This is a genomic window from Xanthomonas sp. NCPPB 901, assembly GCF_056725085.1.
In genome coordinates this window covers 1,318,355-1,376,025 of record NZ_CM161511.1, presented here as the reverse complement: position 1 = coordinate 1,376,025, position 57,671 = coordinate 1,318,355, and the positions used below count along the sequence as shown (strand labels likewise).

Here is a 57,671-nt window from a genome sequence, read left to right as displayed (position 1 = left end):
CGTCTGGAGCGTGCTGGACGGCGCCGACAACACCCGCAGCCTGGCCGAACTGGCGATGTTCGCCACCAGCTATCTGGCAGTGGCCTACATCTGCAATGGCCTCGGCCAGCGCGCGCGTGCCAGCCAGCGCCTGGCCGAACGCCGCGGCGCCGAGGTCGCCAATCTCTACGAAATCAACGAACTGATCATCCGCCGCATGCGCACCGGGGTGCTGGTGGTGGACGCGCAGAACCGGGTGACCCTGGCCAACGAGGCCGCCTCGGCCCTGCTCGGCGACACCGACGGCAACAGCGGCAGCGGCCGGCTCGACCTGCTCAGCGCCGCGCCGGAGCTGGCCCGGCGCCTGCAGCGCTGGCGCAACGGCTGGAACCAGGACGAAAGCCCGCTGCAGCTGTCGCCGGACCAGCCGGAGGTGCAACCGCGCTTCGCCCGGCTGCTGGCCGAGGGCGACCTCACGCTGGTGTTCCTCGACGACGCCACGGTGGTGTCGCGGCGCGCCGAATCGCTGACCCTGTCGGCGCTGGGCCGCTTCTCGGCCAGCCTGGCCCACGAGATCCGCAACCCGCTGGCCGCGATCAACTACGCCTCGCAACTGCTGGAGGAATCGCCGGCGATCGGCGATGCCGACCGCCGCCTGCTGCAGATCATCCACCAGCAGTGCCAGCGCACCAACGGCATCGTCGAGAGCGTGCTCGGCCTGGCCCGGCGCGAGCGCTCCAATCCGGAGAACCTGGACCTGGGCGCGTTCGTGCGCCGTTTCGTCCAGGAGTACCGGCAGACCCTGTCGATCGAGACCGACAGCCTCGAGGCGATCCTCGCCCCGCAGCCGGTGCACGCGTTGGTCGATCCCAAGCACCTGCACCAGATCCTCAGCGCGCTGGTGCACAACGCGCTCAAGTACGGGCGGGTGATGGAGGAACCGGCGCGGGTACGCCTGCGCGTGGCGCTGCAGGAGCGCAACGCCATCGTCGACGTGATGGACCGCGGCCCCGGCATCCCCGAGGCGGTGGCGGCGCAGCTGTTCCGGCCGTTCTTCACCACCTCCGAGCACGGCACCGGACTGGGCCTGTACATCGCCCGCGAGCTGTGCCGGGCCAACCAGGCGCGGCTGGAGTACGTGCCGGTGCCGGCCGGCGGCGCCTGCTTCCGCGTCGCCCTGCCCGGGCCGCACACCATGCTCAGCGGCTGACAGGTGAGAATCGCTCCGCCAACGCGCGGCCGCCGCCGGTAAATTGGCGCATGTCCCGGTTCCTAGGCTATCTTTCCTGCGCATGAACGAAACCCGAAGCGCCCTGGTCGTCGACGACGAGCGCGACATCCGCGAGTTGCTGGTCCTGACCCTGGGCCGGATGGGCCTGCGCATCAGCACCGCCGCCAACCTCGCCGAAGCGCGCGAACTGCTGGCGAGCAACCCCTACGACCTGTGCATCACCGACATGCGCCTGCCCGACGGCAACGGCATCGAGCTGGTCAGCGAGATCGCCCGACACTACCCGCGCACGCCGGTGGCGATGATCACCGCCTTCGGCAGCATGGACCTGGCGGTGGAGGCGCTGAAGGCCGGCGCCTTCGACTTCGTCAGCAAGCCGGTGGACATCCAGGTGCTGCGTGGCCTGGTCAAGCATGCGCTGGAACTCAACAACGAAAGCCGCGCCGCGCCGCCGCAGCCGGCCCCGGAACAGGCCAGCCGCCTGCTCGGCGCCTCGGCGGCGATGGACGCGCTGCGCAGCACCATCGCCAAGGTCGCCCGCAACCAGGCACCGGTCTACATCCTCGGCGAATCCGGCGTGGGCAAGGAACTGGTCGCGCGTACCATCCACGAACAGGGCGCCCGCGCCGCCGGGCCCTTCGTGCCGGTGAACTGCGGCGCCATCCCCGCCGAACTGATGGAAAGCGAGTTCTTCGGCCACAAGAAGGGCAGCTTCACCGGCGCCCATGCCGACCAGGCCGGCCTGTTCCAGGCCGCGCACGGCGGCACCCTGTTCCTCGACGAGGTCGCCGAACTGCCGCTGCCGATGCAGGTCAAGCTGCTGCGCGCCATCCAGGAGAAATCGGTGCGCCCGGTCGGCGCCGCCACCGAAGTGCCGGTGGACGTGCGCATCCTCTCGGCCACGCACAAGGACCTGGCCGATCTGGTCGCCGAGGGCCGCTTCCGCCACGACCTGTACTACCGGATCAACGTCATCGAACTGCGCGTGCCGCCGCTGCGCGAGCGCGGCGGCGACCTGCCGCAACTGGCCGCGGCGATCCTGGCGCGGCTGGCCAAGAGCCACGGCCGCCCCACCCCGCTGCTGTCGCCCTCGGCGCTGGACGCCCTGAGCAGCTACGCCTTCCCCGGCAACGTGCGCGAACTGGAGAACATCCTCGAGCGCGCCCTGGCGATGGCCGAGGACGACCAGATCAGCGCCGCCGACCTGCGTCTGCCGCAACCCGGCAACCACGCCCGCAGCGCCGCCGAAGCCGCCCCGGCGCTGCCGCGCGGCGTGGTCGACATCGACCCCAGCTCCTCCGCACTGCCGTCCTACATCGAACAACTCGAACGCGCCGCGATCCAGAAGGCACTGGAAGAGAACCGCTGGAACAAGACCCGCACCGCCGCGCAGTTGGGCATCACCTTTCGGGCGCTGCGCTACAAGCTGAAGAAGTTGGGGATGGAGTAGGAGGGCCGGGAATGGGGAATCGGGATTGGGGAATCGGGAAAACCGCTTTCCCGGCTGCTCCCGGTCCCTCGTCAGACAGCGTGATGTGGCCGGGTGGTGTGCCGTTGGGCCGCAACCAGCGTGTCCCGCCCTGCGCTACACGTCGAGAAGCGTGGGAACAGGGCTTGGACTACTAAGAGCAGAGCGACAGGGATGGGAAACGCCGCTTTTCCCATTCCCCAATCCCGATTCCCCGCTCCCAGCTCTTCAATCCTTCGTCACCCGATTGATCTCGGCCAAACTGGTGATGCCGTTGCGGGCCTTGAGCAGGGCCGACTGGCGCAGGTCGCGCACGCCGATCTTCTGCGCGGCGCTGGCGATGTCCATCGCGTTGCCACCCTGCAGCACGATCGCCGCGATCTCGTCGTTCATCGGCATGACCTGGTAGATGCCGGTCCGGCCCTTGTAGCCCTCGGTGCACTCGTCGCAGCCGACCGCCTCGTACAGCTGGATGCCGGCGGCGATCTCCGCCTCGGTGAAGCCCTCGGCCAGCAAGGCCTTCTCCGGCAACTGGACCGGGCGCTTGCAGTTGTTGCACAGGCGCCGCGCCAGGCGCTGGGCGATGACCAGGGTCACCGAACTGGTGATGTTGTAGGGCGCGATGCCCATGTTCATCAGGCGCGCGATGGTCTGCGGCGCGTCGTTGGTGTGCAGGGTGGACAGCACCATGTGGCCGGTCTGCGCCGCCTTGATCGCGATCTCGGCGGTCTCCAGGTCGCGAATTTCGCCGACCATGATGATGTCCGGATCCTGGCGCAGGAACGAGCGCAGCGCCGCGGCGAAGGTCATGCCGCGCTTGTTGTTCTGCTGGACCTGGTTGACCCCGGGCAGGCGGATTTCGACCGGATCCTCGGCGGTGGAGATGTTGCGGGTGTCGTCGTTGAGGATGCCCAGCGCGGTGTACAGCGACACCGTCTTGCCCGAGCCGGTGGGGCCGGTGACCAGGACCATGCCGTACGGCTTGTGAATCGCATCCAGGAACAGTTTCTGCTGCTCGGGCTCGTAGCCGAGCTTGTCGATGCCCAGCTTGGCCGCACTGCCGTCGAGGATACGCAGCACGATCTTCTCGCCGAACAGCGTCGGCAGCGTGCTGACGCGGAAATCGATCTGCTTGTTCTTGGACAGGTTGAGCTTGATGCGGCCGTCCTGCGGCACCCGCTTCTCGGCGATATCCAGCTGCGCCATGACCTTCAGGCGCGCGGCGATGCGCTGATTGAGCTTGACCGGCGCCTTGGCCACGCTCTTGAGCAGGCCGTCGATACGCAGGCGCACCCGGTAGTCGTCTTCGTAGGGCTCGAAATGGATGTCGGAGGCGCCACGGCGGATCGCATCGACCAGCACCTTGTTCACGAACTTGACGACCGGGGTGTCTTCGCCCTTGGCATCGATGCCGGTGTCGCCGCTGCTCCCCCCGCCCATGTCCTCGTCGCCGCCGCCGACATCGAGGTTGTCCATGCCCTCGTCGTCGCCCAAGGCACTGCCGAGCGAATCGTTGCTGGCCTGCCACTGTTCCAAGGTGCGGCGGATCTGGTCCTCGTCGACCAGGATGGCCTCGACCGTCAGGTTGGTGTGGAACTTGATGTCGTCCAGCGCCCGGGTCTGGGTCGGGTTGCTGATGCCGACGAACAGGCGCGTGCCGCGCTTGAACAAGGGCAGCACCTGGTACTTCTGCAGCAGCTCCTCGCTGACCAGCTTCATCGCGTTCTGGCTGGCGTCGAAAACCGAGACATCCATCAACGGCATGCCGAACTCGACCGCATTGGCGGCGGCCAGTTGCGCGGCGGTGACCAGCTTCTTCTCGGAGAACCACTGCGGCAGCGGCACCTTGGCCTCGGCCGCCTGGGCCATCGCGGTCCGCGCTGCGGCTTCGTCCAGGGCGCCGTCCTGCACGAGGCGGCGGGCGATGCCGGTGATGCCTACAAGATTTGCCGCAACTCCTGTATTCATCAAATTCTCTCCAAGAAGCAATAGCTACCACTATTACCCATTAAAGCATAAAGAAAAGGCCCCTTTTGGGGCCCTTTCTCACTAAGCAGACCTTTATCAGGTGCAGTTGCTGGGCTTGTGCTTGGCAGCAACATTGCCACCAGCGATCACGCACGCCCAAGCACCGGTTGCAGCAGTGCGATTAAGCGTCACCGTGGCTCCAGCCACGATGTCGTTACCCTTCACACCAGTACACTGAATGCTGGAAGCGGTCACGGTGAAAGAGGTGCAACGCGGGGTGGAGGTCTGCAGGCCAAGCGCAGCGCCGTCGGCCGGCACATACGTGCTGTCTTCCTGAAGCTTGGATTCCAGCATGGTCCTGGCAGGAGTCACTTCGGCAAGCGCGGCAGCGAGCTGCGACTTGGCGACATAGTCACGATACATCGGCAGCGCAATGGCGGCCAGGATGGCGATGATCGCGATCACGATCATCAGTTCGATCAGGGTAAAGCCCTGCTGCTTCTTCATAACAAACCCCTAGAGATGGAATACAAGTGGTAGGCACTCGCCCGCGGACCTACTCCCCGAGCGCCGCGGCTGAGCGCCACGTGCGGGTAACGGAAGCAGACTGCGTGCCAACTTCTCGCGCATGTCCAATCCCCTACCGAAGTGCATCATGCCTCACTCAAAGAACCAAGTTGCAGGCAAATCAGGAATTTGCGACAGGATGAGCCATCCGCCCATGCGGGGCAAAAAGTGACGCCCTGCGTCACACCACGGGGCGCGATCTGGCTGGATGATGGTCGCTACGGATGCCAGACGTCCTGGAAACCGATACCATGCTGGGTATGTCCGCCCGGGGATGGCCGGACGGGGAGACAACCTGATGTCCGCAACCCGCAGCGCAGTCAAGAAAGAGCCGGTCGCACGCAGCACTAGTCAGCAGGTGCCCTTCGTCTGGGAGGGCACCGACAAGCGCGGCGTGAAGATGAAGGGCGAACAGATCGCCAAGAACGCCAACTTGCTGCGCGCCGAATTGCGCCGGCAGGGCATCACTCCCTCGGTGGTCAAACCCAAGCCCAAGCCGCTGTTCGGTACGGCAGGCAGCAAGATCAGCACAAAGGACATCGCCTTCTTCAGCCGCCAGATGGCGACCATGATGAAATCCGGCGTCCCGATCGTGGGTTCGCTCGAAATCATCGCCAGCGGGCACAAGAACCCGCGCATGAAGAAGATGGTCGACCAGATTCGTACCGATATCGAGGGCGGCTCGTCGCTGTATGAAGCGATCAGCAAGCATCCCGTGCAGTTCGACGAGTTGTATCGCAACTTGGTCAAGGCCGGCGAAGGCGCCGGCGTTCTTGAGACAGTGCTGGAAACGGTTGCAACGTACAAGGAGAACATCGAAGCCCTGAAAGGCAAGATCAAGAAAGCCTTGTTCTATCCGGCAATGGTGATGGCCGTTGCGTTGATCGTCAGTTCCATCCTGCTGGTTTGGGTCGTGCCCCAGTTCGAAGATGTGTTCAAGGGGTTTGGCGCGGAACTGCCCGCCTTCACCCAGATGATCGTTGCGGCCTCCCGCTTCATGGTGGCTTACTGGTGGCTGCTGCTGCTTGTACTAATCGGCACCATCGGCGGCTTCATCTTCGCCTACAAACGATCTCCATCCATGCAACATGGCATGGACCGGCTGATCCTGAAGGTGCCGATCATCGGCCAGATCATGCATAACAGCTCCGTGGCCCGCTTCTCCCGGACGCTGGCGGTGACCTTTCGCGCCGGCGTGCCGCTGGTGGAGGCGCTGGACATCGTCGCCGGCGCCACCGGCAACAGCGTCTACGAAAAAGCCGTGCTGCGCATGCGTGACGATGTAGCAGTCGGCTACCCAGTCAATATGGCGATGAAGCAGACCAACTTGTTCCCGCACATGGTCATCCAGATGACCGCGATCGGCGAGGAGGCCGGCGCGCTGGATGCCATGCTGTTCAAGGTGGCCGAATACTTCGAGCAGGAAGTCAACAACGCGGTCGATGCATTGAGCAGCTTGCTGGAACCGTTGATCATGGTGTTCATCGGCACCATCGTCGGCGGCATGGTCATCGGCATGTACCTGCCGATCTTCAAGCTGGCCTCCGTCGTTGGATAAGCATTAATGGCATTTCTCGATCAACATCCCGGCCTCGGCTACCCGGCCGCGGCCGGGCTGGGCCTGCTGGTAGGCAGCTTCCTCAATGTGGTGATCCTGCGCCTGCCCAAGCGCATGGAATGGCAGTGGAAGCGCGATTCGCGCGAGATCCTGGAGCTGCCGGACATCTACGATCCGCCGCCGCCCGGCATCGTGGTGGAGCCGTCGCACTGCCCGCACTGCAAGCACAAGCTGGCCTGGTTCGAAAACATCCCCCTGTTCAGCTGGCTGGCGCTGCGCGGCAAGTGCCGCTACTGCCATGCGCCGATCTCGCCGCAGTACCCGCTGGTGGAACTGCTCACCAGCCTGCTGGTGGTCGCCAGCGTGTGGCGCTTCGGCTTCGGCTGGCAGGGCTTCGGCGCGATCGTGTTCAGCTGTTTCCTGGTGGCGCTGTCCGGCATCGACCTGCGCACCCGCCTGCTGCCGGACCAGTTGACCCTGCCGCTGATGTGGCTGGGCCTGATCGGCAGCATGGACAACCTGTACATGCCGGCCAAGCCCGCCCTGCTCGGCGCTGCGGTCGGCTATTTCTCGCTATGGTCGGTGTGGTGGCTGTTCAAGCAGATCACCGGCAAGGAAGGCATGGGCCATGGCGATTTCAAGCTGCTGGCCGCGATCGGCGCCTGGTGCGGCCTGAAGGGGATCCTGCCGACCATCCTCATCTCCTCGCTGGTCGGTGCGATCCTGGGATCGCTGTGGCTGGCGGCCAAGGGCCGCGACCGCGCCACGCCGATTCCGTTCGGTCCCTATCTGGCCATCGCTGGCTGGATCACCTTCTTCTGGGGCACGGAGATCGTCGAAACCTACATGCGTTGGTCGGGACTGCGCTGAAGGAGCCAAGGGCTTGACCGATTTCGTCGTCGGCCTGACCGGAGGCGTGGCCTCCGGCAAGAGCGAACTGAGCCGCCGCTTCGAGGCCATCGGCATCGTCGTCGCCGATGCCGACTTCGCGGCACGCGCGGTGGTCGCGCCCGGCCACCCGGCGTTGGCGCAGATCGTGGCGCGGTTCGGGCCGCACATCCTGCAAGCCGATGGACAACTCGACCGCGCCGGCCTGCGCCAGCGGATCTTCGAGGACGCGGCGGCACGCCGCGACCTGGAAGCGATCACCCATCCGGCCATTCGCCAGTTGCTGCAGGCACAGTGCCGCGCGGCCGCAGGACCGTATGCGATCGCGGCCATTCCGCTGTTGACCGAGGTCGGCGCACGCGCCGCGTATCCCTGGCTCGACCGGATCCTGGTGATCGACGCCCCCGAGGCGCTGCAACACGCCCGCCTGATGCAACGCGACGGCATCACCACCGACCTGGCGCAGCGCATGCTGGCAGCGCAGGCCACCCGTGCGGCGCGCCTGGCCATCGCCGACGACGTGGTGCTCAACGATGGTGCTGCGGCGGCGCTGCAGGACGCGGTGGAGACGCTGGACCGACGGTATCGCGCCTTGGCCGCAGCGAAGTCTTCTAGGTAGGAGAGGCTTCAGCCGCGACCCGTCACTGGCCTGTGGTCGCGGCTGAAGCCGCTCCTACGGTCATCCTGAGGAGGCGCCGGCTCACGCCGGTTTGAACCACAGCGTCGCCACCACGCCCTTGGCGGCGCCCGGGCGCACGTTGACCTGCCAGCCGTACAGGTCGCACAGGCGGCTGACGATCGACAGGCCGATGCCGCCACCCTGCGAATGCCCGGCATGGGTGCCGCGATAGCCGCGCTGGAACAGCTTGGCCGCGTCCTCCTCGCTCAGGCCGGGGCCGGAGTCGATCACCTGCACCGCATCGCTCAGGACGCGCACCACGACCTGGCCTTCCTGGGTGTACTTGACCGCATTGCCGATCAGATTGCCCAGCGCCACCGACAACGCCGACTCCGGCGCGTCGATGGTCAGGTTGCGCTCGCCCTCCAGCAGCAGTTGCAACGGCTTGCCGCCCAGCTGCGCGCGATGCGAGTCGATCAGTTGCTCGGCGACCTTGGCGACGTTGCTGTGCCCCTGCCCGCGCTCGTTGCGCGACAGCAACAGCAACGACCCGATCAGGTCGCTGCATTGCTGTTCGGCGCGCTGGATGCGTTGCAGGCGCTGCAGCACCTTCTCGTCGAGGTTGGGACGGGTCAGCAGCAGTTCGGTGGCGCCACGGATCACCGCCAGCGGCGTGCGCAACTCGTGGCTGACATCGGCGTTGAACTCGCGGTCGCGTTGCACCACCTCGGTCAGGCGCGCCGAATAGTCGTCCAGCGCCTCGGCCAGCTGGCCGACCTCGTCGTCGGGAAAGTGCGGCGCCAGCGGCTTGGGATCGCTGCTGCCGCGATAGGCGCGCAAGCGCGCGGCCAGGTCCGACACCGGCCGCATCACCCGCGACGCCGACCACCAGCCGATCACCAGCGACAATGCGCTGAACACCAGCACCGACAGGATCAGGGTGCGCTTGAGCTGCACCTCGCCCTGCATGGTCTGGGTCAGATCGTAGGCCATGAAGAACCAGGCGTCCGGGGTCTTGCGCACGCCGACCTTGTAGGCGAACGCTTTGCCGTCCGCGTCGGTGCCCGACATCATGTGGATGCCGTCGCTCAGACGCTCCCACTCCGGGAAATCGCGACGCAGGCCATCCAGCTTGTCGGGGCGATAGACAAAGCCCTTCATCTGCTGGACCGGAATGGCCAGGTTGCGCCCACCGCTGGCCACGTAGCTGCGCCAGGACGCTTCCAGATTGCGGTTCATCACATCCTCGACCAGCTGGTTCTCCACGCGCGCGCGCGCCCAGTTGGTGGCGAACGCGAAAAGCGCGGTCAGGCCGAAGCCCAACAGCACGAAGGAGAGGATGATGCGGCTGCGGAGGCGGCGGCGGTAGCGCCCGCGCCGCCGTACCACCCGCGGCAACGCCGGCGCTTCAGGCATCGGGCGCGGCGATGCGGTAGCCGATGCCGTGGCGGGTCTGGATCATCGGCACGTCGAACGGCTTGTCCACCACCGCGCGCAGGCCGTGGATGTGCACGCGCAGGGAATCGGAATCGGGCAGTTCCTCGCCCCACACGCGGGTTTCCAGCTCCTGCCGGGTCACCACCGCGGGGGCGGCTTCCATCAGCGCCTGCAGGATCTTCAGCGCGGTGGGATTGAGCTGCAGCAGCTTGCCCTGGCGGCGCACTTCCAGCGTATCCAGGTTGTATTCCAGGTCGCCGGTCTCCAGCACCCGGGTATGCACGCCCTTGCCGCGGCGCGAGAGCGCGTTGAGCCGCACTTCCACTTCCTGCAGCGCGAACGGCTTGATCAGATAGTCGTCGGCGCCGGAATCGAAGCCGGCGAGCTTGTTGTCCAGCGAATCGCGCGCGGTGAGCATCAGCACCGGGGTCTGCTTGCGCGCTTCGTTGCGCAGCTTGCGACAGACCTCGATCCCGTCCATGCCCGGCAGGTTGAGGTCGAGCACGATCGCATCGAACTCGTGCACCACCGCCAGATGCAGGCCAGTGACGCCATCGGCGGCGAAATCGACGGTATGACCGCGATCCTCGAGGTAGTCGCCGAGATTGGCAGCGATGTCGCTGTTGTCTTCGATCACTAGAATTCGCACCAACATTTACCCCGTCAGTCGTACTTGCCAGTTGGATTGCGCCGCATCAGTTCCTGCGCATCCTCGTTGTCGCGGCGGCGCTCCGCCACGGTCCTGCATTGCGTGGTGGTGCGCAGGGAGCCGGTGACCGCCTCGCGCCTGCACACCATCCGGCTGTCCGCTGCCGCCTTGGTCAACAACGTATTCACCGTTTCCTGATCGTTGAACAACGCGACCTTCTGCTCCTCTTTCAAGGTCTCCACGTCCGGGTGGGCATCGAGTATCGCAGCCATCCGCGCCAATGCCGCTTCGACCTTGCTGCGATCGTCAGCATTGATTTCGGAATAGGTCTTGCCGTCGTTCAACTGCTGCCGAATTGTACTGAGTTGCTGCGCGAACGCTTTCTTCACGTTCATGGGCGCCTCACCTTTGGGCGCCGCCACCGCCGCGCACGCCAGGAACATGCCCAGCACCAACGCCATCGACCGTTTCATCCCCTTCCCCTCGCAGATTGGACGCACCTCGGCAATGTAGCCCCCGCTCAAACACCGCCGCAAGCAGCGGCCGCGAGGGGAGGAACGGGGGGATCACCCAACAAAAAGACCCAGGCAGCAGGGCTGCCTGGGCCGAAAGTTCTATCCCGATGACCGTTCCTGCTGAGGAGGGCAGAGCTGCGGTCCGATGCAGCATACGCAGCGCCGAATTAAACCGGCGTTAAGCCAGAACAGGCGGCCAAAGTCGCGACTAAGCCACTGATTTCTTTCGCTTCAGGCAGGCTTCCAGGTGCTCGATGACTTTGCCGGCGATATCCAGCCCGCACACCGTCTCGATGCCCTCCAGGCCCGGCGTGGAGTTGACCTCCAGCACCAGCGGGCCGCGCCGCGAGCGGATCAGGTCCACGCCGGCCACGCCCAGGCCCAGCGCCTTGGCCGAGCGCACCGCCACCTCCTGCTCGCCGCGGCTGGCCGCGGTGCGCTCGGCGGTGCCGCCCAGATGCAGGTTGGAGCGGAAGTCGCCCTCCGGCGCGGTGCGGCGCATCGCCGCCACCACCTGGTTGCCGACCACGAAGCAGCGCAGGTCGGCGCCCTCGGCCTCGCCGATGAACTCCTGCACCAGGAAATTCGCATACAGCCCGCGCAACGCCTCGACCACGCCGCGCGAGGCGCTGGCCTTCTCGGTCAGGATCACCCCGGTGCCCTGGGTGCCCTCGTTCAACTTCACCACATGCGGCGGCGGGCCAAGCATGGACAGCAGGTCGCCGGTGTCGTCCGGGTTGTCGCCGAACACGGTCATCGGCATGTCGATGCCCTTGGCCGCCAGCAGTTGGTGCGCGCGCAGCTTGTCGCGCGCGCGCAGGATCGCGTCGGACGGATTGGGCGTGCACACCCCCATCATCTCCAGCTGCCGCAGCACCGCGGTGCCGTAGCGGGTCACCGAATTGCCGATGCGCGGGATCACCGCGTCGTAGCCGGTGATCGGCTTGCCCTTGTAATGCATGGTGAAGGCGCCGGCGGCGATGCGCATGTAGCAGCGCAGCGGGTCCAGCACCCGCACCGTGTGCCCGCGTTCGCGGCCGGCCTCGACCAGGCGCCGGGTCGAGTACAGCTTGGTGTTGCGGGACAGGATGGCGAGCTTCATCGAAGGCGGCGGCGGTGGCAGGCCCGGCATCATACGTCGCGCCACCGGCGCCGCGATGCCGTACGTCGTCGCAAGCACCCACCGCACGGCAAGGCCGGGACACGCGGTGATCGCCATCACCCGCGGTCCGCGCGCTGTCCTACAGCCGACACCGAACCGCCCCGAAACCTTCACAAAACCGTTGCATCGTGGCGGGCGGGCCGCGTACCGGCCCGGTGCCGGCTGCCCGCGCCCCGCGCGGCAGGTCCGGAACGTCTCTCCCTCATGATTGGTGACTTTCGATGACCCCCACTTCCAGATCCTTGCGCCCGCACGCGCTGGTGCTCGCCGTCGCGTCCGCCCTGCCGGCCTTCGCCGCGCTGGCCGAGACCGCCCCGGCCTCCGCCACCGCCACCGCCGATGCGGCGGCCAGTGCGAGCGGCAACGATGCGACCATGCTCGACGCGATCACCGTCGTGTCCAGCGGCACCACCCGCCAGGTGCAGCGCATCACCCGTGAGGACATCGGAATCGCCACCCCGGGCACCAGCGCGCTGAAGGTGCTGGACAAGCTGCCCGGCGTGCAGTTCCAGTCGGCCGACCCGTTCGGCGCCTACGAATGGTCCACCGCGATCAGCCTGCACGGTTTCGACCAGAGCCGGCTCGGCTTCACCCTGGACGGCGTGCCGCTGGGCAACATGAGCTACAGCGTCAGCGACGGCCTGCAGGTGACCCGCGCGATCATTTCCGAGAACGTGGCCTCGGTGGAACTGGCGCAGGGCGCCGGCGGGCTGGGCACGCCCTCGAGCAGCAACCTCGGCGGCACCGTGCGCTACTACTCCGCCGATCCGGATGCCGACGCCGGCTTCCGCTTCAGCCAGACCCTCGGCTCCGACAGCACCCGCCGCACCTACCTGCGTGGCGACACCGGCGACATCCACGGCTTCTCGCTGTACACCTCGCTGGTGCACGGCGAAATGGACAAGTGGAAGGGCTACGGCAACAACGAGTACAACCAGGCCAACGCCAAGGCGCTGTACCAGTGGGGCGACGGCAACCGGGTCAGCCTGTACCTGGACAGCTCGCACCGCAAGGAATACGACATCATGGACCTGTCGCTGACCTCGCAGCGGGTCCTCGGCTGGGACTGGGACTACCTGATGCCGGACTGGAACAGCGCGGTGCAGATCGCCAACGCGCTCAACGGCAACGGCAGCTACCCGGCCAGCCTCAATGGCCTGCCCGCCGATTACAGCAAGGCCGATGCGTCCTACTACTCCGGTGCCGGCCTGCGCCGCGACAACCTGGCCGCGCTCAGCGGCACGTTCAACCTCGGCGGCAGCGCCACGCTGAACCTGACCGGCTATTACCACGACAACAACGGCGAAGGTCAGTGGACCACGCCGTACGTCGCGTCCTCGGCCAGCGTGCCGCTGTCGATGCGCACCACCGACTACCGCCTCAACCGCCATGGCGTCACCGGCTCGCTGAACTTCACCGTGGCCGGCAACGAGATCGAGATCGGCGGCTGGTACCAGAACGCCAAGACCGTGCAGGAGCGCAACTACTTCCTGCTCGACGGTCCGTTCACCGATCTGTACTACTTCAACAAGAACGGCACCCTGTTCGCGCGCGGCTTCGCCCAGCACTACGACACCGACACCACCATGGTGTACGCGCAGGACACGCTGCACCTGCTGGACGAGCGCCTGACCCTGAACTTCGGCGCCAAGAAGCTGATCGTCGACACCACCGCGCAGTCACAGGTGCCGTCCGCGTCCAACGCCGCCGGCGAGATCAAGGCCGATTCGGACCTGCTGCCGCAGGTCGGCGCCAACTTCAAGATCGACGATCACCAGGAGGTCTACGCCTCCTACAACAAGAACATGGCCGGTTTCGGCTTCACCCCGTTCCAGGAGTCGCAGGCCGCGTTCAACGCGATCAAGAGTTCGCTGGAACCGGAGACCGCGCAGACCTACGAACTGGGCTATCGCGTGCGCGGCGCCGGCGTGGAAGCGTCGCTGGCCCTGTACCACACCACCTTCGACGACCGCCTGCTGGTGACCTCGCCGTGCAGCGCGATCCAGACCTGCTCGGCCACGCTCAACAACGTCGGTTCGGTGCGCAGCCAGGGCGCCGACCTGGCGGTGATCTGGCGTCCGATCGAACAGCTGCGCTGGCTGAACTCGCTGTCCTACGACGATTCCACCTACCAGGACGACTACCTCAACGGCGGCGTGGTCGCCACCTCCGGCAAGCGCGTGGTCGGCATCCCCGAATGGATGTTCTCCAGCAGCCTGGCCTACGAGAACGCCGGCTGGCACGCCTCGCTGGACGGCAAGTACACCGGCCGCCGCTACATCAGCTACCTCAACGACTCGTCGGTGCCCAGCTACTGGCGCTTCGACCTGAGCGCCGGCTACGACTTCGGCCAGGTCGGCATGTTCCAGAACCTGGGGCTGAGCGCGAACGTCACCAACCTGTTCGACAAGCGCTACTTCGCCACCGTCGGCACCAACGGCTACGTGGTCTCCGATCCCAACGGCTACAACCAGACGCTGATGGCCGGCGCGCCGCGCCAGTTCTTCGTCACCTTCAGCGGCAAGTTCTGAGCCGACGCGACACCGCCAGGGAAGGCTCCATGCGCCGCCGCTGCTCGTGCAGCGGCGGCGTTTGCGTTTTGGAGCAGCAGAGACGCGGAGTGCTGTGGATGGCAGCCGCAGTAGCGACGACGGTTCCCGATCGCATGCACCCGAACGGTCGCGGCTGAAGCCGCTCCTACAGACGCTGCGGAGGTCGTAGGAGCGGCTTCAGCCGCGACCGTGTACAGCCAGAAACCGCGCCCCGCGTTGGAGCGCGGCGATTCTACGCGTCGACCGCGCGGCCGATCGCCGGATCGCTCATGCTGGGGCGGCCGGTCTCGATGTGGCCGGCCAGGCGCCGCCGCCATTGCGGCAGGGTCGCGCTGTCGATGGTCAGGTCGTACCAGTGGTGCTGCGCCTGCAGCGGCAGACGCAGGACGCTGCGCTCGCCGGCGGCCAGCGTGCGCGCCTGTTCGCCGTCATCGCCACGGTAGCCATCGCGGATGCGCAGCGCGCAGGGCTGCGTGCCGGCATTGGCCAGCGTCAGCAGCAGGCATTGCGCGGCGGCATCGTAGTCGGCCTCGGCCTGCAGTCCGGCATCGCCGACCCCATCGCCATGGAACTCGCGCAGGAACCCATTGGGCCCATGCACGCGCAGCGCATAGCCGGCATCGGCGGCATCGCCGCGCCAGGCGCGGGCGTCCTGCAGCTCGCTGCCGGCCGCCAGCGTGTAGAACCAGGGCCCGGCCACGCCATCGTCGGCATAGGCATTGAGCGCCACGCCGGCATCGCCACGGTTGCGTATCCGCAACACGCGCGCATCCGCCTGCACCTGCAGCCGTACGTCGAAATCGTAGGGCAACGCGCGTGCCGGGCGCTGGCCGGGTTCCTGCACCGGCAGCGCCTGCTGCGCCGGGCGCTGCGGCGGCGGCAGTGTTGCGGTGGCGTCGATGCGGGCGATGTAGTCGCGGGTGTCCGGCAACGCCACCGGCGCCGGATCGTGGCCGACGAAATCCAGCGTGGAGGTCAGATCGCCGGCGACGGCGCGGCGCCACGGGTTGATGTTCGGCTCCATCACGCCGAAGCGGCGCTCCAGGAAGCGCAGCACCGAGGTGTGGTCGAACACCTGCGAGTTCACCCAGCCGCCGCGGCTCCACGGCGACACCACCAGCATCGGCACCCGTGGCCCCAGGCCGACCGGCACGCCGTGGTAGTCCTCGCCATGCAGGTCCACGTTGCTGGCGCCCAGTTCCGGTCGGATCGCCGGCAGCGCCGGCGGCACGTGGTCGAAGAAGCCGTCGTTCTCGTCGTAGTTGATCAGGAACACCGTCTTCGACCAGACCTCCGGCGAGGCCGCCAGCACCTCGAGCAGGCGCGCGCTCAACGATTCGCCATAGGCCGGGGTGGCCTCCGGATGCTCGCTGAGCAGGTACGGCGCGACGATCCACGACACCTGCGGCAGCGTGCCGGCGCGCACGTCGTGCGCGAATGCCGCCACCAGGTGCTCGCCGCGCGAGGCCTTGGCGTTGTCGGCGGTGGAGCCGGGCACGATGGCGCGGCCGCGGCGGTACAGCGGCGAGGCGCGGTCCAGCTTGCGAAAGTTGGCGAAGTACGGATGGCTGTTGTCGCCGTAGTTGTCGAACTCCTGATAGACCTGCCAGCTGACGCCGGCCTGCTGCAGGCGCTCGGAGTAGGTGCTCCAGGTATAGCCGGGGAAGCGCGGATTGTCGCGCGCCATGTCCGCGGTCCAGTTGCCGTCGTCGCGGTTGTTCACCGCCTGCTCGCCGTCGTTGCCCACGCTCAGGCCGCTGGTGCCGGTGAACATGTACATGCGGTTGGGATTGGTCGGGCCGAACAGCGAGGCGTGGTAGCCGTCGCAGAGGGTGAAGGCGTCGGCCAGCGCGTAGTAGAACGGCAGGTCCTCGCGCTGGAAGTGGCCCATGCTCATCGCACTCTTCTGCGCGATCCAGGCGTCGTGGTGCTTCCAGGTCTCGTGCGAGCCCTTCCAGTCGTGGTTGAGATCCTTCATCCACTGCGCGCTGCTGGTCTGGCTGTTAAGCCGGAACGGCAGCACGTAACGGTCGCTGCCCTTGCGCTCGGGCTGGTACCAGACCGGCTTGCCGCTGGGCAGCCGCAACGGCCGCGGATCGCCATAGCCGCGCACCCCGCGCAGGCAGCCGAAGTAATGATCGAAGGAGCGGTTCTCCTGCATCAGGATCACCACGTGCTGCACGTCCTGCAGCGTGCCGGTGACCCGCGCCGGCGGCACCGCCAGCGCACTGCGGATGACGCCCGGCACCAGCGGCATGGCCGCGCCGGCCCCCAGGGCCAGGGACGCGCGGGCAAGGAAACGACGACGGCTATGTTCGACCACGGGACAAAGGACCGGCAACGAGCGAACGCTCAGGCATCGGCCAGCCTAGCCTTGATCGGTGAAGCGGGTTTGACAGCGCGCCGGGGGCTGTCGCGACTGGCTCGCGACCAGCCGCAACACATCGGAGGACACTGCGTCGTCTCACCGCTCAGCGTTGGTTCGACAAGACAATGCGAGAAAGGCCGCATGACCACCCTGATCCTCGCCCGCCATGGGCATGTCGACTGGATTGCCCCCGAGCGGTTTCGCGGGCGTGCGGAACTGCCGCTATCGCAGCTTGGCGAATTGCAGGCTGCAGCGCTGGCGGCACGAGTGGCCCAAAGCTGGGCGCCGGACGCGATCTACACCAGCCCACTGTCGCGGTGCGTACGGACCGGCGACGCGATCGCACAGGCGACCGGCGTGCCGGCCAAGGTCCTGGACGACCTGTCCGACATCGATTACGGCCAGTGGCAGGGGCTGACGCACGACGAGGTGGCTGCGCGCTGGCCCGATCTCGCGCGGACCTGGTTTGCGATGCCGGACCTCGCACTTATACCGGAAGGCGAAACGCTGGCGGACGTGCTGGTTCGCGCAATGAAGGTGCTGCACAGGATCCTGCAAGATCACAGCGGCCAGACCGTCGTCCTGGTTGGCCACGACAGCATCAACCGGGTGATCCTCCTGCAATGCCTTGGGCTGCCGCTGGCGCACTACTGGCGCATCAAGCAGGAGCCGTGCTGCGTGAATGAAATCGTGATCGAAGAAAGCACCTTCACGCTGCATCGCCTCAACGAAACCCATCACACGCTCGGGCTTCGCATCTAGTGCAATCCGGCGCCCGTGTCTGCAGCGTCGGAAGGCGTTGCCGCGCGGAGGACTGCTACCCGGTCAGCACCATCGGCCAGACCCACGAGCGCCCCGTCCGCATGCATGGAGACGTTCGATAGCGCCGCCCGCATACAGACCCGCACCACACGCGCAGCGTCGCCGCCGGGGCCAGAGAGGGTGAACGAGGAAAATGTGAGCCGAGCCGCCGTTGCAGGTAGCGCGACAAAAACGCGTGCAGAGGGGCCAGAGCGGCGCGACAGCGAAGGATTCGGGATATTCGACACCTTGACCGATATTCCGAAGAGGGATCGTTCGAAGCTGTCATCTCGCGCTGGCCGCCGTGCGGCTTCAATCACTTATGCGCTTGAAGGCAAGCTGGAGCGGGCGATGGGAATCGAACCCACGTCAGTAGCTTGGGAAGCTACAGCTCTACCATTGAGCTACGCCCGCGTTGCCGGTGCAGTCTATGCGCTGGGCCGGGGGTTGCGCAAGAAAGCGGCGTGCTGCGGGCCGGAGCGCACGGACGAGCCCGGCACTACCCAGCAGCGTACCCCGGAAATGCAGAAGGGCTTCAGTCCCGTCGGCTCGGGATCCGAGGCGTCGGGGCTGAAGCCCCTCCCACAACAGGCATCCACTGCCTTTGGCTTACCTCACCATCGTCTGCCCTACCCTGCCCGGCACGCAGCCGGGCAAGGTGGGTGAAGGCGGACGGTGCTTAGAAGCTGCCGCCGAAGTTCACGAACAGCGAGGTGTCGTGCGCGCGCGACTGGCCGGTGGTGGTGGCGATGCCGACGTTGCTCTCGAAGCCCCACAGCTTGGTCCGCGCGCCCAGCACCACCGACGCGTAGTTGCGGTCGAAGTTGATGCCCGGCACCGCGTACTCGCCCAGGTCGGACATGGTCTGCAGCCACGCGGTGGCTTCCTGGTTCTTCTTGAACTCGTGGTCGTAGGTGGCCTGCAGGTAGGGCTTCACCATGCCGGCATCGAGGCTGGCCTTCCAGCCGATGCGGCCGACCATCGACTCGACGTCGCGGTCGCTGTAGCCCAGCGCGCTGGAGTTGGGGTTGCTCTCGGTGTAACCGTCGAGCTTGACCTTCTGCCAGATCGCCGCGGCCACCGGGCCGTGCTTGAAGCTGCCTTCGCCGAACTCGTAGCCGCCCTGCAGCGCCGCGGTCAGGTTGCTGCCGTCCGGCGAGCCCTTGTGTTCGATGGTCGCCGGGCCGAGGTTGACCTTGCGGGTGACGTCGTAGCTCAGCCAGGTGTAGCTGACCTGGGCGTTGACCCAGGCATGCTCGCCGTACCAGCCGGCGAAGCCGCCCAGGGTGCTGTCGTCCTGGGTGTAGTCGCCGCCGCGGTTGCCGAAGTCGGCATCGGTACGACCGAAACCGCCGAAGCCGCCGAACACCCACTCGCCACGCGACCAGTCCACGCCGAACAGGCCGGCCGGGGCCATGCCGTCGTACAGGTCGCCGTGCTGGTAGCGCTGCATGTCGCCGCGCAGGTTGCCCCACCAGCGCACACCGTCCGCCTCCGGGCGGCCGTCGACGTGCCAGGCAACCTGGTCGGCGCGCGAGCGGCCGACCATCTGCGCCGAGTGGGTCAGGATCTGCTGGGTGCGCGGGCCTTCCAGGATCGACAGCGCGTACTGCGCCAGCAGTTCGTGGGTGCGACCGGTCGGGTGCACGCCGTCGGCGAACACATAGGTGTCGGCGGCGTCGGCACTGACGTAGCTGGTCGGGTTGCAGGTCAGCGACTGCGCGGTGATCTGCGGCTGGCAGGCGGTGCCGGTGACGTTGCTGAAGCCGTAGGTACCGGGATTGGCCACCACTTCCTGCAGCAGGTGGAAGGTGTCGACCGGGATCACCCGCAGCCCGGCGCTCTTCAGGCCGGAGAACAGCGCGGTGTTGTACGCGGTGGCCAGCGCGGTGCCCTGCGCCATCGCCGCGGCGCCGCCGGCGCGGAAGCGCGGGGTGATGCCGACGTCGGGCAGGTTGTTGACCATGACATAGCGCGCGCCGGCGTTCTGCAAGCTCGCGACGATGCCCACCTCGGCGGTCACCGCATTGCCGATGGTGGCCTGCACCGGCGCACCGCCGGCGATGGCGAACAGGTCGTTGGCGCCGCCCCACACCGAGTACAGCGCATTCGGGTCGGCCTTGCCGCCGTTGGCGGCCAGGTAGTTGCTGGCCTGGGTCGCCAGCGACGGCGCCACGCCCAGGGCGCTGGCGTTGGCCACGCCGACGCGGGCGTTGCCGGCGGCATAGTCGTCGCCGATCTGGCCGTTGCCGTTGGCGGCGGCGTTGGTGCCGTAGTACTCGGCCACGTACTGCGCCCAGACGAAGTCCGGGTTGGTGGTGAACTGGCCGGTCACCGCACGCACCGAGGCCGGCAGCAGCGGACGGTAGTAGCCGGCGTCGGTCAGGCTGTCGCCGAAGAACACGGTGCGGCTATAGGTGGTGGACTGCGCGAACGCGGGCGCGGCGGCGAGCACGATCGCCGCGGCAAGCAGCGAGCGGAGCGGACGGATGGACGAAGTCATGGAAGCCCTCCCGGGCAGAAATGGAACACAAGAAATCGAACGAAACTGGGGAGCGGCAGCTCCATACGTCGCCGCATGGCCGACATCATTTCACCTCTGCCGGGCACGCTCACGTTGCACTGCCGCAAGAATCACGACTCGCACGCCAGTGGCGCGCATTGCACAATGATGGCATGAACATCGAATTGAACGGCAGACAATGCTCGCTGGCGCCGGCCACCACGGTGGCCGCGCTGCTGCAGGCCGAGGGGCTGGGGCAGCGGCGGGTGGCGGTCGAGGTCAACGGCGAGATCGTGCCGCGCGGCGCGCACGCCGAACACGAACTGCACGCCGGCGACCGGGTCGAGATCGTGCACGCGCTGGGCGGAGGCTGAATCGGGCCGCCGCGCGCCGCGGCCGGACTCGGCAGGGCCGGTGCGATGGGCGATAATCCGCCGATGAACGCTCCCGCCCCCCACGATGCGCTGGTGATCGCCGGCAAACCCTACCGTTCGCGCCTGCTCACAGGCACCGGCAAGTTCGCCGACCTCGAACAGACCCGCCTGGCCACCGAGGCCGCCGCCGCGCAGATCGTCACCGTGGCGATCCGCCGCAGCAACATCGGCCAGAACCCGGGCGAGCCCAACCTGCTCGACGTGCTGCCGCCCGAGCAGTACACCATCCTGCCCAACACCGCCGGCTGCTATACCGCCGAGGACGCGGTGCGCACCTGCCGCCTGGCGCGCGAACTGCTCGACGGCCACAACCTGACCAAGCTGGAAGTGCTGGGCGACCAGCGCACCCTGTTCCCGGACGTGGTGCAGACCCTCAAGGCCGCCGAAATCCTGGTGGCCGACGGCTTCGAGGTGATGGTCTATACCAGCGACGACCCGATCCTGGCCAAGCGCCTGGAAGAGATCGGCTGCGTGGCGGTGATGCCGCTGGCCGCGCCGATCGGCTCCGGCCTGGGCATCCAGAACCGCTACAACCTGCTGGAGATCATCGACAACGCCAAGGTGCCGATCATCGTCGACGCCGGCGTCGGCACCGCCTCGGACGCGGCGATCGCGATGGAGCTGGGCTGCGACGGCGTATTGATGAACACCGCCATCGCCGGCGCGCGCAATCCGGTGCTGATGGCCAGCGCCATGCGCAAGGCGGTGGAGGCCGGCCGCGAGGCGTTCCTGGCCGGGCGCATCCCGCGCAAGCGCTACGCCAGCGCCTCCTCGCCGGTCGACGGGCTGATCGGGTGAGGCCGCAGGCATGACCGACCCGTTCTCCAGCGCCGGCGCCAAGACCCCGCCGAAACCCTTCACCGTCGAGGAAGGGCACCGCCAGGTGCGCAGCTTCGTGCTGCGCCAGGGCCGCTTCACCCCGGCCCAGCAGCGCGCGTTCGACGCGCTGTGGCCGCGCTTCGGCCTGGATTACAGCGGCCAGCCGCGCGACCTGGACGCCACCTTCGGCCGCAACGCGCCCAAGGTGCTGGAGATCGGCTTCGGCAACGGCGCCGCGTTGCGCCATGCCGCGCAACACGACCCGAGCCGCGACTACATCGGCATCGAGGTGCACGCGCCCGGCGTCGGCCGCCTGCTCAACGCGCTAGCCGAGGACGGCGCCGACCACGTGCGCCTGTACCACCACGATGCGGTGGAGGTGCTGCAGCACGAGATCGCCGACGGCAGCCTGGACGAGGTGCGCATCTACTTCCCCGATCCCTGGCACAAGAAGCGCCACAACAAGCGGCGCCTGCTGCAGCCGGCGTTCGCCGCGCTGCTGGTACGCAAGCTGCGCGACGGCGGGCGCCTGCACTGCGCCACCGACTGGGCAGACTACGCCGAGCAGATGTGGGACGTGCTCGACGCCACCCCCGGCCTGGTCAACCGCGCCGGCCCGCGCGGCCACGTGCCGCGCCCGGACTGGCGCCCACAGACCCACTTCGAGACCCGCGGCCAGAAGTTGGGGCATGGGGTGTGGGATTTGCTGTACGACCGGGAATCGGGAACGGGGAATCGGGAATCGGAAGCGCCCTCGCCCGCCCCTCCCCGATAGCGACGACCTGCGACGACCGGCCGCTTCTGCCATTCTCCATTCCCGATTCCCCATTCCCGGCCTCGCATGGACACCGCGCTGACGCTGACCACCGATATGAAGCTCGTGCTCGGGCTGGTCGGCTTCACCATGGCGATGTTCGTGTTCGAGCGGATCCGCGCCGACGTGGTGGCGCTGGTGGTGCTGGTGGTGCTCGGCGTCACCGGGCTGATCGCGCCGGAAGAGCTGTTCAGCGGCTTCTCCGGCAACGCGGTGATGAGCATCATCGCCACCACCATCCTCGGCGCCGGGCTGGAGCGCACCGGCGCGCTGAACCGGCTGGCGTCGTGGCTGCTGCGGCGCGCGCGCGGGGTGGAGGAACGGTTGATGCTGCTGACCACCGCCATCGCCGGGCTCAACTCCTCGTTCATGCAGAACCCCTCGGTGATGGCGCTGTACCTGCCGGTGGCCTCGCGCCTGGCCGGGCGCACCGGGCTCACCCTGCAGCGGCTGCTGCTGCCGATCGCCGCAGCCATCGTGATGGGCGGCGCATTGACCATGGTCGGCAACTCGCCGCTGATCCTGCTCAACGACCTGCTGCAGTCGGCCAACAACAACCTGCCCTCGGGCATGGCCACCATCGAGCCGCTGCGCATGTTCGCGCCGCTGCCGATCGGCGTGGCGCTGCTGCTGGCCTCGCTGATCTACTTCCGCGTGCGCGGCGACAAGGCGCTGGCCGAAGAGGAGCGGCTGATCAACGATGGCGTCACCCCGGCGCGCACCGAAAGCTACTTCGCGCGCACCTACGGCATCGAAGGCGACGTGTTCGAGCTGATCGTCAGCGCCGACAGCCCGCTGGTCGGCATGACCCTGGGCGAGGCCGAGACCGTGCACGACGCGCCGCTGCTGCTGGCGCTGAAGACCGGCAACGACACCCGGCTGGCGCCGCCGGCGGACATGCGCATCTGGGTCGGCAGCGTGCTCGGGGTGATGGGCGCGCGCCAGCAGGTCGCCGATTTCGCGCAGAACCAGTTCCTGCGCCTGTCCTCGCGCCTGCGCAATCTGGGCGACCTGTTCAATCCCAGCCGCGCCGGCATCTCCGAGGCGGTGATCCCGCCGACCTCGCGCTTCATCGGCAAGAGCGCGGCCGAACTGCGCCTGCGCAAGCAGGCCGGGATCAGCCTGCTGGCGATCAACCGCGACAAGCAGGTGATCCGCGAGGACGTGCGCAAGGTGCCGCTGCGCGCCGGCGACATGCTGGTGTTCCACAGCATCTGGCAGGACCTGGCGCAGGCCTCGGAAAGCCGCGACTTCGTGGTGGTCACCGACTACCCCAAGGGCGAGCACCGCCCGCACAAGTTCAAGATCGCGATGACGATCTTCGCCCTGACCATCCTGATCGCGCTCACCTCCAAGCTGCCGGTGGCGCTGACCCTGATGACCGGCGTGGCCGGCATGCTGCTGACCGGCGTGCTGCGCATGGACGAGGCCTACGCGGCGATCAACTGGAAGACCGTGTTCCTGATGGCCGGGCTGATCCCGCTGGGCTGGGCGATGGACAGCAGCGGCGCGGCGGCCTGGGTCGCCGGCCACACCATCGCGCGCTTGCCCGAGGGCATCCCGGTATGGGCGCTGGAGATCGCCCTGGGCCTGCTCACCACCGCGTTCTCGCTGGTGATCAGCCATGTCGGCGCGACCATCGTGATGGTGCCGATCGCGGTCAACCTGGCGCTGGCGGCCGGCGGCAATCCCACCGCGTTCGCGCTGATCGTGGCGCTGTCGGCGTCCAACAACCTGATGACCGCGTCCAATCCGGTGATCTCGATGATCACCGGCCCGGCCAATTACCAGCCGCGCGAACTGTGGCGGGTCGGCGGCCCGCTGTCGCTGATCTACACGCTGGTGGTGGTGCTGATGGTCAACCTGATGTCGATGGACTGGTGGCACGCGCTGTAGCGCACGCCCTGCGCGCTAGACCAGCACCACCTGCCCTGCCCGCACATCCACCGGCACCGCATGCAGGCTCTGGCCGCGGCATGGGCCGGACACGCACAGGCCGCCCTGCAGTTCGAAGGCGGCGCCGTGCGCGGCGCACACCACATGGCCCTCGCGGCTCTTCAGGAACTGCCCCGGCGCCCAGTCCAGGCGGCGCCCGGCGTGCGGGCACACGTTCAACCAGGCGCGCACGGCGTCGCCCTCGCGGTACAGCAGCAACGACTCGGACTCGCCACCGAGCACCGCCTCGGCCTCGGCCAGTTCGCCGGGGACGAGATCGTGCAGCGATGCCAGCACGGCGGGAGATTCGGTCATGGCGCGCAGCACGGGCAACGAGGAGATCGCCATTTTCGCATGGGCGCTGGCCCCCGCGCCGCGGCGCCCTCTTCACTCCTCAAGGACATGCAAGCCCCTGAACGCAAAGTGTTAATTTTTTGCTTAACGAAGTTTTCACTCCGTCACATAAAACAGCGCCGATACTGCGCCCCTTCGGTTCAAACTGAAACAGAGTTCTGCCATGCGCGCTCGCCTCTTCAATTTCGACCAATTCCGGCACGTCTTCGCGCCGCGCAAGCCGCGCCATCCGCTGGTCAAGCTGGCGGTGGGCCTGCTCGGCCTGGCGATCCTGGCCGGGTTGGTATTCGTCAGCGTGTTCGTGGGCGCGGCGATGATCCTGGGCGGCATCGCCATGAAGCTGCTGAGCCAGCGCGGCAAGCGTCCGGCCACCGCGCGCCGCCATGTCGTCGATGGCGAGTACCGGGTGGTGCGCAAGCCGGCCTTGCCGCTTTAGAGCGGGGAATGGGGAATCGGGATTGGGGAATCGCAAAAGCGGATTCCGTATGCCTGTTGGATTTGGGTTGAACCCATCGCGGTAGACTGCTGCATCCCCTTCTCGTTGGATGCACGCCCATGAAAGACTTGTTCGCCGCTGCCGAGGCTCCGCGCGTTCCCGTGCGCGGCCTGGGTCTGTTCCCGGTGCATCGCATCTACTGCGTGGGCCGCAACTTCGCCGACCATGCGCGCGAGATGGGCGCCAGCGCACCGGCCTCGAAGGCCGAGCGCGGCCAGCCGACCTTCTTCATGAAACCGGCCGATGCGCTGGTGATCGGCGACGAGGCCATCCCCTACCCGTCCGCCACCCAGGAGCTGCACCACGAGGTGGAGCTGGTGGTGGCGCTGGGCCAGGACGCGCCGGCCGGCGTGCTGCCGGTCGACGCCGCCGAGGCGCTGGTCCTGGCCTATGGCGTGGGCCTGGACCTGACCCGTCGCGACCTGCAGGCCGCCGCCAAGGCCAAGGGCCTGCCGTGGGACATCGCCAAGGGCTTCGACGCGTCCGCGCCGATCAGCGAGCTGATCCCGGCCGGTGAGGTCGGTGCGCTGGAAGCGCTGAACCTGTCGCTGGAGGTCAACGGCGAGGTGCGCCAGCAGTCGCTGCTGGAGCAGATGATCTGGAACGTGCCGGAGATCCTGCACGAATTGTCCAAGCTGTTCGCGCTGCGCGCCGGCGACCTGGTGTTCATGGGCACGCCGGCCGGCGTGGCCGCGCTGCGCCCGGGCGACCGTTTCAGCGCGCGCCTGGAGAACGTCGCCGAGCGCCACGGCCGCATCGTCGGCTGAGAGGCCGCGCGTGCCGGTCGCGCGGCGGATGCATGCCCGTGATCTGAACACCACGGCCACTGCGCTAGGCTAACGCCGCGGCGACAGGCCCGCACTGACAAGAAAGGAGTTCCGATGAGCATGATCCGCGAATTCAAGGAATTCGCCATGCGCGGCAACGTGCTCGACCTGGCGGTCGGCGTGGTGCTCGGCGCCGCGTTCGGCAAGATCGTCACCGCGCTGGTGGAGAAGATCATCATGCCGCCGATCGGACTGCTCGTGGGCGGCGTGGATTTCTCGCGCTGGGCGTGGACGCTGAGGGCGGCCACGGTGGACGCCGCGGGCAAGCCGGTGCCGGCGGTGGCGATCGGCATCGGCGATTTCCTCAACACCATCATCCAGTTCGTGATCGTGGCCTTCGCCATCTTCATGCTGGTCAAGGCGATCAACCGCATCGCCCGCAAGGAACCGCCGGCGCCGAAGGCCCCGAGCGAGGAAGTGCTGCTGCTGCGCGAGATCCGCGATTCGCTCAAGCCCGAGCCGCGCCCGGAGTAAACACGACGGCGCGCGCGGCCTCCGCCATGGAGGCCGCGCCGTGCACGGCGAGGCGCTGCTAAGCTCGCCGTTCCTGTCCGCGGAGTCTTCCATGCGCCGTCTCGCCGTCGTCATCGCTGCCGTCCTGAGCCTGTCCTCCCCTGCCGTCGCCGCCGAGGCCACGCGCATTCCGGAGGCAGCGTTGCGCGATGCGGCGGCGCTGCGGGAACGGGCGCTGGCCGACGACACCGGCTGGAAGGTGGTCGAGTCGCTGACCACCGAGATCGGTCCGCGCCTGGCCGGCAGCGACGCCGATGCGCGCGCGGTGGCCTGGGCCACGGCGAAGTTCAAGGCGCTGGGCTTCGACAAGGTGTGGACCGAGCCGGTGACGTTCCCGAAGTGGGAGCGGCGCAGCGAACACGCGCAGGTGCTCGGCGCGCACGCACAACCGCTGACCGTCACCGCGCTGGGCGGCAGCCCCGGCGGCACGGTCGAGGCCGAGGTGGTGCGCTTTGCCGACCTGGCCGCGTTGCGGGCGGCGCCGACCGACGCGCTGCGCGGCAAGATCGCCTTCGTCGATTACCAGATGCTGCGCACCCGCGACGGCAAGGACTACGGCAATGGCGGCGCGGTGCGCAGCAAGGGGCCGTCCGAAGCGATCCGCAAGGGCGCCGTCGGCTTCGTGATGCGCTCGGCCGGCACCGATTCGCACCGCGTCCCGCATACCGGCATCACCCGCTTCGACGAGGGACTGACGCCGGTGCCTTCCGCGGCGCTGTCGGTACCCGACGCCAACCAGTTGGCGCGCCTGCTGGCGCGCGGCCCGGTGCGCCTGCGCCTGGCGCTGGACTGCGGCTGGGACGGCACCGCCACCTCCTACAACGTGATCGGGCAGATCACCGGGCGCACGCTGCCCGACGAGGTCGTGCTGATCGGCGGCCACCTGGATTCGTGGGACCTGGGCACCGGCGCGATCGACGACGGCGCCGGCGTCGCCATCAGCATGGCCGCCGGGCATCTGATCGGCCAGCTCAAGCAGGCGCCCAAGCGCAGCATCCGCGTGGTCGCCTTCGCCAACGAGGAGCAGGGCCTGTACGGCGGCAAGGCCTACGCGCAGGCGCATGCGCAGGACGTGGCACGGCATCAGATCGCCGCCGAAAGCGACTTCGGCGCCGGCCGCATCTATGCCTTCAACACCGGCTCCGGCGACGCCGCCGGCTCGCGCGAAGCGACCCGGCAGATCGCCGAGGCGCTGGCGCCGCTCGGCATCGCCTATGCGCCGGACGCCGGCGGCCCCGGCCCGGACGTCGGTCCACTGGCCGCCAAGGGCGCTGCCTGGGCCTGGCTGGCGCAGGACGGCAGCGACTACTTCGATCTGCACCACACCGCCGACGACACCCTGGACAAGATCGACCCGAAGGCGCTGGCGCAGAACGTCGCCGGGTATGCGGTGTTCGCATACCTGGCGGCACAGGCCGATGGCGGTTTCGGCAGCCAGGCCAAGACAGTGGAACCGCCCAGGGAGTAAAGTGCACCGCCCCTGCGCAGGACGCGCGCAGGGGTTCCCTTCCGCAGCAGTGCCAGGACCTTTGATGGGCATACGGCAACGCCGCGCGGGCTCAGCGGTGACGTTGCTGGATGTGGCCCGCCATGCCGGCGTGTCGCCGATGACCGCCTCGCGCGTGATCAACCGCCACCCGCGCGTGAGCGCGACCATGCGCGAACGCGTCGAAGCGTCGATCCAGGCGCTCGGCTACCGCCCCAACCTCGCCGGCCGCTCGCTGCGCACCGCCGGACTGGCGCGCATCGGCGTGCTGTACAGCAATCCCAGCGCGGCCTACCTCAACCAGTTCATGCTCGGCGTGCTGGAGCAGAGCAGCCTGGAAGGCTGCCAGGTGCTGGTGGAGAAGAGCGAGGACAGCGACAGCCAGCGCGCCGCCACCGAACGCCTGCTCGATGCCGGCGCCGACGGCCTGATCCTGCCGCCGCCGCTGTGCGATGCGCGGCAGACCATCGCCGAACTGGAGGCGCGCGGCATTCCGCTGGTGGCGGTGGCCACCGGCGCGCCGATGCCCAGGGTCAGCTCGGTGCGCATCGACGACTACCAGGCCGCGTGCGCGCTCACCCGGTACCTGCTCGACCTGGGCCACCGCGACATCGGCTTCATCAGCGGCGATCCAGGCCACACGCCCAGCGCGCTGCGCAGCCGCGCGTTCTTCGACACCATGGCCCAGGCCGGGCTGACGGTGGCGCCGCAGCGCGTGGCCGAAGGACTGTTCACCTACCGCTCCGGGCTGCTCGCGGCCACCACGCTGCTGCAGGCCACGCCGCGCCCCAGCGCGATCCTGTGCAGCAACGACGACATGGCCGCGGCGGCGCTGGCGATCGCGCACGGGCTGCGCCTGCGCGTGCCCGAGGACCTGTCGATCGCCGGTTTCGACGACACCCCGGTGGCGACCACGATCTGGCCGGAGTTGACCACCATCCACCAGCCGGTCACGGCGATGGGCGGGGCGGCGGTGACGCTGCTGCTCGCCGAGATCCGCCAGCGCCGCGACGGCCTGCCCAGCCGCGGCACCCACCAGGTGCTGGACTACACCCTGGTCACGCGCGGGTCCACCGCGCCGCCGCGGCGCTGAGCGCGGCGATGGCGCGCACGCCACCGCTCAGGCGTGCGCTTGCCGGACCACGTCGACCTGGGCCACGCCGAGCAGCCCGGTCAGCGGCACCGCGGCGCGGCGCTGCCGCGGACTCGCCACCAGCTTCTGCGCACGCAGCAGGTCCAGCAACCGCTCCGCCAGCGGCATGACCATGTGCCGCCCCCAGCAGCGTTCGGAGGCATGCCCGAACGGCAGGTAGCCGGGCAGCGCATCGGGATCCAGGCCATCCCAGCGCTCCGGGCGGAACGCCTCCGGCGCTTCCCACAACGCCGGATCGCGATGGCTGAGCAAGGGCAGCACCAGCACGTCGTCGGCGGCGCCGATGCGCGGATCCAGCGCGCCGTACTCCGGCGAGGCGTTGCGCAGGATGTTCCAGGACGGCGGCAGCAGGCGCAGGGTTTCGTAGAGGAGGTTGCGGTTGGAGACGTGCGCGTCGAACGGCGATCCCAGCCACAGCGCGTTGGCGACCAGCGTGGAAATGGTGAAGCACACCGGCGCGGCGGTGCGCCGGTACAGACCCATCGCATCGCGGCGCGCGCGGTAGCCGTCGGCCGTGGACAGCAGCCTGGCCAACGCCGAGGCCTCCGCGTCCGGCGCCAGCGGCGCGAGCGCGCCGGCGGCGATCACCGCCCAGGTCAGGCGCGGCGTCAGTTCCAGCGCGCGGTCCATCAGCAGGCGCAGGCGCCACGGGTCGCCGCCGAGCAGCAGGTCGCGCAGATAGACGTGGCCGACGTGCGGCCATGGACCGGACAGGTCGCGGGTCGGCGGCGGCCGCTGCAGCGCCTCGCGCACATCGCGGCCGATCGCCTGCATCAGCCTGGCCGCCTCGCTGCGCGCGATCGAGCGGCCGTGCAGCGGCTTGAAGGTCGGCCGTTCGTGTTCGGTGGCGGGCCGCGCCGCGAGCAGGCGATCGCTCAGCGCGGCGCCGGCGACGCCGACCGTGTCGGCATCCAGGCGGAACGCCTCCTGCCCCAGATGCGTGCGCAGCAACGCCTGCAGACGCGGCGCGAAGACCGTGGCGCGCGCGTGGCGCTCGACCATGGTGGCGGACATCGCGAGTCTCCTGGAGGAACGGCGCCCGGCGCAGCGCATCCGCCGGGCCCCGGCCGCACGGCACGCCGCGCGGCAACGCACACGGCGCTCAGTACCAGATGTACCAGGCGTACGACTTCAGCGGCTTCTTCGACGACAGCAGGTGCTTGAGGGAGAACAGCAGCTTCATGAGCGACATCTCCGCAGGAGTGACGATGGCCCTTTCGGGAGGGAGGACTGCGCGGTCTCGCTGGCGCGCATCGCGCGAGGCGCGAGCGCATCGACGAGGCGCGCCTGCACGCTACGCCGCCGACAGGCGCCGCGCAAACCCGAAACAGGCACGCGCGCACACTCTTTCGTAGCCAAATGCGGCCGGCCCGCGACGCCGGCGGCCGCGCTCAGCGCGCAACGTGCGCGTGCGGATGCCGGCTGCGCCAGGTTCCCAGCAACACCGCCGTGGCGGCGGCGACGTTGAGGCTTTCCACCGCCCCGCTGCCCGGGATCGACAGGCGCAGGTCGCAGGCCTGCGCGAAGCCGCGGTCCATGCCGTCGCTCTCGGCGCCCATCACGTAGACCAGGCGTTGCGGCAGCGCGGCGGCGAACAGATCGTCGCCGCCGGCCACCAGCGTCGCCGCCAGGGCGAAGCCGGCCGCGCGCAGTTGCGCCTGCGCCTGCGCCGCGGGCGGCAGCCGCACCAGCGGCACCGCCTCGGCGCCGCCCTCGGCCACGCGCGCGGCGGCGCCGGACAGCGCCAGCGCGGCCTGCTCCGGCAGCAGGATCGCGCCCACGCCGAAATGCGCCGCCGAGCGCAGGATCGCGCCGAGGTTGTGCGGGTTGCCCACGCCATCCAGCCACAGCGCCACCGCCGGCCCCGGCGCCAGCGTCTGCAGCCAGTCGGCCAAGGCCAGCGGCGCGACGCGCAGCACGTCGGCGACCACGCCTTCGTGGTGGCTGCTGGCGGCGAGCTTGTGCAGGTCGGCCTCGTCCACGACGCGGTAGCCGACCCGATTGGCCACGCACCACTTCAGCAGCGGCTGCAGCGCCGGGATCCGCGCCTCGCTCAGGTACAGCTTGCGGATCGCCTCCGGCCGCCGCGCGTACACCGCGCGCACCGCGTTGAGGCCGTACAGGCGCAGTTCGTTGCGGGTGCCGGCCGCCGCCGTCGCCTCACCTCCGGCTCCTCTCGCGGGCGGAGCGGGGGGACTGCCCCCGCGCGGACGGTTGCCCCACGGCGAGGTCATGGACGCACGCCCGCGGCGCAGGCGCGCCACGCCGCAGCGGCGCAGCAAGAACGAAGGGCATGACGCATGGGAATCTCCTGGAAACACGCGGGGGCGCGCGCCAGGGACGGCGCGCTACGGGGATTTTCGCTCATCCGCGCGCCGACGGCTGCCCCGGCGTGACGCACCCCGGTGACGCGACTTGTCTACACCGCGCAACGCAAGGCGCGAACTGCATTCCGACTGAAACCGTGAAGATTTTCGCACTTGCCGCGCACCATGCGGAATTCGCGGTGTCGGATGCGCAAATCCGACAAGCGCGGCCTGCGCATCCAGTCCATCGTCGCGGCTTCTTCCGCCACCAAACAGGTGCCCATCGACCCGCCATCACCGTGCCACGCGCTTCGCAGACGGGACACCTGCGATGGCCTGCGCCGGCGCAACGCGCAGCGCTCCGCGGCGTCCCGAGAACGCACTTCGCATTCTCACGACAAGGCGATTCCCATGCACTCCGACCTCCATCCGTTTTCCTCGTCCGCGCGCCGCCTGGGTGCCGCGCTGCTGCTGGTGCTGCCCCTGCTGGGCCTGGGCGCCAGCGCCCTGGCGCAGACCGCCGCGCCCGACGCCCGTCTGGCCCGGGTCGGCGCCCTGAACGCCGCGCACAAGCCCGCCAACGTCCCCGACGACTACGTGCAGACGCCCTTCGGCTATTTCGCGCCGACCTGCGTGCGCCAAGTCCATCGCAACGAACGCGTGCTCGCCGACGGCCGCCTGCAGCGTGCCGATGGCGTACGCGAAGCGGCGCAGACCTGCGCCCAGGACAACTTCCTGCCCAACGGCACCCGGGTGCACCCCGACGGACACGGCCTGGATGGGCGGCCTATCCGCGCTGGCGCCGCGCTGCGGGCATCGGGCGCGCGCGGCGCGGTGCCGCCGCCGATCACCTACGCCTGGGTGCAGTCGGCCATCGACGTGACCGGCAACAAGATGGGCCGCATCGTCGCGCGCTGGACGGTGCCGCACAACCCGACCAACGTGGCGCAGCAGACGGTGTACTTCTTCCCGGGGTTGCAGAGCGACGATCCGACGATCCTGCAACCGGTGCTGGGCTACCGCGGCTACAACGACAGCTGGGACCTGAGCAGCTGGAACTGCTGCCAGGACGGCATGGTGTGGCACAGCGATTTCATTGCGGCCAGCGCCGGCGACCAGATCGTGGGCGACACCTACGCGACCTGCAACAACGGCCAGCCCTGCACGAACTGGAACGTGGACACGCGCAACCTCACCACCGGCCAGAGCGTGCGGCTGAGCACCACCTACGACATCGATTCGGCCAGGCACCTGGTGGTGGGCGGCGCGCTGGAAGTCTATGCGGTGGACAGCTGCGACCAGTATCCGCCCGATGGCCGCATCACCTTCGACGCGATCGGCGTGTACGACTACCGCATGCAGCGGGTGACGTCGCCGGCGTGGCAGTCCTACAGCGACAGCTCCGGCCTGGATGTGCAATGCAACTACGCGGTGGACACCACCGCGACCTCGGCCACCATTTCCTACTGACGCCGTGGCCCCCGCGCGTCGCTCCCAGGGGCGACGCGCGGCTCAGGCCGCCGGCCAGGTCCGCGCGAACCATCGCAGGTCGCGCGCCTGTCCATCGCGCACCGCCAGCTCGCGGCGCGTGCCGATCTCGGCAAACCCGTTCTTCTGCAGCACCCGCACCGAGCCGTGATTGTCCGGCAGCGTCAACGCCTCGATCCGCTGCAAGCCTAGGGCCGGCGCCGCCCAGTCCAGGTAGGCGGCGACGATGCGGGTCATCCGCCCCTGCCCCCAGTGCGCACTGCCGAGCCAGTAGCCGAGCTCGGCCAGTTCCGGCGCCGGTTGCGCCGCGGCATGCAAGCCGATCCCACCGCAGGCCTCGCCGCCGATTTCAATCGCCAGCACCGGATTGTTCAGATCGATCACCTGCCCGCCCAGGAAGGCCTCGCCGTCGGCACGTGTGTACGGATGCGGGAAGCGTCGGCTCACCCAGCGTGCCACCTGGGCATCGTCGGCGTGGCGGACCAGCGCGTCCAGGTCGCTGGCACGCCAGCGCCGCAGCACGATGCCATCCAGATGCAGTTGCAGGTCGCGCCAGGGGTCGGCAGCGGCGGTCTCGGACATCGGCGGCTCCTGTGCTGGCGGGGCGCCCAGCATAGCCGCCGGCGGCGCGCGATCGTCTACGGCTGAGGGTTTTCCCTGACAGACCAGCGAAAGCCAACGCCGCTAGACTCCCGCGCCGCACGTCGCCCATCCGTCCCAAGAGCCGTTCCCCGATGCCCTCCGACACCGCCGCCACGGCCCGCATTCCGATCTTCATGTACCACAACGTGGCCGAGGCGCCGCGCCACCTGCAGGTGTACCGCAGCCTGTACGTCAGCCCGGGCCGCTTCGCCCGGCAGATGCGCCTGCTGCAGCGGCTGGGCTACCGCGGCGTGTCCATGTCCGACGCCATGCCGTACCTGCGCGGCGAGCGCCAGGGCAAGGTCGCGGTGGTCACCCTGGACGACGGCTACCTGGACAACCTGCACGCGGCGCTTCCGGTGCTGCAGCGGCTGGGCTTCACCGCCACGGTGTACATGGTCAGCGGCTGCATCGGTCGCCACAACGTGTGGGATGCGCAGAAGCTGGGCATCGAAAAGCCGCTGATGAACCTCGCCGAGCTGCGCCAGTGGCGCGCCGGCGGCATGGAGATTGGCGCGCACACCCGCTCGCACCCGCACCTGACCGGCTGCAGCGATGCGGCCCTGCGCGAGGAGATCGGCGGCTGCAAGCGCGAACTGGAGGACCTGCTCGGCGAGGCGGTGCCGCAGTTCTGCTACCCCTACGGCGATGTCGACGACCGCGTCGCCGACGCGGTGCGCGAGGCCGGCTACACCGCCGCCACCAGCACCCGCCGCGGCCGTGCCCCCGCCGGCTCGGACCCGATGCGCTACCCGCGCATCCAGGTCGCGCGCCACCACCTGCTGCCGCAGTTCGCGCTGCGCGCCTTCACCGCCTACGAGGACCGGCGCGGATGAAATTCCTATTCGTCGGGACCAATCCCGAAAACACCGGCGCGGCCACGCATTTCGTGGCCCTGGCGCAGGCCCTGGCCGGCGTCGGCCACCAGGTCGATGTGATCGCCTGCGAAGGCGGCCTGATCGCCGACGAGCTGCGCCGCAGCGGCATCCGCGTGCACGTCGGGCACTTCCGCAACGTGCTGGATCCGGCCGGCTACGGGCCGTTGCTGCGGATGGCGCGGCACAACCGGCCGGACTGGCTGGTCGGCAACTTCGGCAAGGAATACTGGCCGCTGCTGCTGGCCGGGCGCGCCCTGGGCATCCCCGTCACGCTGTTCCGCCACCGCACCCCGGCGATGAGCGCACTGTCCGGCTATGCCATCCCGCGGCTGGCGGCGCGCTTCTTCGCGGTGTCGCACTACGCGCGGCAGGCCTACCTGGAGCGCGGCGTGCCCGAGGCGCTGGTGCAGGTGCTGTACAACCCGGTGACCATGGAACGGCTGCGCCCGGATCCGGAGCGCGGCCGCGCCATCCGCGCCGCGCAGGGCGTGCCCGAGGATGCGATCGTGCTCGGCTACAGCGGGCGCATGCATGCCGGCAAGGGCATCTTCCCGTTGCTGGAAGCCGCGGGAGCGGCGATGGCGCAGGAGCCGCGGCTGCACTGCCTGTGGCTGGGCGACGGCCCGGACGCGGCGCAGTTGCAGGCGCAGGCGCAGGCCCAGCCGCACGGCGAACGCCACCGCTTCGTCGGCTGGGTCAACGACACCACCCCGTACTACAACGCGATGTCGATGCTGGCGTTTCCGTCGCTGGCGCCGGAAACCTTCGGCCGGGTCTCGGTGGAAGCGCAGGCCAGCGCGGTGCCGGTGCTGGCCAGCCACGTCGGCGGTACCGCGGAGACACTGGACCCCGGCGTCAGCGGCGAACTGCTCACGCCCGGCGACGTGGACAGCTGGCGCGATGCGATCCTGCGCCTGTGCGACAGCGAACGGCGCCAGCGCATGGGCCAGGCCGGGCGCGAGTTCGTGGAGCGCCATTTCGGCGGCGCGGTGATCGCCGCGCAGTTCGTGCACCTGCTGCAGCAGCCGCGCTGCGCGCCGCGGCCGCTGGCCTCGTCGCGCGCCGACCCGGCCTGAGCGAGCCGGCGTGGGCGGCCCCGCTCAGGCGTGGCCGCCGACCGACGGGGTCTGCGCTTCCAGTTGCTGCAGGCGCCGCTGCACCGCATCCGGCGAGCGCGTGTACGGCGCCAGCAGCGCGTAGAACGCCGGCACCACGAACAGCGACAGCAGCGTGGACACCGACACGCCGAAGATCACCACGATGCCGATGGTGGCGCGGCTGGCCGAACCGGGACCGCCGGCGACCACCAGCGGGATCGCGCCGACCACGGTGGCCAGCGAGGTCATCAGGATCGGCCGCAGCCGCACCGCCGAGGCTTCGACGATGGCATCGCGCACGCTGCGCCCGGCGTCGCGCAACTGGTTGGCGAACTCGACGATCAGGATGCCGTTCTTGGCCGCCAGCCCGACCAGCATCACGATGCCGATCTGGCTGAACAGGTTGAGCGTGCCGCCGCTGATCGCCAGGCCGATCAGCGCGCCCAGCACCCCCAGCGGCACGGTCAGCATGATCACCAGCGGGTGGATGAAGCTCTCGAACTGCGCCGCCAGCACCAGGTACACGATCAGCAGCGCCAGGGCGAAGGTCAGCAGCACCGCGCCGCCGGCCTGCTGGTACTCGCGCGATTCGCCCTTCCAGTCGAGCTGCGCGTAGTCGGGCAGTTCCTCGCGCGCCACCTGCTGCGCCCAGGCGATCGCCTCGCCCAGCGGATAGCCCGGGGCCAGGCCGGCATTGATGGTGATCGCGCGCAGGCGGTTGAAGCGGTGCAGGTTGCCGGGCTCGGCGACCTCGCGCAGGCTCACCAGATTGGACAGCGGGATCAGCTGCCCGCTGTCGGCGCGCACCCGGATCGCCGCCAGGTCGGCCGGATCGGCGCGGCCGTCGCGGCTGGCCTGCAGCATCACGTCGTATTCCTCGCCGTTGTCGACGAAGGTGGTGACCTGGCGCGCGCCCATCAGCGTTTCCAGCGCACGGCCGATCTCGGTCACCGGCACGCCGAGGTCGGCCGCGCGCTGGCGGTCGATCTCCACGCGCATCTGCGGCCGGGTTTCCTTGTAGTCCGAATCGGCGCCGACCAGGCCGGGATTGTCGGCGATGCGCGCCAGCAGGCGGTCGCGCCATTGCGCGATCTCGGCGTAGTCGGGGCCGCCGAGCACGATCTGGAACGGCTGCCCGCGGCCGTTGACCAGGCCGCCGCCGACCTGGGTGCGCGCACGCACGCCGGGCAAGGCGCGCAGTTCGTCCTGCAGCGTCGCGGCGACGTCGGCGGTGGCCACGTCGCGCTCGCTCCAGTCGCGCAGGAACACGCTGACCCGGCCGGTGTGCATCTCCTCGCTGGCGCCGAAGCTGCCGGGCACGCGCGGATTGGCCCGCGCGATCGGCTGGCCGTCGCCGCGGTAGCGGTCGAGGATGGCCTCGACCTGGTGCATCTGCCCGACCGTGTAGTCGAAGCCGGCGCCTTCCGGCGCGTCGATCATCACCTGGAAGGAGCCGCGGTCCTCGGCCGGCGCCAGTTCCGACGGGATGACCCGCGCCAGCAGCGCACTGGCCGCCAGCGCCGCCAGCATCAGCGCGCCGAACAGCCAGGCGCGGCCGACGTGGCGCTCGAGCACGCGCCGGTAGCGCGCACTGAGCCCCTGCAGCCGCGCCTCGACCCAGCCATGCACGCGGTTGGGCTGCTCGCGCGCATGCGCCTTGAGCAGCTTGGACGACATCATCGGGGTCAGGGTCAGCGCGACGAAGGCGGAGATCGCCACCGCCGCGGCCAGCGCCACCGCCAGCTCGCGGAACAGGCGCCCGGTGTTGCCTTCGAGGAAGCCGACCGGCAGGAACACCGCCACCAGCACCGCGGTGGTGGCGATCACCGCGAAGGCGACCTGCGCGGTGCCGCGCCGCGCCGCCACCAACGCCGGTTCGCCGAGGTCGACGCGGCGCTGGATGTTCTCCACCACCACGATCGCATCGTCCACCACCAGGCCGATGCACAGCACCAGGGCCAGCAGGGTCAGCAGATTGATCGAGAAGCCGAAGGCATACAGGGCGATGAACGCGGCCACCAGGCACACCGGCACCGTCACCGCCGGGATCAACGCCGCGCGCACGCTGCCCAGGAACAGCCAGATCACCACCAGCACCAGCACCACCGCCTCGATCAGGGTGTGGTAGACCCGCTCCACCGAGGCATCGATGAACACGGTGGAATCGAAGGCGACGAAGATCTGCGTGCCCTTGGGCAGGGTCTGCTGGATCTGCTGCGCGGCCGCGCGCGCGGCGCGGGCCACGTCCAGGCTGTTGGCGGTGGAGGTCTTGACGATGCCCAGGCCGACGTTGGGCACGCCGTTGCTGCGGAAGTAGGCGCGGCGCTCGGCCGAGGCCAGTTCCACCTTGGCCACGTCGCCCAGCCGCACCACGTAGCCGTCGCGGCCCTTGCCCAGCGGGATCGCGGCGAAATCCGCCGGCGCGCGATAGCTGCGCTCCACCCGCAGGGTGAAGTCGCGGTCGGTCGACTCCAGGCGGCCAGCCGGCAGTTCGACGTTCTCGCGGGCCAGGGCGTTCTCCACGTCGGTCACGGTGAGGTCGCGCGCGGCCAACTGGTCGCGGTCCAGCCAGATCCGCATCGCGTAGCGCTGGCGCCCGCCCAGGCGCACCTGGGCGACGCCGTCGATGCTGGACAGGCGATCCACCACGTAGCGTTCGGCGTAGTCGGACAGCTGCAGCGCGTCCATCGTGCTGGAGCTCATGTTGAGCCACAGGATGGCGTCGGCATCGGCCTCGACCTTGGCGATCTCCGGCGCGTCGGCCTCGTCGGGCAGGCGGTCGAGCACGCGGCTGACCGCATCGCGCACGTCGTTGGCGGCGGCCTCGATGTCGCGGGTGGCACGGAATTCGATGCTGATGTCGGCCACGCCGTTGGAACTGCGCGCCTGGATCGTCTCGATGCCTTCGATGCCGGCCAGCGCATCCTCCAGCACCTGGGTGATGCGGCTTTCCACCACCGCTGCCGAGGCGCCGGGGTAGCGCACCTCCACCGACACGATCGGCGGGTCGATCGCCGGCAGTTCGCGCAGGGTCAGCCGGCTGTACGCCATCACCCCCAGCACCACCAGCAACAGGCTCATCACCGCGGCGAACACCGGCCGGGTGATGGAGACGTCGGACAGCTTCATCGCGCCAGGTCCGCCGCGGCGCGGCCGTTGCGCGCGCCGCCGCCGGCGCTGACACCGGCATCGACCACCGCCACGCCGGGACGCAGCTTGCCGGTGCCCTCGACCACGATGCGCTGGCCGGGCTGCAGCCCCTCGACGATCTCGACCAGGCCGTCGCGGCGCGCGCCGGTGCGCACGTCGGCGCGGGCCACGGTGGCGTCGGCGCCGACGCGGTAGACGAAGGCGTCGCGTCCCACCTGCACCACCGCGATCTCGGGGATCACCAGCGCCTGCCGCGCCGGCCGGTACAGGCGCACGTCCATCAGCATGCCCGGGCGCAGCGCGCGGTCGGCGTTGTCGAAGGCGGCGCGCACGGTGACCGCGCGGGTGGCGCTGTCCACGCGCGCGTCCACGGTGGTCACCTTGCCGTCGAAGGCGCGCCCCGGATAGGCCACGCTGCGGCCGCCGACCGCAGCGCCCGCCTGCACCGTCGACAGCGCCGCCTCCGGCACCTGGAAATCCACGTAGACCTGGGCGATGTCGTCGAGCGTGGCGATGGTGGCGTCCGGCGTCAGCAGCGCGCCGGGGCTGACCTGGCGCAGGCCGAGCACGCCGGCGAACGGCGCGCGCACGCTGCGGTCGCCGATCTCCGCGCGCATCTGCAGCACCCGCGCCTGCGCGGCGTCGCGCAGGGCGCGTTGCGTGTCCAACTGCGCGCGCGACACCAGTTGCCGCCCGACCAGCTCGCTCTGCCGCCGATACAGCTGCTCGGCCTCGGTGTAGGTGGCCTCGGCCTCGCGCAACGCCGCCTGCTGGCCCTGCCCGCGCAGCGTCACCAGCGGCGCGCCGGCCGCCACTTCCTGGCCGCTGTCGAAATGCACGCGCTCGACGATCTCGCTGACCTTGGCGGTCAGCGTCACCGACTCGCGGGCCTTGACCGTGCCCAGCGAAGACAGGCTGTCGTTCCACTCGCGGGGCTGCACCGTCTGCAGCGTCACCGGAATCGCGGCACTGGCCGTGGCCGGCGCCGGCGGCTTGTCGCAGCCGGCAAGCACGATCGAGGACAACAAGAGGCACACCAGGCGGACGCCGGCGCGTGGTCGGTGCGGCATGGAGATCCCGGACGCGTGGAGTTCGATGCAGTCTAACGGCCCGGCGTGACGGCCGTTGACACGCCGCGACCATGACCGACGACCCTTGCCGGCCGGCGCGGATGCCGCCGTCTGCGATGCGGCACACGCCCGGCGCCGTGGCTGCGCGTGTTCAGGCCAGTGCGCAGCGGCAGCGGCCGCCGCCCGGGTCGGCCAGGCCGCCGGCGCGCGTCGAGACCGGCGCCGGCGGCCTGCGCGCGTCTCGCCGGCATGGCAAGCGCAGCGACGCCGGTGCCGGTGCCGGTGCCTGTGCCTGTGCCAGTGCCGGCGTCGCGCTCAGCGCGGCGGGAACGCGACGCTTTGCCGGGCTTTCAGCGCACTGCACAGGCGAATCGTTTCGGCGGTCTGCGCCAGGCCGCGGTCGGCGCCGCTGAGCGCCCGCAGGCGCGGCGTGAAGAACGCCTCCAGCCGATCGGCTTCGGCCGGGTCGCAGCCGCCGGAGGCCCCCAGCGCCGGCAAGCGGCCGCCGTCGAAGGACCCGGAGCGCGCCACGATGCGATCGAAGTGGGCGGTGTACCAGGGCCACATCGAGGCATGCGTAGCCGGCTCGGCATGCGCGCCCATCAGCAGGCGGTTCATCTCGCCGACCTTGATCGCATCGGTCAGGGCGAAATCGCGCACCTTCTGCAACTGCTGCGGATCGCGCACGGCGCCGAGTGCGGCGATCATCGCGTTGCGCTGCGCCGGCTCGCCATGGCGGCGCAGCGCCGCGATCAGCGCCTGCACCGCCGGCGCGCCGCGCTCCTGCACCGCCACGGTCAGCGCCGCGCCGAGCAGATCCGGGTTGGCGGCGGCGAACGCCAGCGCGCCGTCCTTGCCGGCCAGCACCGCATCGCCCTGGGCCAGCAAGGCCTGGCGCACCGCCGGCACGCCCATGGTCACCCCGAGCAGCTCGGCCAGGCTGGAGCGCAACGCCACGTCGTCGTCGCTGTCGCCGGCACGGCGTTGATCGCCCAGCGCCTGCAGGCGCGCGCCGAACGCGGCCTCGGTGGCCTGGCGCAGCATCGCGCGCTGCGCGTCGTCGCGCGCCAACACCCGCCAGATCCAGCCGATGCGCTCGTTCAGCGCGGTGGCCACGGCCGTGGCCTTGGCCGGCGCCAGCTGTTGCATCGCCGCGATCACCTCGGCGGTGTCGGCCTCGCCGGTGCGGAAGGCGCTGTCGATCGCGTCCGCGTAGGCCAGTTTCTCCGCATCGTCGAGCACATCGAGGTGGCGGCCGAGCGCGGCCAGCTGCGGCTTGGGCAGGCTGAAGCGGTAGTAGCCGGCGCCGCCGGCGTTGGGCATGACCCAGCTGTCGGCATCGGCGCCGGCGAGCGCGAGGCGGCCGTCGCTGGCGGACAGCATCTGGCAGGCGCGGCGCACGCCCTGGCGCGTGCCTTACTTGACGCATACCGGCACGCCCCAGGTCTGCGCGGCGTTGCCGCGCGAGCCCAGCGGCAGGAAGCGCTGCTGGTGCAACTGCAGCACCGCAGCGCCCGCCTCCGGCTGCAAGCGTGCCTGCAGGGAGGGCACGCCCGGCTGATCGAGGAAGCTGCGGAACGCGGCCTTGAAGTCCTCGCCCTTGCCGGCCGCGCTGGCGATGGCATCGACCAGGTCGTCGGCGGTGGCGTTGCCGAAACGGTGCGCGCGGATGTAGGTGCGCATGCCGCGGCGGAAGGTGTCCTCGCCGACGAACTGCTCGAACATGCCCAGCACCGCCGCGCCCTTGCGATAGGTGATGCTGTCGAAAGCGGTCTCGATGTCGCCGTTGCCGGTGATCGGCTGGCGGATCTTGCGCGCGCTGACCAGGCTGTCGTTGTCCATCGCGTCCTGCGCGGCACGGATGCGGTCCAGGTCGGCGCGGTACTGCGGACGCAGGCGCATGGTGATCTTCTGCTGCATCCAGGTGGCGAAGGCCTCGTTGAGCCACAGGTCGTCCCACCAGGCCATGGTCACCGTGTCGCCGGTCCACTGGTGCGCCAGCTCGTGCGCGGTGACGTTGAACGAGCCCTCGACGTTGTGCCGCGGCGACGCGTCGTCGAGCAACAACAGCCAGTCGCGGAAGGTGACCAAGCCGGGGTTCTCCATCGCGCCGGCGGAGAAGTCCGGCGCGGCCACCAGGTCCAGCTTGTCGAACGGATAGCCGAAGTCGTAGTAGTCCTCCAGCGCGGCGATGATCTCCGGCGTCTGCTGCAGCGCGCGCTGGATGCGCGGCCCCTGCCCGTGCGCGGCCACGCCACGCAGCGGGATCGACTGCGGGCGCTGCGGCGTGGCCGGCAACGCCGGCCCGTCGACCACGTCCCACGGCCCGACCGCATAGGCCACCAGGTAGGTCGGCAGCGGCACGGTCTCGGCAAAGCGCACGGTCTTCCAGCCCTTGCCGGCCGGTTCGGTCGACACGGCACGGGTATTGGCCAGCGCCTGCTCGCCCTCGGGCACGGTCAGGCGCAGCGCGAATGGGGTCTTCAGCGCCGGCTCGTCGAAGCCGGGAAAGGCGTAGCGCGCGCTGATCGGCTCCATCTGCGTCAGCGCATAGGCGCGCCCCTGCGCCTTGACCTGGTACAGGCCCTGCAACTGCTGGTTGAACGGCGCCGTGTAGGCGATGGTCAGGGTCAGCTCCTGCGGCTGCAGGGTGCGCCCGAACGCGATGCGGGCCACGCCGGCCTGCGCGTCGGCCTGGGTGTAGCGCACCGGGAAAGAGGCGCCCTCGGCGGTGCGCACGGTGGCCTTGCTCACCTGCAATTCCTTGCCGTGCAACCACAGATGGTCGGACGCGCGCTGCAGGCGCACGCGTACGGTGGCGGTGCCATCGAAGCCGCTGCGCTCCGGATCGATCTTCAGGTCCAGCGCATAGTGTTCGGGAACCGCCCAGCCCGGCAGGCGCCCGGTCGGCACCGCATCGGGCGCCTGCGCGCAGGCCGCGCCGCAGCACAGCGCGAGAACGGAGAACAGCATGCGACGGGACAGAACTGGCATGAAGGAGCCTTCGCCGGTGAGGAGGGCGACGACTTAAGCATGCGCGGCAGCGACTGTCACGTGACGACGCCAGCAGGCCCGCGAGTTCTCGTAGCAGCGGCTTCAGCCGCGACCGGGCTGCACCGGGAATGCCCGGTCGCGGCTGAAGTCGCTCCTACGGTAGCTGTACGGTGGCGCGGCGAGGCGATCGACAGCGGCCGCGGCAGTTGCACCGCCGCGATCCTGCCTCAGTCCCGCAACCCCAGCGCCGCCAGCACCTGCGCGGCCAGCGCTTCGACGTTGTCGCCGTCGGCCTGCAGGTGCAACTCCGGCCGCTCCGGCGCCTCGTACGGCGAATCGATGCCGGTGAAGTTCGGAATCAGGCCGGCACGGGCCTTGGCGTACAGGCCCTTGACGTCGCGCGCCTCGGCCACCGGCAGCGGCACGTCGACGAACACCTCGAGGAATTCGCCCTCGCCGAAGCGCTCGCGCGCCAGTTGCCGCTCGGCGCGGAACGGCGAGATGAAGCTGACCAGCACGATCAGGCCGGCGTCGGTCATCAACTTGGCCACTTCGGCGACGCGGCGGATGTTCTCGACCCGGTCCTCGGCGGTGAAGCCCAGGTCGCGGTTGAGGCCATGGCGGACGTTGTCGCCGTCGAGGATGAAGGTGTGGTAGCCCAGCGCGTGCAGGCGCTTGTCGACCAGGTTGGCGATGGTCGACTTGCCGGCGCCGGACAGGCCGGTGAACCACAGCACCTTCGGCGTCTGCCCCTTGATCCGCGCGCGCGCGGCCTTGTCCACGTCCAGGTGCTGCCAGTGCACGTTGCCGGCGCGGCGCAGTGCGAAATCCAGGGTGCCGGCGGCGACGGTGGCGTTGCTGTGGCGGTCGATCAGGATGAAGCCGCCGAGCGTGCGGTCCTGCGCGTACGGGGCGAAGGCGATCGGCTGGTCCAGCGCCAGGTTGCAGTAGCCGACCTCGTTGAGCTCCAGCCGCTTGGCCGCCAGCCGTTCCTGCGTGTTGACGTCGATGCGGTGCTTGATCTCGGTGACGCTGGCGGCCACGGTGCGCGCGCCGATCTTCAGCCAGTACGGGCGGCCGGGCAGCAGCGCGGCATCGTCCATCCACAGCACGTGCGCGGCGAACTGGTCGGCCACTTCCGGCGGATCGCCGGCGGCGGCGATCACGTCGCCGCGGCTGATGTCGATTTCCTCGGTCAGGGTCAGCGTCACCGCCTGCCCGGCCACCGCCCGCGGCACCGGCGTGGCGCCGACCAGCACCTGCGCGACCTGCGCGCGCCGCGCCGACGGCAGCACCACCACCGCATCGCCGGGCTGCACCGCGCCGGCGGCCACGGTGCCGGCGAAGCCGCGGAACTGCGCGTGCGGGCGGTTGACCCACTGCACCGGCAGGCGCAGGCCGCTGTCGCCGCCGCGCGCGTCCAGCTGCACCTCCTCCAGATGTTCGAGCAGCGCCGGGCCGGCATACCAGGGCGTGCGCGCCGAGCGCTGCGACAGGTTGTCGCCCTCCAGCGCCGACAGCGGGATGCACTGCACGTTCGCGATGCCCAGCTGCGCGGCGAGCGCGCGGTACTCGGCGACGATCGCCTCGAACGCGTCCTGGGCGAAGTCGACCAGGTCCATCTTGTTGACCGCCAGCACCACGTGGCGGATGCCCAACAGCGCGACGATATAGCTGTGCCGGCGGGTCTGGGTGAGCACGCCCTTGGCGGCATCAACCAGCACCACCGCCACGTCGGCGGTGGAGGCGCCGGTGGCCATGTTGCGGGTGTACTGCGCATGCCCGGGGCAATCGGCGACGATGAACTTGCGCCGGTCGGTGTCGAAGTAGCGGTAGGCCACGTCGATGGTGATGCCCTGCTCGCGCTCGGCGGCCAGGCCGTCCAGCAGCAACGCATAGTCGATCGCACCGCCGCGGGTGCCGTGGCGCTTGCTGTCGGCGCCGAGCGCGGCCAGTTGGTCGTCGAACAGCCGCTTGCTGTCGTACAGCAAGCGCCCGATCAGCGTGCTCTTGCCGTCGTCGACGCTGCCGCAGGTGATGAAGCGCAGCAGCGGCTTGTGTTCGTGTTGCTGCAGGTAGGCGGCGACGGCGTCGCCGCCTGCGGGAATGGGGACTGGGGAATGGGGAATGGAAACAGCGGTCTCCTGCGACGCGTCCGGTGGCTGCGATGCTTGCTTTGGCACTTGCGATTCCCGATTCCCGGTTCCCGGTTCCCAGCCCATCAGAAATACCCCTCCACCTTCTTCTGCTCCATCGACGCGCCCGGGTCCTGGTCGATGATCCGGCCCTGGCGTTCGGAGGTGGTGGCCTGCAGCATCTCGGCGATGATCGTCTCCAGGGTGTCGGCCTGCGATTCGATCGCGCCGGTCAGCGGGTAGCACCCCAGGGTGCGGAAGCGCACGCGCCGCAGTTGTGGGGTTTCGCCGGGACGCAGCGGCAGGCGCGCGTCGTCGACCATGATCAGCGCGCCGTCGCGCTCCACCACCGGGCGTTCGGCGGCGAAGTACAGCGGCACCACCGGAATCGCCTCGCGGTAGATGTACAGCCAGATGTCCAGCTCGGTCCAGTTGGACAGCGGGAACACGCGCACGCTCTCGCCCGGATGGATCCGCGGGTTGTACAGATTCCACAGCTCCGGACGCTGCTGCTTGGGATCCCAGCGGTGGTGCGCGTTGCGGAACGAGAACACCCGCTCCTTGGCCCGCGCCTTCTCCTCGTCGCGGCGCGCGCCGCCGATGGCCGCATCGAACTTCCACAGGTCCAGCGCCTGCTTCAGCGCCTGGGTCTTCATCACGTCGGTATGCACGCTGGCGCCGTGGCTGAACGGGCCGACGTCCTGGGCGACACCCTCGGGATTGATGTGCACGCGCAGCTCCACCCCGGTCTCGGCGGCGCGGCGGTCGCGGAAGGCGATCATCTCGCGGAACTTCCAGCGCGTGTCCACGTGCAGCAGCGGGATCGGCGGCGGCGCCGGCGCGAACGCCTTGAGCAGCAGGTGCAGCAGCACCGAGCTGTCCTTGCCCACCGAATACAGCAGCACCGGGTTGCGGAACTCGGCGGCGACCTCGCGCAGGATGTGGATGCTCTCGGCCTCGAGGCGGTCGAGGTGGGACAGGGGGGACGAACTCATCGAGACGGCGGCAGGCGGTAGGAGATCGGACCGAAGCGTAACAGCGGTCGCGGCGATCGGGGCGGCAGTGTGCGCGGCGTCTACCGGCCACAGAAATAAGCCCAGGGCATGAGCCGATAACCCCTGTTCCTTTCTGCACCGCGCAACGCTTCCCTAACATCGGTCATCCCTTCCTCATTCCCGGACCGGCCATGACCGCCGCCTCACCCGCGTTGCCGCCCAGCCCCTTGCCCGAGGAGCGCAAGGCACTGCTGGCGCGGACCGTGGAGGGCCTGGACGCGGCCGGCCTGTGGTGGCTGTCCGGCTACGCCGCCGGCCTGGCCCAGGCGCAGGGCCCGGCGACGCCGGCCCTGGCCGTGGTCGCCGGCGCCGCCGCGGCGCCCGCGCCCGCGCCGCAGCTGACGATTGTCTACGGCAGCCAGACCGGCAATGCGCGCCGCGCAGCCGAACAGGTGGCCGCCGAGGCCGAGGCGGCCGGGCTGGCGGTGCGCCTGCTGCGCGCCGACGCCTATCCCACCCGCGAACTGGGCAACGAACGCCTGCTGTACGTGGTCATCAGCACCCAGGGCGAGGGCGACCCACCGGACGATGCGATCGGCTTCGTCGAGTTCCTGCAGGGCCGGCGCGCGCCGACGCTGCCGCAGCTGCAGTACGCCGTGCTCGGCCTGGGCGATTCCAGCTACGCCGACTTCTGCGGCATCGCCCGGCGCCTGGACGCGCGCCTGGCCGAGCTCGGCGCGCAGCGGCTGCTGCCGCTGGGCGAGGCCGACCTGGAGATCGAGACGGTGGCGGCGCCGTGGCGCGCACAGGCGCTGGCGCAGGCACGCGACATCCTGGGCCGCACGCCCGCGACGCCGTCGGCCACGGTGACGCCGCTGCGTGGCGCCGCCGCGGTGACCTGGAGCCGCACCCAGCCGTTCGCCGCCGAGGTCCTGGCGAACCAGGCGATCAGCGGCCGCGACTTCAAGGGACCGCGCTACGCCGCGCACGGCCAGGCCGACAAGGACGTGCGCCACCTGGAACTGTCGCTGGCCGGCAGCGGCCTGCACTACGAACCCGGCGACGCCCTGGGCGTGCGCCATCGCAATCCGCCCGCGCTGGTCGAGGCGGTGTTGACCGCGACGCGACTGGACGGTCACGTCGAACTCACTGCCGATGGGCAGACTCTGTCCCTGCACGAGTGGCTCGCCGGCCATCGCGAACTGACCCGGGCCTCGCGCCCGTTGCTCGCCGCGGTGGCCGAACGCGCCGGCGCTGCGGCGCTGGCCGAGTTGCTCGCCCCCACCCAGACCGCCGGCCTGGCGGCGTTGCTCGCCGATCACCAAGTGATCGACGTGCTGCGTCGCTGGCCGGCGGATTGGGACCACGCTGCGCTGCTGCAGGCGCTGCGACCAATGGTCCCGCGCCTGTACTCGATCGCCTCCAGTCGCAAGCGGGTCGGCGACGAGGCCCACCTCACCGTCGACGTGCTGGCCTACGACGCCCACGGCCATGCCCACGGCGGTGCCGCCAGCGGCTACCTGGCCGCGCTGGCCGAAGGCGACAGCGCGCCCGTCTACATCGAACCCAACGAACGCTTCCGGGTCCCGGTCGACGGCAGCCGCGACATCCTGATGATCGGCCCCGGCACCGGCGTGGCGCCGTTCCGCGGCTTCGTCCAGGAGCGCGCCGAGAGCGGCGCCAGCGGCCGCAACTGGCTGTTCTTCGGCGCCCGCCACTTCAACCGCGACTTCCTCTACCAGGCCGAATGGCAACAGGCGCTGCGCAGCGGCGAACTGCACCGGCTGGACCTGGCGTTCTCGCGCGACGTGCAGCCGCTGCGCGGCACCGCCGCGCCGTCCAAGATCTACGTGCAGCAGCGCCTGCGCGAACACGGCCGCGCGGTCTACGACTGGCTGCAGAACGGCGCGCACCTGTACGTGTGCGGCGCCATCGCCATGGGCAAGGACGTGCACGCCACCCTGCTGCAGATCGTCGCCGAACACGGCGCCCGCAGCCCCGAGGACGCCGCGGCCTACCTCAGCCAGCTGCAGCAGGAGGGGCGGTATGCGCGCGATGTGTATTGAAGCCGGGAGTGGGGAAACGGGAATCGGGAATCGGGAACAGCCGGCTCCGACAGGCGTTCCGTAACCCGACGCCGCCGCCCTGCCATTCCCCATTCCCCATTCTCGATTCCCTCCCCAATGTCCCACTCCGTCGAAGACATCAAGCACAACAGCCAGCGCCTGCGCGGTTCGCTGCTGCAGAGCCTGGCCGATCCGGTCACCGGGGCGCTGCGCGAGGACGATCAGACCCTGATCAAGTACCACGGCAGCTACCAGCAGGACGACCGCGACCTGCGCGAGGAGCGGCGCCGGCAGAAGCTGGAGCCGGCCTACCAGTTCATGATCCGCACGCGCACCCCGGGCGGGGTGGTCGATCCGGCGCAGTGGCTCAAGCTCGACGCCATCGCCACCACCTACGGCAACCACTCGCTGCGTATCACCACGCGCCAGGCTTTCCAGTTCCACGGGGTGATCAAGCGCGAGCTGAAGGCGACCATGCAGGCGATCAACGCCGCGCTGATCGACACCCTCGCCGCCTGCGGCGACGTCAATCGCAACGTGCAGGTCGCCGCCAACCCGCTGGCCTCGCAGGCGCACGCCACGCTCTACGCCGATGCCGCGCGCGTGTCCGAACACCTGCTGCCCAACACCCGCGCCTACTACGAGATCTGGCTGGACGAGGAGCGGGTCGCCGGCAGCGGCCAGGAGGACGAGCCGATCTACGGCAACGCCTACCTGCCGCGCAAGTTCAAGATCGGCTTCGCGCTGCCGCCGGTCAACGACGTCGACGTGTTCGCCAACGACCTGGGCTTCATCGGCGTGCTCGACGCCGACGGCACGCTGGCCGGCTACAACGTCAGCATCGGCGGCGGCATGGGCGCCAGCCATGGCGATGCGGAGACCTACCCGCGCGTGGCCAACGTGATCGGTTTCATCGACCGCGCGCAACTGCTCGACGTCGCCACCGCGGTGGTCACCACCCAGCGCGACCTGGGCAACCGCACCGTGCGCAAGCGCGCGCGCTTCAAGTACACCATCGACGACCACGGCCTGGAGACAGTGGTGGCGGAGATCGAGCGCCGCGCCGGCGTGCGCCTGCAGGCGACGCGCGACGTCGCCTTCGAGCACAACGGCGACCGCGAGGGCTGGCACGCCGGCGAGGACGGCCGCTGGCACCTGACCCTGTCGCTGCCGGCCGGGCGCATCGCCGACCACGCCGATGGCGCGCAGCACCTGAGCGGCCTGCGCGCGATCGCCGCGCAACTCCGCGACACCGGCGACGGCGCGCACTTCCGCATGACCGCCAACCAGAACCTGGTGATCGCCGGCATCCCCGCCGCGCAGCGCGAGACGATCGACGCGCTGGTGCGCGCGCATGCGCTGGACGCCGGCAACCGCGCGCCGACCGCGCTGGCGCGCGCGGCGATGGCCTGCGTGGCCCTGCCCACCTGCGGCCTGGCGATGGCCGAGGCCGAACGCTACCTGCCGGCCTTCGCCGCACAACTGCACCCGTTGCTGGCCCGCCACGGCCTGGAGAACGCGCCGATCCTGCTGCGCATCTCCGGCTGCCCGAACGGCTGCTCGCGGCCGTACCTGGCCGAGATCGCCCTGGTCGGAAAGGCGCCGGGCCGCTACAACCTGATGCTCGGCGGCGACCACCGCGGCCAGCGCCTGAATACCCTGTACCGCGAGAACATCGCCGAGCCGGAGATCCTCGCCGCGCTCGAGCCGCTGTTCGCGCGCTACGCGCACGAGCGGGGCGAGGACGAGCGCTTCGGCGACTTCCTGCACCGCACCGGCCTGGTCGCCCTGCCCGCCTATCCCACCCACCGTCACCTGCTTCCGTCGGAACTGCACGCATGAGCGCTCTGCCCGCCGCCTCCCAAGACGCCTCCGCCAACGCACCGGCACCGGCCCTGGATCTCGATGCCGCCAATGCGCTGCTGGCGACGCTGTCCGCGCCGGAGCGCGTGGCCTGGGCGTTGCAGCACGGCCCGGCCGAAGCGGCGCTGTCGTCCAGCTTCGGCGCGCAATCGGCGGCCACCTTGCACCTGCTGACCCGGCAGCGCCCGGACATCCCGGTGATCCTGATCGACACCGGCTACCTGTTCGCCGAGACCTACCGCTTCGCCGACGCGCTCACCGAGCGGCTCAAGCTCAATCTCAAGATCTACCGTCCGCTGGTCAGCCGCGCCTGGATGGAAGCGCGCCACGGCCGCCTGTGGGAACAGGGCATGGTCGGCATCGAGCAGTACAACAACCTGCGCAAGGTCGAGCCGATGCGCCGCGCCCTGGACGAACTGAAGGTCGGCACCTGGTTCACCGGCCTGCGCCGCAGCCAGTCCGACAGCCGCGCGCAGACCCCGTTCGTGCAGAAGCGCGGCGACCGCTACAAGATCAACCCGATCGCCGACTGGAGCGATCGCGACCTGTGGCAATACATGCAGCAGCACGACCTGCCCTATCACCCGCTGTGGGAACAGGGCTACGTCTCCATCGGCGACTTCCACACCACCCGCCGCTGGGAACCGGGCATGCGCGACGAAGACACGCGCTTCTTCGGCCTCAAGCGCGAGTGCGGGATCCACGAGGATCTGTGACGCGCTCAAGCACGCGCTCGGCGTTCGTAGGAGCGCAGCCCCGTGTCTCCTGTGCAAGCCCTGACGCCAGCGCCGACCATGGGCCCCTCCGTGTGGGAGGGACTTCAGTCCCGACTGCGGCAAGGTCAGATGCGATCACGGCTTTGCTCGCCCCAAGCCAAAACCGATCTCACAGGATTGAAATCCTCGTCTCCTGTGCAAGCCCTGACGCCAGCGCCGACCACGGGCCCCTCCGTGTGGGAGGGACTTCAGTCCCGACTGCAGCCAAGTCGGATGCACCGATGGCGTCGCTTATCGCCACAGAATCACAGTGAATTCCTGCACTGACGTCCTAAGCCCCCACCGCGGGCTCGCGCCGCAGCACCAGCATCCAGTCCAGCGCCAGCATCAACAGCAAGGACAGACCGACCAGCGGAAACAGCAGCCCGCCCAGCGCCAGCAGCGCGACCACGCCGCGCAGCGTGCGCCGGTCCGCCGGCAACGGCGGCACGCCGAGCCCGCCCTGCGGGCGCCGCTTCCACCACATCACCGCCGCGCTCACGCACAGCAGCACGATGCCCAGGCAGGCGCCGATCAGCACGAGCTGGTTGAGCACGCCGTACTCCTGGCCCAGGTGCACGTTGATGCCCCACTCCAGCGCCTTGGCCAGCGGGCCGTAGTCGGCGTAGCGCATGTCCAGCAGCACCTGGCCGCTGTATTGGTCCAGATGGATCACCCGCTGCTGCGCAAGGTCGGGCGGATACACCGAGGCGGTATAGACCCCGCGCGCGCCGCGCGGCAGCGCCACGCTGTAGCCCGGCGCGATGCCGCGCGCCGCAAACCGCGCCACCGCCGCATCCAGGCCGATCGCGCCCGCCGCCGGCGCGGCGTCCGGCATGTCGGCCATGCCGCCGTGTTCGCCGTGTTCGCCGTGGCCGTCGTGCGCCGCATGCGGGTCCGCGGCCGGTAGCGACGACTGCGGCAGGCGCGCCTGCCGCAACGACCACGCCGGCACTTCGCTGTCGCTCAGCCGCTGCGTCGACATCGGCACGTCCACCCGTAGCCCGGACGGATAGCCGTAGTGATGCCCATTGGCCAGGCGGTTGACCTGCGCGCCCCAGAACCACGACCACGGCATCCCGGTCAGCGCCAGGAACAGCAGCGCCGCGCCGACCACGCTGCCGGTGAGCGCATGCAGGTCGCGCCAGAACACGCGCTGCGCCGGCCGCCCGCGCACCGTGGTCACGCCGCCGCGACGCCCGCGCGGCCACCACAGGTACACCCCGGTCAGCACCAGCAGGATCGCCCAGCCGGCGGCGACCTCGATCAGCGCGTTGGCGAACCAGCCGACGTAGTCCAGGCTGTGCAGGCGGCGGATCGTCCAGGCTACGGTGCCGTGCTCGGGCAACTGGCCCAGCACCCGTGCGCGGTACGGATCCACGTACACGACCTCATGGCGACCGTCGGCGGTGACGATGGTCACTTCCGCCGAGGCATCGCGCCGCGGCGGCGTGGTGTAGCGCAGCGCCTGGCCCGGCTGCGCGGCCAGCGCCGCCTGCAGCAGCCGCTGCGGCGCCAGCGCCTGCGCGTGGTCCGGCACCGCCACGGTCTTCAGCGCGCGGTGGAAATAGCCGTCGATCGGCTGCTGGTAGACGAAGGCCGCGCCGGTCAGCGCCAGCCACACCAGCAGCGGCAGCACCAGCAGGCCGGCGTAGAAATGCCAGCGCCACACCGCGCGGTAGAAGCGTGCCGGCGCCGCAGTGGCAGCGAGGGTGTGCGTGGCCATCACCAGCCCCAGCTCAGCGTGGCGTACAGCGCGCGGCCGTCGCCGGGCGAGTAGCCGGAAGACCCGCTGTCGTACCAGGCGTAGACGTAGTGCCGGTCGGTCAGGTTCTTCAGTTGCAGCGACAGCGCGCGCTGCGCGCGCCATTGCCAGGTCGCACCGAGGTTGGCCAGCGCATAGCCGCCGTAGCGGCCCAGAGTGTTGCTGCGCTCCACGTAGTAGTCGCCCTGCGCATTGCCCCAGGCCGACAGCGTCAGCCGCGGCGTGGCCTGCCAGTCGACCCCGGCGGTGGCCAGGTAGTGCGGCACGTTCTCGATCTCCTTGCCGCGGGTGGCCGGCGCGCTCGGATCCGGGGTGACGATCAGCGCGCGTTGCCGGGAATAGGCCAGCCACAGCGTCCAGCGCTCATCCGGATGCAGGTTCAGTTGCGCATCCCAGCCGCGGCGCAAGGTCTTGCCGACGTTGCCGACCTCGCCGGTGCCGACGCTGCCGTTCACGCCGAGGATGGTGGCCACCTCGTCGGAGGCGCGCTGTTCCCAGTAGGCCAGGCGTGCGTCCCAGCGCTGTTGCGCGCCGGCGAACTTGAGGCCGGTCTCCCAGCCATCGTTGAACGACGGCGCCAGGTTGCGCGCCTGGGTGCGGTAGGCGCCGTTGCCGCTGCCGATCTGGAAGGTGCGGCCGATGTTGGCATACAGGCTGGCCTGCGCGGTCAGCGCATACACCGCGCTGAACTTGGGTTGGCGGATCGTGCCGTAGGCGCAGGTGGGATAGCGCGCGCCACTGGCGACGTCGCGGAACTGCCCGCCGACCCGATCCACCCGGTAGCCCGGGACCAGTTGCAGGCGCGCGGTCGGGCGCAGCACCGCCTGCACGTAGGCGCCTTCGGTGTGCAGGTCGAAGTCCCAGTCGCGCAGCGGCGCGGTGCGCACCCGCGCCACCGTGCGGTAGCGCTGCGAGACGTTGTCCTGCCACTGCGCGTCGACCCCGCCCTCCAGCGCGAAGGCGTCGGCGCGGGCCAGCGCCGGGCGCCAGCTGAGCCTGGCCAGCACGCCGCGCTGGCGCTCGTCGGTGTCGCGCTCCTGCTGCGCGCCGGCGGCGGTGAAGCGCACCCAGCGCTGATTGTCGTAGCGGTTCCAATACGCCTTGGCGCTGCCCTGCACGCTGTCGGCCAGCCGCGCATCCAGATGCAGCGACACCTGCGTGGTGTGGCGCTGGCTGCGATCGTCGCGCGCGTAATCGGGGGAGCTGCGCGGTGCGCGCTGCGCCGTGGCGTAGTCCAGGTACCCCGCCTCCAGCGCCGTGTTGCGGTAGTCGCGCGCGCTGAGCCCGGCGCGCCAGCGCCCGTCCGGATCGGTATAGAACCACTTGCCGGAGAACGCATGCTTGCGCGCGTCGGCATGGTCGCGGTAGCCGTCGCTGTCGCGCCAGGCGGCGAAGTAGTTCTGGCTCCAGGCGCCGCGTTCGATGCCCTGCGTCGCCTGCACCTCGCGGGTGCCGAAGCTGCCGACGGTGACGCTGGCGCGGCCGTCGTTGCCGCCGCTGCGGGTCAGCACGTCGACGTCGCCGGCGATCGCGTTCAGGCCGTAGCGCGGGTCGTTGGTGCCGCGCACGATCTCGATCGCGGCGATGTCCAGCGGGAACACCGCATCCAGGTACGGCATGGCGCCGGCGTTGTCGTTGCTGGGCACGCCGTCGATCAGCAGCTTGACCGCATTGACCCGGCCTTCGCCGTTGAAGCCACGGAAGGAAAAACGCCCGGCGTCGGTACCCATCTTGAACTGCGTCACCTGCACGCCGGGCGCGCGCATCAACAGTTCCCAGCTGTAGTCCACGTGCTGGTCCTGCAGCAGATCGCCGCCGAGGATGTCGACGGAACTGAACACGCTGCGCGCGCTGGAACCGACGGCGAGCGGCGAGGTGGCCTGGACCTTGCCCAGGGTCAGTACGGAATCGCCGGCGGCACCCGGGGGCGCATCGGCGGCATGGACGGGCGCGGCCGCTGCGACACACACGCAGCAGCACGCCGCCACGGGCGGCATGGCAGGAAAACGGATCATGGTGGTGGAACTCCATCGGCACGAGGACATGCCGCAGCGGCGCCGCGGCACGGAAACGACAACCCGTGGATCAGGAGCGCAGCGGTGGCCCGCGTGCCGGGTGTGCACGGCGCGGGATGGCCGAGACGACGCGGGAACGCAGCGCCGCCACCGGCGCCGGCGGACACCGCCAGGGCAGCAGCGCCAGCAACAGCGCCACCCATGGCAGCAGCCGCGCGGCGAGCAGGCAGTAATCGCAGGCCGGCGCGTGCGCCAGGCCGGCATCGTCGTGGTGTCCGCCATGCGTCGCCAGCGCGGCGCCGGCCAGCCCCGAAAGGCGCAGGCCGCCGCCGCTGCACAGCGCCTGATCCTGCAATCCCGCCGCTGCAGCCTGCGCCTGCCGCCACTGGCTGATCGGCGGCGCCAGCAACAACAGGCCGAGCGCCAGCGCGGCGAGCGCGGCCCAGAGCGATGACGGCTGGCGGAGACGGAACATCCGCGCATTCTAGAGTGTGCGACGCGGCGCGCGGCGCGTCCCCGGCCGCCGCAAGGCACGGCGCCAGGTGCCAGCCCGCTGGGCACGCGCGCCGCGCGATCCAGGACGGCGGGCGCGGGGCGACGTGCAGCCGATGAGCGGAAGTGCGCCGCCCAGGCGCTGCACGCCCGGCGCGACCCTGGCTTGTGCGCAGGCCGCGGATACCGAACCATGGGCGGCCACGCGGCCGGCGATGCCCGCCACCGCGATGCACCGCCCTCTTTTCCTTCGACGACCGCCCCGATGCCCACCATCACCCTCTACCACAACCCCGCCTGCGGCACCTCGCGCAACGTGCTGGGGCTGATCCGCAACAGCGGCGTCGAGCCCACCGTGATCGAGTACCTGAAGACGCCGCCGGACCGCGCCACCCTGCAGGCGCTGGCGGCGGCCAGCGGGCTGCCGCTGCGCGCGTTGATCCGGCAGAAGGGCACGCCGTATGCCGAGCTGGGACTGGACGACCCGACGCTGGGCGAGGACGCGTTGCTGGACGCCATGCTGCAGCATCCGATCCTGCTCAACCGGCCGATCGTGGTCACGCCGCTGGGCACGCGCCTGTGCCGGCCGTCGGAAACCGTGCTGGACATCCTGCCGTCGCCGCAGCGCGGCGCCTTCGCCAAGGAAGACGGCACGCCCTTGGTCGACGCCCAGGGCCGCTTGGTCGGCTGAACCGCGGCGCGGCCTGCCGCCGCGTCGGGTTCGCTAAGCGCGGGTGCAACCCACGCGAGCGCGGCGTGAACGCGGCGTCGGCAAAAACCGTGACAGTTGCCATAAACTGCGCGCCTTCCTGCCCGAGTCGCGCTGCATGTCCACTGCCGAACCCGCCGCCGACCCGGTCTACTGCGCGGCCAAGCCACGCAACGAAGCGCTGCGCCTGGACGCGCTGCACAGCTACGCGATCCTGGACACGCCGCGCGAGCCGGCGTTCGACGACATCACCCGGCTGGCGGCGCTGATCTGCCAGGCGCCGATCGCGGTGGTCAACCTGATCGACAGCGAGCGCCAGTGGTTCAAGAGCGAGATCGGGCTGGGCATGCGCGAAACCCCGCTAGCCACCTCGCTGTGCGCGCACGCCCTGCTCGAGGACGACCTGCTGCTGGTGCCGGACACCCGCGAGGACCCGCGCTTCGCCCACAACCCGCTGGTCACCGGCGACATGCGCCTGCACTTCTACGCCGGCGCGCTACTGAAGACCTCCGACGGCCTGGCTCTGGGCACGGTGTGCGTGCTCGACCGGCGCCCGCGCCAGCTCAGCTACGAGCAGATCGAAGCGCTGCGCGCGCTGGCGCGGCAGGCGATGGGCCAACTGGAACTGCGCAAGGCGCTGTACCTGGCGCAGGAGTCCAACCACTACCGCACCCGCCTGATGGCCATCGCCGGCCACGACCTGAAGACACCGCTGCGCACCGCGTCCTACGCGCTGAGCAAGCTGCAGCGCCAGCACGACGCCGCGCCGGATGGCCCGCTGGAGACCGCACGCGTCGCCCTGAACCAGGTCGCCAGCGGGCTCGACCAGCTCGCCACCAACGCCGCCGCCGGCGAACTGCGCCTGCCGGCGCTGCAGAACCTGGCCCTGGCCGACGTGCTGGCGCCGATCCTGGCGACCTGGCAGCCGCAGGCCGTGGCCAAGGGCGTGCAGCTGCGCAGCGTGGCGACCTCCCTGCGCGTGCGCAGCAGCGCGCCCTTGCTGTCCACGTTGCTCGGCAATCTGCTCGGCAACGCGGTCAAGTACACCGCGCAGGGCAAGGTGCTGATCGGCTGCCGGCGCCGTGGCGACCGCGTGGCGGTGGAGATCATCGACCGCGGCATCGGCATGGACGAAGACGGCTTGCGCACGCTGTTCCAGGCCTTCCAACAGGCCGACCCGCGCAGCGACGGCCTCGGCCTGGGCCTGTGGATCGTGCGCCGCGCCGCCGAGACCCTGGGCTGCAGCGTCGAAGTGCGCAGCCAGCCGGGCCAGGGCACCCGCTTCAGCGTGCTGCTGCCGGCGGCAGCGGACGCCTGAGCCGGGCGGCCGCGGCCGCCCGACCCTCATCCGCCCCTTCGGGGCAGCTTCTCCCGGGGGGAGAAGGGAGCGTCGCCGGCACAGCGGCGGCGGCAGGGGAGCGCGCCGTAAGCCAGCAGAGGCGATGCGCTACAGGCAGGCCGGTCGCGGCTGAAGCCGCCCCTACCGGGCAACCAGTGAAGTACCGGAGTCTTCCTGCAGCCTGCAGTCGGGACTGAAGTCCCTCCCACAACATCCCCTCCCGCTCAGCGTGAGGAGCCGGGTTGCAGCAGCCGCAGGAATCCAGCTTTTGCGATTCCCCAATCCCGACTCCCTACTCCCGGCTTCACCGCGATTCCCCAATCCCGATTCCCCATTCCCGGCTTCACCGCGATTCCCCATTCCCGATTCCCCAATCCCGGCTTCACCCCCATCACTCCTTCAACACCATATCGATACACAGCACCGCCGCCATGATCAGGATCCGCCGCGGATCCTCGGCCGGCACGCTGTCGGCGATCGCCAGCATGTAGTTGTCGGCACTGGTGAACAGCTCCTTGCCCAGCCCGGCCCACTTCTTGGCCACCTGCGCCAGTTCGCGCTCGCCCTGCACGAAGCGGAAATCCCAGCTGGTCCACTTGCCGCGCAGGGTGCACACCGGCGCGCCCTGGGCATCGAGCACATCGAACTTGCCGCCGATGGAGAAGAACTTCTGGCTGAAGGAGCCCACGCGCCGATCGTGCTCGTCCAGCACCTCGACCGTGGACAGGAACAGCGAGAATCCGCGCTTGACCGTCAGCACCTTCTGTCCGTCCGGGGTGCGCACTTCCACATGGAACGGGGTCATGCGCTTGTAGT

Annotated in this window: 44 protein-coding genes, 1 tRNA gene and 2 pseudogenes (2 of these 47 running past the window's edge); 24 read left to right on the top strand and 23 right to left on the bottom strand. The window is 69.7% G+C overall.

Annotated elements, in window-relative coordinates:
* Positions 1-1,189 carry the 3' portion of a sensor histidine kinase gene (locus tag AC1PME_RS05670; protein WP_307549120.1) on the top strand. The gene continues 425 nt to the left of window position 1, outside the view, so only the last 1,189 of its 1,614 coding nucleotides appear in the window; its start codon lies beyond the left edge, outside the window; its stop codon occupies positions 1,187-1,189.
* Positions 1,190-1,271: 82 nt separating this feature from the next.
* Entirely contained in the window at positions 1,272-2,660 is a 1,389-nt protein-coding gene (locus AC1PME_RS05665) for a sigma-54-dependent transcriptional regulator (RefSeq protein ID WP_254460689.1), read from the top strand.
* 246 nt (positions 2,661-2,906) lie between these two features.
* Here the strand turns inward: AC1PME_RS05665 and pilB are convergent, their stop codons facing one another.
* Together pilB and AC1PME_RS05655 are read right to left on the bottom strand one after the other, a co-directional pair.
* Entirely contained in the window at positions 2,907-4,646 is a 1,740-nt protein-coding gene (gene pilB / locus AC1PME_RS05660) for a type IV-A pilus assembly ATPase PilB (RefSeq protein WP_481097571.1), read from the bottom strand.
* Positions 4,647-4,742: 96 nt separating this feature from the next.
* On the bottom strand, positions 4,743-5,153 hold the full coding sequence (locus tag AC1PME_RS05655) for a pilin (RefSeq protein ID WP_481097570.1): 411 nt from the start codon (positions 5,151-5,153) through the stop codon (positions 4,743-4,745).
* Positions 5,154-5,511: 358 nt separating this feature from the next.
* Here AC1PME_RS05655 and AC1PME_RS05650 point away from each other — a divergent pair, with 358 nt between their 5' ends.
* From AC1PME_RS05650 to coaE, 3 genes are read left to right on the top strand one after another with little or no spacing between them, the layout of a single operon-like run.
* Positions 5,512-6,771 (top strand): type II secretion system F family protein, encoded by a 1,260-nt coding sequence (locus AC1PME_RS05650; protein WP_481097569.1) that lies wholly within the window; start codon positions 5,512-5,514, stop codon positions 6,769-6,771.
* 6 nt (positions 6,772-6,777) lie between these two features.
* Positions 6,778-7,641 (top strand): prepilin peptidase, encoded by an 864-nt coding sequence (locus tag AC1PME_RS05645; RefSeq protein WP_254460680.1) that lies wholly within the window; start codon positions 6,778-6,780, stop codon positions 7,639-7,641.
* A gap of 13 nt (positions 7,642-7,654) precedes the next feature.
* Positions 7,655-8,278 carry a dephospho-CoA kinase gene (gene coaE / locus AC1PME_RS05640; RefSeq protein ID WP_481097568.1) on the top strand — a complete coding sequence of 208 codons (624 nt, stop codon included), beginning with the start codon at positions 7,655-7,657 and terminating at the stop codon, positions 8,276-8,278.
* Between the two features lie 81 nt (positions 8,279-8,359).
* Here coaE and AC1PME_RS05635 read toward each other — a convergent pair whose 3' ends face one another.
* The 4 genes from AC1PME_RS05635 to rimK all read right to left on the bottom strand — a co-directional run bounded on the left by AC1PME_RS05635 (position 8,360) and on the right by rimK (position 11,981).
* Positions 8,360-9,694, bottom strand: a complete 1,335-nt coding sequence (locus AC1PME_RS05635) for a sensor histidine kinase (RefSeq protein ID WP_481097567.1) — start codon at positions 9,692-9,694, stop codon at positions 8,360-8,362.
* Positions 9,687-10,364 (bottom strand): response regulator transcription factor, encoded by a 678-nt coding sequence (locus AC1PME_RS05630; protein ID WP_010340533.1) that lies wholly within the window; start codon positions 10,362-10,364, stop codon positions 9,687-9,689. The genes AC1PME_RS05635 and AC1PME_RS05630 overlap by 8 nt, the downstream gene beginning before the upstream one ends.
* Before the next feature lie 14 nt (positions 10,365-10,378).
* Entirely contained in the window at positions 10,379-10,825 is a 447-nt protein-coding gene (locus AC1PME_RS05625) for a hypothetical protein (RefSeq protein WP_254460676.1), read from the bottom strand.
* Positions 10,826-11,087: 262 nt separating this feature from the next.
* Positions 11,088-11,981, bottom strand: coding sequence for a 30S ribosomal protein S6--L-glutamate ligase (rimK, locus tag AC1PME_RS05620; protein WP_254460675.1), 894 nt, complete (start codon positions 11,979-11,981; stop codon positions 11,088-11,090).
* 281 nt (positions 11,982-12,262) lie between these two features.
* On the opposite strand from rimK, the gene AC1PME_RS05615 reads away from it, so the two are divergent.
* Positions 12,263-14,572: a TonB-dependent receptor family protein gene (locus AC1PME_RS05615; RefSeq protein ID WP_481097566.1), complete on the top strand. Its 2,310-nt coding sequence runs from the start codon at positions 12,263-12,265 to the stop codon at positions 14,570-14,572.
* Between the two features lie 253 nt (positions 14,573-14,825).
* Here AC1PME_RS05615 and AC1PME_RS05610 read toward each other — a convergent pair whose 3' ends face one another.
* Positions 14,826-16,916, bottom strand: a complete 2,091-nt coding sequence (locus AC1PME_RS05610) for a phosphocholine-specific phospholipase C (RefSeq protein WP_481097565.1) — start codon at positions 16,914-16,916, stop codon at positions 14,826-14,828.
* Positions 16,917-17,102: 186 nt separating this feature from the next.
* Here AC1PME_RS05610 and AC1PME_RS05605 point away from each other — a divergent pair, with 186 nt between their 5' ends.
* Positions 17,103-17,723, top strand: coding sequence for a histidine phosphatase family protein (locus AC1PME_RS05605; protein WP_481097564.1), 621 nt, complete (start codon positions 17,103-17,105; stop codon positions 17,721-17,723).
* A gap of 379 nt (positions 17,724-18,102) precedes the next feature.
* Here AC1PME_RS05605 and AC1PME_RS05600 read toward each other — a convergent pair.
* Together AC1PME_RS05600 and AC1PME_RS05595 are read right to left on the bottom strand one after the other, a co-directional pair.
* Positions 18,103-18,176: transfer RNA gene (locus AC1PME_RS05600), tRNA-Gly, on the bottom strand.
* 265 nt (positions 18,177-18,441) lie between these two features.
* On the bottom strand, positions 18,442-20,265 hold the full coding sequence (locus AC1PME_RS05595) for an autotransporter outer membrane beta-barrel domain-containing protein (RefSeq protein WP_254460671.1): 1,824 nt from the start codon (positions 20,263-20,265) through the stop codon (positions 18,442-18,444).
* A 173-nt stretch (positions 20,266-20,438) separates the two neighbouring features.
* On the opposite strand from AC1PME_RS05595, the gene thiS reads away from it, so the two are divergent.
* From thiS to AC1PME_RS05575, 4 genes are all read left to right on the top strand, one after another.
* Entirely contained in the window at positions 20,439-20,639 is a 201-nt protein-coding gene (thiS, locus tag AC1PME_RS05590) for a sulfur carrier protein ThiS (RefSeq protein ID WP_481097563.1), read from the top strand.
* A 63-nt stretch (positions 20,640-20,702) separates the two neighbouring features.
* Entirely contained in the window at positions 20,703-21,497 is a 795-nt protein-coding gene (locus AC1PME_RS05585) for a thiazole synthase (RefSeq protein WP_017910410.1), read from the top strand.
* A gap of 10 nt (positions 21,498-21,507) precedes the next feature.
* Entirely contained in the window at positions 21,508-22,293 is a 786-nt protein-coding gene (gene trmB, locus AC1PME_RS05580; protein WP_307549091.1) for a tRNA (guanosine(46)-N7)-methyltransferase TrmB, read from the top strand.
* 66 nt (positions 22,294-22,359) lie between these two features.
* The gene (locus tag AC1PME_RS05575; protein WP_254460668.1) at positions 22,360-24,228 is read left to right on the top strand and encodes an SLC13 family permease; all 1,869 of its coding nucleotides are present in this window, start codon (positions 22,360-22,362) and stop codon (positions 24,226-24,228) included.
* A gap of 15 nt (positions 24,229-24,243) precedes the next feature.
* On the opposite strand, the gene AC1PME_RS05570 is transcribed toward AC1PME_RS05575, so the two are convergent.
* The gene (locus tag AC1PME_RS05570) at positions 24,244-24,582 is read right to left on the bottom strand and encodes a Rieske (2Fe-2S) protein (RefSeq protein ID WP_307549087.1); all 339 of its coding nucleotides are present in this window, start codon (positions 24,580-24,582) and stop codon (positions 24,244-24,246) included.
* Positions 24,583-24,784: 202 nt separating this feature from the next.
* Here AC1PME_RS05570 and AC1PME_RS05565 point away from each other — a divergent pair, with 202 nt between their 5' ends.
* The 5 genes from AC1PME_RS05565 to AC1PME_RS05545 all read left to right on the top strand — a co-directional run bounded on the left by AC1PME_RS05565 (position 24,785) and on the right by AC1PME_RS05545 (position 29,036).
* Complete coding sequence (locus AC1PME_RS05565; RefSeq protein ID WP_017910413.1) at positions 24,785-25,057, top strand: hypothetical protein; 273 nt, start codon at positions 24,785-24,787, stop codon at positions 25,055-25,057.
* Between the two features lie 119 nt (positions 25,058-25,176).
* Positions 25,177-25,884 carry a fumarylacetoacetate hydrolase family protein gene (locus AC1PME_RS05560; RefSeq protein WP_254460666.1) on the top strand — a complete coding sequence of 236 codons (708 nt, stop codon included), beginning with the start codon at positions 25,177-25,179 and terminating at the stop codon, positions 25,882-25,884.
* 114 nt (positions 25,885-25,998) lie between these two features.
* Positions 25,999-26,418 (top strand): large-conductance mechanosensitive channel protein MscL, encoded by a 420-nt coding sequence (gene mscL / locus AC1PME_RS05555; RefSeq protein WP_254460665.1) that lies wholly within the window; start codon positions 25,999-26,001, stop codon positions 26,416-26,418.
* Positions 26,419-26,509: 91 nt separating this feature from the next.
* Positions 26,510-27,925, top strand: coding sequence for a M28 family peptidase (locus AC1PME_RS05550; protein ID WP_481097562.1), 1,416 nt, complete (start codon positions 26,510-26,512; stop codon positions 27,923-27,925).
* Between the two features lie 61 nt (positions 27,926-27,986).
* The gene (locus AC1PME_RS05545) at positions 27,987-29,036 is read left to right on the top strand and encodes a LacI family DNA-binding transcriptional regulator (protein WP_254460663.1); all 1,050 of its coding nucleotides are present in this window, start codon (positions 27,987-27,989) and stop codon (positions 29,034-29,036) included.
* A gap of 231 nt (positions 29,037-29,267) precedes the next feature.
* Here AC1PME_RS05545 and AC1PME_RS05540 read toward each other — a convergent pair.
* The 3 genes and pseudogenes from AC1PME_RS05540 to AC1PME_RS05530 form a co-directional block, all read right to left on the bottom strand.
* A pseudogene (locus AC1PME_RS05540) lies at positions 29,268-29,579 on the bottom strand (cytochrome P450); the annotation flags it as partial.
* 619 nt (positions 29,580-30,198) lie between these two features.
* Positions 30,199-30,288, bottom strand: a complete 90-nt coding sequence (locus AC1PME_RS05535) for a tryptorubin family RiPP precursor (protein ID WP_254460662.1) — start codon at positions 30,286-30,288, stop codon at positions 30,199-30,201.
* A 199-nt stretch (positions 30,289-30,487) separates the two neighbouring features.
* Entirely contained in the window at positions 30,488-31,330 is an 843-nt protein-coding gene (locus tag AC1PME_RS05530; RefSeq protein ID WP_481097561.1) for a TrmH family RNA methyltransferase, read from the bottom strand.
* 483 nt (positions 31,331-31,813) lie between these two features.
* Here AC1PME_RS05530 and AC1PME_RS05525 point away from each other — a divergent pair, with 483 nt between their 5' ends.
* A complete protein-coding gene (locus AC1PME_RS05525; RefSeq protein ID WP_481097560.1) occupies positions 31,814-32,872 on the top strand; it encodes a hypothetical protein in 1,059 nt (352 codons plus the stop codon).
* 42 nt (positions 32,873-32,914) lie between these two features.
* On the opposite strand, the gene AC1PME_RS05520 is transcribed toward AC1PME_RS05525, so the two are convergent.
* Positions 32,915-33,472, bottom strand: coding sequence for a GNAT family N-acetyltransferase (locus AC1PME_RS05520; protein WP_481097559.1), 558 nt, complete (start codon positions 33,470-33,472; stop codon positions 32,915-32,917).
* Between the two features lie 152 nt (positions 33,473-33,624).
* On the opposite strand from AC1PME_RS05520, the gene AC1PME_RS05515 reads away from it, so the two are divergent.
* Both AC1PME_RS05515 and AC1PME_RS05510 read left to right on the top strand, forming a co-directional pair.
* Positions 33,625-34,368, top strand: coding sequence for a polysaccharide deacetylase family protein (locus tag AC1PME_RS05515; RefSeq protein ID WP_254460659.1), 744 nt, complete (start codon positions 33,625-33,627; stop codon positions 34,366-34,368).
* Positions 34,365-35,486: a glycosyltransferase family 4 protein gene (locus AC1PME_RS05510; protein ID WP_481097558.1), complete on the top strand. Its 1,122-nt coding sequence runs from the start codon at positions 34,365-34,367 to the stop codon at positions 35,484-35,486. The genes AC1PME_RS05515 and AC1PME_RS05510 overlap by 4 nt, the downstream gene beginning before the upstream one ends.
* A gap of 24 nt (positions 35,487-35,510) precedes the next feature.
* On the opposite strand, the gene AC1PME_RS05505 is transcribed toward AC1PME_RS05510, so the two are convergent.
* The 5 genes and pseudogenes from AC1PME_RS05505 to cysD form a co-directional block, all read right to left on the bottom strand.
* The gene (locus AC1PME_RS05505; protein WP_481097557.1) at positions 35,511-38,636 is read right to left on the bottom strand and encodes an efflux RND transporter permease subunit; all 3,126 of its coding nucleotides are present in this window, start codon (positions 38,634-38,636) and stop codon (positions 35,511-35,513) included.
* On the bottom strand, positions 38,633-39,727 hold the full coding sequence (locus tag AC1PME_RS05500; RefSeq protein WP_307549069.1) for an efflux RND transporter periplasmic adaptor subunit: 1,095 nt from the start codon (positions 39,725-39,727) through the stop codon (positions 38,633-38,635). The genes AC1PME_RS05505 and AC1PME_RS05500 overlap by 4 nt, the downstream gene beginning before the upstream one ends.
* Positions 39,728-40,042: 315 nt before the next feature.
* Positions 40,043-42,700, bottom strand: a pseudogene (locus tag AC1PME_RS05495) (M1 family metallopeptidase).
* A gap of 248 nt (positions 42,701-42,948) precedes the next feature.
* The gene (cysN, locus tag AC1PME_RS05490) at positions 42,949-44,943 is read right to left on the bottom strand and encodes a sulfate adenylyltransferase subunit CysN (RefSeq protein ID WP_481097556.1); all 1,995 of its coding nucleotides are present in this window, start codon (positions 44,941-44,943) and stop codon (positions 42,949-42,951) included.
* Positions 44,943-45,851, bottom strand: a complete 909-nt coding sequence (gene cysD, locus AC1PME_RS05485) for a sulfate adenylyltransferase subunit CysD (RefSeq protein ID WP_307549063.1) — start codon at positions 45,849-45,851, stop codon at positions 44,943-44,945. Before cysD ends, cysN begins: the two co-directional genes overlap by 1 nt.
* Before the next feature lie 191 nt (positions 45,852-46,042).
* On the opposite strand from cysD, the gene AC1PME_RS05480 reads away from it, so the two are divergent.
* The 3 genes from AC1PME_RS05480 to AC1PME_RS05470 all read left to right on the top strand — a co-directional run bounded on the left by AC1PME_RS05480 (position 46,043) and on the right by AC1PME_RS05470 (position 50,496).
* Positions 46,043-47,917, top strand: coding sequence for an assimilatory sulfite reductase (NADPH) flavoprotein subunit (locus tag AC1PME_RS05480; protein ID WP_481097555.1), 1,875 nt, complete (start codon positions 46,043-46,045; stop codon positions 47,915-47,917).
* 117 nt (positions 47,918-48,034) lie between these two features.
* Positions 48,035-49,759 (top strand): assimilatory sulfite reductase (NADPH) hemoprotein subunit, encoded by a 1,725-nt coding sequence (cysI, locus tag AC1PME_RS05475; protein WP_481097554.1) that lies wholly within the window; start codon positions 48,035-48,037, stop codon positions 49,757-49,759.
* A complete protein-coding gene (locus AC1PME_RS05470; RefSeq protein WP_307549057.1) occupies positions 49,756-50,496 on the top strand; it encodes a phosphoadenylyl-sulfate reductase in 741 nt (246 codons plus the stop codon). The genes cysI and AC1PME_RS05470 overlap by 4 nt, the downstream gene beginning before the upstream one ends.
* A gap of 331 nt (positions 50,497-50,827) precedes the next feature.
* Here AC1PME_RS05470 and AC1PME_RS05465 read toward each other — a convergent pair whose 3' ends face one another.
* From AC1PME_RS05465 to AC1PME_RS05455, 3 genes are all read right to left on the bottom strand, one after another.
* Positions 50,828-52,261, bottom strand: a complete 1,434-nt coding sequence (locus AC1PME_RS05465) for a PepSY-associated TM helix domain-containing protein (protein WP_481097553.1) — start codon at positions 52,259-52,261, stop codon at positions 50,828-50,830.
* Positions 52,261-54,315, bottom strand: a complete 2,055-nt coding sequence (locus AC1PME_RS05460) for a TonB-dependent receptor (RefSeq protein ID WP_481097552.1) — start codon at positions 54,313-54,315, stop codon at positions 52,261-52,263. The genes AC1PME_RS05465 and AC1PME_RS05460 overlap by 1 nt, the downstream gene beginning before the upstream one ends.
* A 70-nt stretch (positions 54,316-54,385) precedes the next feature.
* Entirely contained in the window at positions 54,386-54,790 is a 405-nt protein-coding gene (locus AC1PME_RS05455) for a DUF2946 family protein (protein ID WP_481097551.1), read from the bottom strand.
* A gap of 282 nt (positions 54,791-55,072) precedes the next feature.
* Between AC1PME_RS05455 and arsC the strand changes: the two genes are divergently transcribed.
* Complete coding sequence (gene arsC, locus AC1PME_RS05450; protein ID WP_481097550.1) at positions 55,073-55,498, top strand: arsenate reductase (glutaredoxin); 426 nt, start codon at positions 55,073-55,075, stop codon at positions 55,496-55,498.
* 136 nt (positions 55,499-55,634) lie between these two features.
* Complete coding sequence (locus AC1PME_RS05445) at positions 55,635-56,834, top strand: sensor histidine kinase (protein ID WP_481097549.1); 1,200 nt, start codon at positions 55,635-55,637, stop codon at positions 56,832-56,834.
* A 412-nt stretch (positions 56,835-57,246) separates the two neighbouring features.
* On the opposite strand, the gene AC1PME_RS05440 is transcribed toward AC1PME_RS05445, so the two are convergent.
* Positions 57,247-57,671, bottom strand: partial view of a phospholipid scramblase family protein gene (locus AC1PME_RS05440; protein ID WP_254460644.1) — the 3' portion only. 163 nt of this gene lie beyond the right edge of the window; the window shows 425 of its 588 coding nt (coding positions 164-588); its start codon lies beyond the right edge, outside the window; the stop codon is at positions 57,247-57,249.

Bases quoted from the DNA above. Each gene is read 5' to 3' on its own strand.
- AC1PME_RS05565 (WP_017910413.1), top strand. From the start codon at position 24,785: ATGCGCGCTCGCCTCTTCAATTTCGACCAATTCCGGCACGTCTTCGCG.
- AC1PME_RS05500 (WP_307549069.1), bottom strand. From the start codon at position 39,727: ATGCCGCACCGACCACGCGCCGGCGTCCGCCTGGTGTGCCTCTTGTTG.
- AC1PME_RS05575 (WP_254460668.1), top strand. From the start codon at position 22,360: ATGGACACCGCGCTGACGCTGACCACCGATATGAAGCTCGTGCTCGGG.
- AC1PME_RS05510 (WP_481097558.1), top strand. From the start codon at position 34,365: ATGAAATTCCTATTCGTCGGGACCAATCCCGAAAACACCGGCGCGGCC.
- AC1PME_RS05560 (WP_254460666.1), top strand. From the start codon at position 25,177: ATGAAAGACTTGTTCGCCGCTGCCGAGGCTCCGCGCGTTCCCGTGCGC.
- AC1PME_RS05525 (WP_481097560.1), top strand. From the start codon at position 31,814: ATGCACTCCGACCTCCATCCGTTTTCCTCGTCCGCGCGCCGCCTGGGT.
- AC1PME_RS05635 (WP_481097567.1), bottom strand. From the start codon at position 9,694: ATGCCTGAAGCGCCGGCGTTGCCGCGGGTGGTACGGCGGCGCGGGCGC.
- AC1PME_RS05650 (WP_481097569.1), top strand. From the start codon at position 5,512: ATGTCCGCAACCCGCAGCGCAGTCAAGAAAGAGCCGGTCGCACGCAGC.
- arsC (WP_481097550.1), top strand. From the start codon at position 55,073: ATGCCCACCATCACCCTCTACCACAACCCCGCCTGCGGCACCTCGCGC.
- AC1PME_RS05520 (WP_481097559.1), bottom strand. From the start codon at position 33,472: ATGTCCGAGACCGCCGCTGCCGACCCCTGGCGCGACCTGCAACTGCAT.
- AC1PME_RS05455 (WP_481097551.1), bottom strand. From the start codon at position 54,790: ATGTTCCGTCTCCGCCAGCCGTCATCGCTCTGGGCCGCGCTCGCCGCG.
- AC1PME_RS05480 (WP_481097555.1), top strand. From the start codon at position 46,043: ATGACCGCCGCCTCACCCGCGTTGCCGCCCAGCCCCTTGCCCGAGGAG.
- AC1PME_RS05605 (WP_481097564.1), top strand. From the start codon at position 17,103: ATGACCACCCTGATCCTCGCCCGCCATGGGCATGTCGACTGGATTGCC.
- AC1PME_RS05530 (WP_481097561.1), bottom strand. From the start codon at position 31,330: ATGACCTCGCCGTGGGGCAACCGTCCGCGCGGGGGCAGTCCCCCCGCT.
- AC1PME_RS05615 (WP_481097566.1), top strand. From the start codon at position 12,263: ATGACCCCCACTTCCAGATCCTTGCGCCCGCACGCGCTGGTGCTCGCC.
- AC1PME_RS05460 (WP_481097552.1), bottom strand. From the start codon at position 54,315: ATGATCCGTTTTCCTGCCATGCCGCCCGTGGCGGCGTGCTGCTGCGTG.
- AC1PME_RS05505 (WP_481097557.1), bottom strand. From the start codon at position 38,636: ATGAAGCTGTCCGACGTCTCCATCACCCGGCCGGTGTTCGCCGCGGTG.
- rimK (WP_254460675.1), bottom strand. From the start codon at position 11,981: ATGAAGCTCGCCATCCTGTCCCGCAACACCAAGCTGTACTCGACCCGG.
- AC1PME_RS05595 (WP_254460671.1), bottom strand. From the start codon at position 20,265: ATGACTTCGTCCATCCGTCCGCTCCGCTCGCTGCTTGCCGCGGCGATC.
- cysI (WP_481097554.1), top strand. From the start codon at position 48,035: ATGTCCCACTCCGTCGAAGACATCAAGCACAACAGCCAGCGCCTGCGC.
- AC1PME_RS05515 (WP_254460659.1), top strand. From the start codon at position 33,625: ATGCCCTCCGACACCGCCGCCACGGCCCGCATTCCGATCTTCATGTAC.
- AC1PME_RS05465 (WP_481097553.1), bottom strand. From the start codon at position 52,261: ATGGCCACGCACACCCTCGCTGCCACTGCGGCGCCGGCACGCTTCTAC.
- AC1PME_RS05570 (WP_307549087.1), bottom strand. From the start codon at position 24,582: ATGACCGAATCTCCCGCCGTGCTGGCATCGCTGCACGATCTCGTCCCC.
- AC1PME_RS05470 (WP_307549057.1), top strand. From the start codon at position 49,756: ATGAGCGCTCTGCCCGCCGCCTCCCAAGACGCCTCCGCCAACGCACCG.
- AC1PME_RS05445 (WP_481097549.1), top strand. From the start codon at position 55,635: ATGTCCACTGCCGAACCCGCCGCCGACCCGGTCTACTGCGCGGCCAAG.
- AC1PME_RS05535 (WP_254460662.1), bottom strand. From the start codon at position 30,288: ATGTCGCTCATGAAGCTGCTGTTCTCCCTCAAGCACCTGCTGTCGTCG.
- trmB (WP_307549091.1), top strand. From the start codon at position 21,508: ATGACCGACCCGTTCTCCAGCGCCGGCGCCAAGACCCCGCCGAAACCC.
- AC1PME_RS05655 (WP_481097570.1), bottom strand. From the start codon at position 5,153: ATGAAGAAGCAGCAGGGCTTTACCCTGATCGAACTGATGATCGTGATC.
- pilB (WP_481097571.1), bottom strand. From the start codon at position 4,646: ATGAATACAGGAGTTGCGGCAAATCTTGTAGGCATCACCGGCATCGCC.
- AC1PME_RS05645 (WP_254460680.1), top strand. From the start codon at position 6,778: ATGGCATTTCTCGATCAACATCCCGGCCTCGGCTACCCGGCCGCGGCC.
- AC1PME_RS05665 (WP_254460689.1), top strand. From the start codon at position 1,272: ATGAACGAAACCCGAAGCGCCCTGGTCGTCGACGACGAGCGCGACATC.
- cysN (WP_481097556.1), bottom strand. From the start codon at position 44,943: ATGGGCTGGGAACCGGGAACCGGGAATCGGGAATCGCAAGTGCCAAAG.
- AC1PME_RS05550 (WP_481097562.1), top strand. From the start codon at position 26,510: ATGCGCCGTCTCGCCGTCGTCATCGCTGCCGTCCTGAGCCTGTCCTCC.
- thiS (WP_481097563.1), top strand. From the start codon at position 20,439: ATGAACATCGAATTGAACGGCAGACAATGCTCGCTGGCGCCGGCCACC.
- AC1PME_RS05585 (WP_017910410.1), top strand. From the start codon at position 20,703: ATGAACGCTCCCGCCCCCCACGATGCGCTGGTGATCGCCGGCAAACCC.
- mscL (WP_254460665.1), top strand. From the start codon at position 25,999: ATGAGCATGATCCGCGAATTCAAGGAATTCGCCATGCGCGGCAACGTG.
- AC1PME_RS05625 (WP_254460676.1), bottom strand. From the start codon at position 10,825: ATGGCGTTGGTGCTGGGCATGTTCCTGGCGTGCGCGGCGGTGGCGGCG.
- cysD (WP_307549063.1), bottom strand. From the start codon at position 45,851: ATGAGTTCGTCCCCCCTGTCCCACCTCGACCGCCTCGAGGCCGAGAGC.